The sequence below is a fragment of the Leptospira terpstrae serovar Hualin str. LT 11-33 = ATCC 700639 genome (assembly GCF_000332495.1).
GTDB lineage: Bacteria > Spirochaetota > Leptospiria > Leptospirales > Leptospiraceae > Leptospira_A > Leptospira_A terpstrae.
In genome coordinates, this window is the sequence record NZ_AOGW02000006.1 from 1 (window position 1) to 57,671 (window position 57,671).

Annotated in this window: 56 protein-coding genes (1 of these 56 running past the window's edge); 26 read left to right on the forward strand and 30 right to left on the reverse strand. The window is 37.1% G+C overall.

What is annotated here, in order from left to right:
* On the reverse strand, positions 1–295 hold a 295-nt coding region (locus LEP1GSC203_RS01910), incomplete at its 3' end, for a helix-turn-helix domain-containing protein (RefSeq protein WP_002972177.1).
* Between the two features lie 113 nt (positions 296–408).
* On the opposite strand from LEP1GSC203_RS01910, the gene LEP1GSC203_RS01915 reads away from it, so the two are divergent.
* Positions 409–840 carry an APC family permease gene (locus LEP1GSC203_RS01915; protein WP_269570771.1) on the forward strand — a complete coding sequence of 144 codons (432 nt, stop codon included), beginning with the start codon at positions 409–411 and terminating at the stop codon, positions 838–840.
* A 116-nt stretch (positions 841–956) separates the two neighbouring features.
* Here the strand turns inward: LEP1GSC203_RS01915 and LEP1GSC203_RS01920 are convergent, their stop codons facing one another.
* Both LEP1GSC203_RS01920 and LEP1GSC203_RS01925 read right to left on the reverse strand, forming a co-directional pair.
* On the reverse strand, positions 957–2,429 hold the full coding sequence (locus tag LEP1GSC203_RS01920; RefSeq protein ID WP_002972384.1) for a potassium/proton antiporter: 1,473 nt from the start codon (positions 2,427–2,429) through the stop codon (positions 957–959).
* 27 nt (positions 2,430–2,456) lie between these two features.
* Positions 2,457–2,852 carry a hypothetical protein gene (locus LEP1GSC203_RS01925; RefSeq protein ID WP_002972692.1) on the reverse strand — a complete coding sequence of 132 codons (396 nt, stop codon included), beginning with the start codon at positions 2,850–2,852 and terminating at the stop codon, positions 2,457–2,459.
* 78 nt (positions 2,853–2,930) lie between these two features.
* Here LEP1GSC203_RS01925 and bcp point away from each other — a divergent pair, with 78 nt between their 5' ends.
* Together bcp and LEP1GSC203_RS01935 are read left to right on the forward strand one after the other, a co-directional pair.
* Positions 2,931–3,404 (forward strand): thioredoxin-dependent thiol peroxidase, encoded by a 474-nt coding sequence (gene bcp / locus LEP1GSC203_RS01930; protein WP_002972544.1) that lies wholly within the window; start codon positions 2,931–2,933, stop codon positions 3,402–3,404.
* On the forward strand, positions 3,401–4,879 hold the full coding sequence (locus LEP1GSC203_RS01935; protein ID WP_002972283.1) for a leucyl aminopeptidase: 1,479 nt from the start codon (positions 3,401–3,403) through the stop codon (positions 4,877–4,879). The genes bcp and LEP1GSC203_RS01935 overlap by 4 nt, the downstream gene beginning before the upstream one ends.
* Positions 4,880–4,964: 85 nt before the next feature.
* On the opposite strand, the gene LEP1GSC203_RS01940 is transcribed toward LEP1GSC203_RS01935, so the two are convergent.
* From LEP1GSC203_RS01940 to LEP1GSC203_RS01950, 3 genes are read right to left on the reverse strand one after another with little or no spacing between them, the layout of a single operon-like run.
* Positions 4,965–6,182, reverse strand: coding sequence for an MFS transporter (locus LEP1GSC203_RS01940; protein ID WP_002972605.1), 1,218 nt, complete (start codon positions 6,180–6,182; stop codon positions 4,965–4,967).
* Positions 6,183–6,232: 50 nt separating this feature from the next.
* Positions 6,233–8,800: a SpoIIE family protein phosphatase gene (locus LEP1GSC203_RS01945; RefSeq protein WP_002972441.1), complete on the reverse strand. Its 2,568-nt coding sequence runs from the start codon at positions 8,798–8,800 to the stop codon at positions 6,233–6,235.
* A complete protein-coding gene (locus LEP1GSC203_RS01950) occupies positions 8,797–10,398 on the reverse strand; it encodes a Ppx/GppA phosphatase family protein (protein ID WP_002972931.1) in 1,602 nt (533 codons plus the stop codon). Before LEP1GSC203_RS01950 ends, LEP1GSC203_RS01945 begins: the two co-directional genes overlap by 4 nt.
* Before the next feature lie 144 nt (positions 10,399–10,542).
* Here LEP1GSC203_RS01950 and LEP1GSC203_RS01955 point away from each other — a divergent pair, with 144 nt between their 5' ends.
* The gene (locus LEP1GSC203_RS01955) at positions 10,543–11,565 is read left to right on the forward strand and encodes a rod shape-determining protein (protein ID WP_002972591.1); all 1,023 of its coding nucleotides are present in this window, start codon (positions 10,543–10,545) and stop codon (positions 11,563–11,565) included.
* 53 nt (positions 11,566–11,618) lie between these two features.
* On the opposite strand, the gene LEP1GSC203_RS01960 is transcribed toward LEP1GSC203_RS01955, so the two are convergent.
* From LEP1GSC203_RS01960 to LEP1GSC203_RS01985, 6 genes are all read right to left on the reverse strand, one after another.
* Positions 11,619–12,611: a pentapeptide repeat-containing protein gene (locus LEP1GSC203_RS01960; protein WP_002972363.1), complete on the reverse strand. Its 993-nt coding sequence runs from the start codon at positions 12,609–12,611 to the stop codon at positions 11,619–11,621.
* Between the two features lie 10 nt (positions 12,612–12,621).
* Entirely contained in the window at positions 12,622–13,053 is a 432-nt protein-coding gene (locus LEP1GSC203_RS01965) for a DUF2089 family protein (protein WP_002972766.1), read from the reverse strand.
* A 315-nt stretch (positions 13,054–13,368) separates the two neighbouring features.
* Positions 13,369–14,400, reverse strand: a complete 1,032-nt coding sequence (locus tag LEP1GSC203_RS01970; protein WP_002972812.1) for a hypothetical protein — start codon at positions 14,398–14,400, stop codon at positions 13,369–13,371.
* A 30-nt stretch (positions 14,401–14,430) separates the two neighbouring features.
* Positions 14,431–14,667, reverse strand: coding sequence for a hypothetical protein (locus LEP1GSC203_RS01975; protein ID WP_232225730.1), 237 nt, complete (start codon positions 14,665–14,667; stop codon positions 14,431–14,433).
* 61 nt (positions 14,668–14,728) lie between these two features.
* Positions 14,729–16,294, reverse strand: coding sequence for a methyl-accepting chemotaxis protein (locus LEP1GSC203_RS01980; RefSeq protein WP_002972603.1), 1,566 nt, complete (start codon positions 16,292–16,294; stop codon positions 14,729–14,731).
* A gap of 196 nt (positions 16,295–16,490) precedes the next feature.
* Entirely contained in the window at positions 16,491–17,000 is a 510-nt protein-coding gene (locus LEP1GSC203_RS01985; RefSeq protein ID WP_232225733.1) for a DUF1554 domain-containing protein, read from the reverse strand.
* 466 nt (positions 17,001–17,466) lie between these two features.
* Between LEP1GSC203_RS01985 and LEP1GSC203_RS01990 the strand changes: the two genes are divergently transcribed.
* The 3 genes from LEP1GSC203_RS01990 to LEP1GSC203_RS02000 all read left to right on the forward strand — a co-directional run bounded on the left by LEP1GSC203_RS01990 (position 17,467) and on the right by LEP1GSC203_RS02000 (position 19,504).
* Entirely contained in the window at positions 17,467–17,937 is a 471-nt protein-coding gene (locus tag LEP1GSC203_RS01990; RefSeq protein WP_002972936.1) for a PaaI family thioesterase, read from the forward strand.
* Positions 17,915–18,727, forward strand: a complete 813-nt coding sequence (locus LEP1GSC203_RS01995) for a helix-turn-helix domain-containing protein (protein WP_051064132.1) — start codon at positions 17,915–17,917, stop codon at positions 18,725–18,727. The genes LEP1GSC203_RS01990 and LEP1GSC203_RS01995 overlap by 23 nt, the downstream gene beginning before the upstream one ends.
* Positions 18,728–18,973: 246 nt before the next feature.
* Positions 18,974–19,504, forward strand: a complete 531-nt coding sequence (locus LEP1GSC203_RS02000; protein ID WP_232225734.1) for a hypothetical protein — start codon at positions 18,974–18,976, stop codon at positions 19,502–19,504.
* Here the strand turns inward: LEP1GSC203_RS02000 and LEP1GSC203_RS19920 are convergent.
* Both LEP1GSC203_RS19920 and LEP1GSC203_RS19925 read right to left on the reverse strand, forming a co-directional pair.
* A complete protein-coding gene (locus LEP1GSC203_RS19920; RefSeq protein ID WP_002972332.1) occupies positions 19,497–19,937 on the reverse strand; it encodes a hypothetical protein in 441 nt (146 codons plus the stop codon). The two genes, LEP1GSC203_RS02000 and LEP1GSC203_RS19920, sit on opposite strands and share 8 nt — an antisense overlap.
* Positions 19,934–20,296, reverse strand: a complete 363-nt coding sequence (locus tag LEP1GSC203_RS19925) for a hypothetical protein (protein WP_232225736.1) — start codon at positions 20,294–20,296, stop codon at positions 19,934–19,936. Before LEP1GSC203_RS19925 ends, LEP1GSC203_RS19920 begins: the two co-directional genes overlap by 4 nt.
* 251 nt (positions 20,297–20,547) lie before the next feature.
* Between LEP1GSC203_RS19925 and LEP1GSC203_RS02010 the strand changes: the two genes are divergently transcribed.
* A complete protein-coding gene (locus LEP1GSC203_RS02010; protein WP_002972405.1) occupies positions 20,548–21,111 on the forward strand; it encodes a dihydrofolate reductase family protein in 564 nt (187 codons plus the stop codon).
* A 109-nt stretch (positions 21,112–21,220) separates the two neighbouring features.
* Here LEP1GSC203_RS02010 and LEP1GSC203_RS02015 read toward each other — a convergent pair whose 3' ends face one another.
* A complete protein-coding gene (locus tag LEP1GSC203_RS02015) occupies positions 21,221–22,687 on the reverse strand; it encodes a protein adenylyltransferase SelO (RefSeq protein ID WP_002972835.1) in 1,467 nt (488 codons plus the stop codon).
* Positions 22,688–23,174: 487 nt separating this feature from the next.
* Here LEP1GSC203_RS02015 and LEP1GSC203_RS02020 point away from each other — a divergent pair, with 487 nt between their 5' ends.
* The 5 genes from LEP1GSC203_RS02020 (at position 23,175) to LEP1GSC203_RS02040 (ending at position 26,818) form a co-directional block, all read left to right on the forward strand.
* Positions 23,175–24,290: a beta propeller repeat protein gene (locus LEP1GSC203_RS02020; protein WP_002972369.1), complete on the forward strand. Its 1,116-nt coding sequence runs from the start codon at positions 23,175–23,177 to the stop codon at positions 24,288–24,290.
* A 113-nt stretch (positions 24,291–24,403) separates the two neighbouring features.
* Positions 24,404–24,859, forward strand: coding sequence for a VOC family protein (locus LEP1GSC203_RS02025; protein ID WP_002972176.1), 456 nt, complete (start codon positions 24,404–24,406; stop codon positions 24,857–24,859).
* A gap of 10 nt (positions 24,860–24,869) precedes the next feature.
* The gene (locus LEP1GSC203_RS02030) at positions 24,870–25,235 is read left to right on the forward strand and encodes a DUF2200 domain-containing protein (RefSeq protein WP_002972564.1); all 366 of its coding nucleotides are present in this window, start codon (positions 24,870–24,872) and stop codon (positions 25,233–25,235) included.
* A 218-nt stretch (positions 25,236–25,453) separates the two neighbouring features.
* Entirely contained in the window at positions 25,454–26,059 is a 606-nt protein-coding gene (locus tag LEP1GSC203_RS02035) for a hypothetical protein (RefSeq protein WP_002972546.1), read from the forward strand.
* Between the two features lie 3 nt (positions 26,060–26,062).
* Entirely contained in the window at positions 26,063–26,818 is a 756-nt protein-coding gene (locus LEP1GSC203_RS02040; protein ID WP_002972422.1) for an oxygen-binding di-iron domain-containing protein, read from the forward strand.
* Positions 26,819–26,863: 45 nt separating this feature from the next.
* On the opposite strand, the gene LEP1GSC203_RS02045 is transcribed toward LEP1GSC203_RS02040, so the two are convergent.
* The gene (locus LEP1GSC203_RS02045) at positions 26,864–28,273 is read right to left on the reverse strand and encodes a beta-propeller fold lactonase family protein (protein WP_039937193.1); all 1,410 of its coding nucleotides are present in this window, start codon (positions 28,271–28,273) and stop codon (positions 26,864–26,866) included.
* Positions 28,274–28,571: 298 nt separating this feature from the next.
* On the opposite strand from LEP1GSC203_RS02045, the gene LEP1GSC203_RS02050 reads away from it, so the two are divergent.
* Positions 28,572–29,660 (forward strand): calcium:proton antiporter, encoded by a 1,089-nt coding sequence (locus LEP1GSC203_RS02050; protein ID WP_002972892.1) that lies wholly within the window; start codon positions 28,572–28,574, stop codon positions 29,658–29,660.
* A gap of 42 nt (positions 29,661–29,702) precedes the next feature.
* Here the strand turns inward: LEP1GSC203_RS02050 and LEP1GSC203_RS02055 are convergent, their stop codons facing one another.
* The gene (locus tag LEP1GSC203_RS02055; protein ID WP_002972858.1) at positions 29,703–32,087 is read right to left on the reverse strand and encodes a ribonucleoside-diphosphate reductase subunit alpha; all 2,385 of its coding nucleotides are present in this window, start codon (positions 32,085–32,087) and stop codon (positions 29,703–29,705) included.
* Between the two features lie 19 nt (positions 32,088–32,106).
* Positions 32,107–33,078 (reverse strand): ribonucleotide-diphosphate reductase subunit beta, encoded by a 972-nt coding sequence (locus LEP1GSC203_RS02060; protein WP_002972404.1) that lies wholly within the window; start codon positions 33,076–33,078, stop codon positions 32,107–32,109.
* Positions 33,079–33,469: 391 nt separating this feature from the next.
* On the opposite strand from LEP1GSC203_RS02060, the gene LEP1GSC203_RS02065 reads away from it, so the two are divergent.
* Positions 33,470–34,060, forward strand: a complete 591-nt coding sequence (locus tag LEP1GSC203_RS02065; RefSeq protein ID WP_002972611.1) for a hypothetical protein — start codon at positions 33,470–33,472, stop codon at positions 34,058–34,060.
* Between the two features lie 44 nt (positions 34,061–34,104).
* Positions 34,105–34,533, forward strand: coding sequence for a DUF3995 domain-containing protein (locus LEP1GSC203_RS02070; RefSeq protein ID WP_002972836.1), 429 nt, complete (start codon positions 34,105–34,107; stop codon positions 34,531–34,533).
* Positions 34,534–34,610: 77 nt separating this feature from the next.
* On the opposite strand, the gene LEP1GSC203_RS02075 is transcribed toward LEP1GSC203_RS02070, so the two are convergent.
* The 3 genes from LEP1GSC203_RS02075 to LEP1GSC203_RS02085 all read right to left on the reverse strand — a co-directional run bounded on the left by LEP1GSC203_RS02075 (position 34,611) and on the right by LEP1GSC203_RS02085 (position 38,440).
* Positions 34,611–37,349, reverse strand: a complete 2,739-nt coding sequence (locus LEP1GSC203_RS02075) for an ATP-binding protein (protein WP_002972761.1) — start codon at positions 37,347–37,349, stop codon at positions 34,611–34,613.
* 142 nt (positions 37,350–37,491) lie between these two features.
* Complete coding sequence (locus tag LEP1GSC203_RS02080) at positions 37,492–37,908, reverse strand: SRPBCC family protein (protein WP_002972298.1); 417 nt, start codon at positions 37,906–37,908, stop codon at positions 37,492–37,494.
* Between the two features lie 76 nt (positions 37,909–37,984).
* Positions 37,985–38,440, reverse strand: a complete 456-nt coding sequence (locus LEP1GSC203_RS02085; protein WP_039936969.1) for an SRPBCC family protein — start codon at positions 38,438–38,440, stop codon at positions 37,985–37,987.
* Between the two features lie 77 nt (positions 38,441–38,517).
* Between LEP1GSC203_RS02085 and LEP1GSC203_RS02090 the strand changes: the two genes are divergently transcribed.
* From LEP1GSC203_RS02090 to LEP1GSC203_RS02105, 4 genes are all read left to right on the forward strand, one after another.
* On the forward strand, positions 38,518–39,321 hold the full coding sequence (locus tag LEP1GSC203_RS02090) for a helix-turn-helix domain-containing protein (RefSeq protein ID WP_002972524.1): 804 nt from the start codon (positions 38,518–38,520) through the stop codon (positions 39,319–39,321).
* Between the two features lie 13 nt (positions 39,322–39,334).
* Positions 39,335–40,105 carry a putative signal transducing protein gene (locus LEP1GSC203_RS02095; RefSeq protein ID WP_002972672.1) on the forward strand — a complete coding sequence of 257 codons (771 nt, stop codon included), beginning with the start codon at positions 39,335–39,337 and terminating at the stop codon, positions 40,103–40,105.
* Between the two features lie 27 nt (positions 40,106–40,132).
* Positions 40,133–40,489, forward strand: a complete 357-nt coding sequence (locus LEP1GSC203_RS02100; RefSeq protein ID WP_002972816.1) for a DUF3703 domain-containing protein — start codon at positions 40,133–40,135, stop codon at positions 40,487–40,489.
* Positions 40,490–40,677: 188 nt separating this feature from the next.
* Entirely contained in the window at positions 40,678–41,115 is a 438-nt protein-coding gene (locus LEP1GSC203_RS02105) for an OsmC family protein (RefSeq protein ID WP_002972682.1), read from the forward strand.
* Between the two features lie 59 nt (positions 41,116–41,174).
* Here the strand turns inward: LEP1GSC203_RS02105 and omp85 are convergent, their stop codons facing one another.
* On the reverse strand, positions 41,175–42,698 hold the full coding sequence (gene omp85 / locus LEP1GSC203_RS02110; protein WP_002972933.1) for an Omp85 family outer membrane protein: 1,524 nt from the start codon (positions 42,696–42,698) through the stop codon (positions 41,175–41,177).
* Positions 42,699–42,841: 143 nt separating this feature from the next.
* The gene (locus LEP1GSC203_RS02115; protein WP_002972484.1) at positions 42,842–44,395 is read right to left on the reverse strand and encodes a methyl-accepting chemotaxis protein; all 1,554 of its coding nucleotides are present in this window, start codon (positions 44,393–44,395) and stop codon (positions 42,842–42,844) included.
* Positions 44,396–44,942: 547 nt separating this feature from the next.
* Here LEP1GSC203_RS02115 and lsa14 point away from each other — a divergent pair.
* From lsa14 to LEP1GSC203_RS02130, 3 genes are read left to right on the forward strand one after another with little or no spacing between them, the layout of a single operon-like run.
* Positions 44,943–45,332 (forward strand): adhesin Lsa14, encoded by a 390-nt coding sequence (gene lsa14 / locus LEP1GSC203_RS02120; RefSeq protein ID WP_002972863.1) that lies wholly within the window; start codon positions 44,943–44,945, stop codon positions 45,330–45,332.
* A gap of 13 nt (positions 45,333–45,345) precedes the next feature.
* Positions 45,346–45,663, forward strand: a complete 318-nt coding sequence (locus LEP1GSC203_RS02125) for a TRL-like family protein (RefSeq protein ID WP_002972204.1) — start codon at positions 45,346–45,348, stop codon at positions 45,661–45,663.
* 2 nt (positions 45,664–45,665) lie between these two features.
* A complete protein-coding gene (locus LEP1GSC203_RS02130) occupies positions 45,666–45,998 on the forward strand; it encodes a TRL domain-containing protein (RefSeq protein WP_002972259.1) in 333 nt (110 codons plus the stop codon).
* 135 nt (positions 45,999–46,133) lie between these two features.
* On the opposite strand, the gene creD is transcribed toward LEP1GSC203_RS02130, so the two are convergent.
* From creD to LEP1GSC203_RS02155, 5 genes are all read right to left on the reverse strand, one after another.
* On the reverse strand, positions 46,134–47,462 hold the full coding sequence (creD, locus tag LEP1GSC203_RS02135) for a cell envelope integrity protein CreD (RefSeq protein ID WP_002972775.1): 1,329 nt from the start codon (positions 47,460–47,462) through the stop codon (positions 46,134–46,136).
* A 74-nt stretch (positions 47,463–47,536) separates the two neighbouring features.
* Positions 47,537–48,946, reverse strand: a complete 1,410-nt coding sequence (gene creC / locus LEP1GSC203_RS02140; protein ID WP_332248516.1) for a two-component system sensor histidine kinase CreC — start codon at positions 48,944–48,946, stop codon at positions 47,537–47,539.
* A 34-nt stretch (positions 48,947–48,980) separates the two neighbouring features.
* The gene (locus LEP1GSC203_RS02145) at positions 48,981–49,649 is read right to left on the reverse strand and encodes a response regulator (protein ID WP_002972398.1); all 669 of its coding nucleotides are present in this window, start codon (positions 49,647–49,649) and stop codon (positions 48,981–48,983) included.
* A gap of 8 nt (positions 49,650–49,657) precedes the next feature.
* A complete protein-coding gene (locus LEP1GSC203_RS02150) occupies positions 49,658–51,520 on the reverse strand; it encodes a gamma-glutamyltransferase family protein (protein WP_002972482.1) in 1,863 nt (620 codons plus the stop codon).
* Between the two features lie 64 nt (positions 51,521–51,584).
* Positions 51,585–53,579 (reverse strand): methyl-accepting chemotaxis protein, encoded by a 1,995-nt coding sequence (locus LEP1GSC203_RS02155; protein WP_002972888.1) that lies wholly within the window; start codon positions 53,577–53,579, stop codon positions 51,585–51,587.
* 184 nt (positions 53,580–53,763) lie between these two features.
* On the opposite strand from LEP1GSC203_RS02155, the gene LEP1GSC203_RS02160 reads away from it, so the two are divergent.
* Positions 53,764–54,213 carry a hypothetical protein gene (locus LEP1GSC203_RS02160; RefSeq protein ID WP_002972366.1) on the forward strand — a complete coding sequence of 150 codons (450 nt, stop codon included), beginning with the start codon at positions 53,764–53,766 and terminating at the stop codon, positions 54,211–54,213.
* Positions 54,214–54,381: 168 nt separating this feature from the next.
* Here LEP1GSC203_RS02160 and LEP1GSC203_RS02165 read toward each other — a convergent pair whose 3' ends face one another.
* Both LEP1GSC203_RS02165 and LEP1GSC203_RS02170 read right to left on the reverse strand, forming a co-directional pair.
* Complete coding sequence (locus LEP1GSC203_RS02165; RefSeq protein ID WP_002972503.1) at positions 54,382–55,248, reverse strand: DUF4349 domain-containing protein; 867 nt, start codon at positions 55,246–55,248, stop codon at positions 54,382–54,384.
* Positions 55,249–55,360: 112 nt separating this feature from the next.
* Positions 55,361–56,620, reverse strand: a complete 1,260-nt coding sequence (locus LEP1GSC203_RS02170) for a U32 family peptidase C-terminal domain-containing protein (RefSeq protein ID WP_002972233.1) — start codon at positions 56,618–56,620, stop codon at positions 55,361–55,363.
* 125 nt (positions 56,621–56,745) lie between these two features.
* Here LEP1GSC203_RS02170 and LEP1GSC203_RS02175 point away from each other — a divergent pair, with 125 nt between their 5' ends.
* Together LEP1GSC203_RS02175 and LEP1GSC203_RS02180 are read left to right on the forward strand one after the other, a co-directional pair.
* Complete coding sequence (locus LEP1GSC203_RS02175; protein WP_002972323.1) at positions 56,746–57,240, forward strand: hypothetical protein; 495 nt, start codon at positions 56,746–56,748, stop codon at positions 57,238–57,240.
* Positions 57,241–57,288: 48 nt separating this feature from the next.
* A protein-coding gene (locus tag LEP1GSC203_RS02180) for an OmpP1/FadL family transporter (protein ID WP_002972777.1) crosses the window boundary here: on the forward strand, positions 57,289–57,671 show its start. Its footprint extends 1,012 nt past the window's final position; the window shows 383 of its 1,395 coding nt (coding positions 1–383); its start codon is at positions 57,289–57,291; its stop codon lies off the right edge, out of view.

Below are 57,671 nucleotides of genomic sequence, written 5' to 3' on the forward strand. Positions count from 1 at the left end.
ACGCACAGAGTGATGCTAGGAGTTTTCTTGCTCCCCACCTGGGATGGTCTTTTCTCTCTTGTAAAATTAGTTCAATGATTTTCTTTCGAGTTTGGTGTGGATGGTATTTCGGTCTTCGGCTTTTGTCTTTTAACCCATCGATCCCATATAGTTTGTATTGCTTTAAATATTTATACCCCGTCACTCTACTGATATTGAATTCATGACAAAGGTCAGTGAGAGACCACCCACCACGTTTCCAAGCGACAACAAATTTCATTCTTTCTTCAAACACGTTTGTCTCCTTCCAAGCCATGACACACTCCTGGTGTGTACATCGTGTTCTGAATCGAAGAATTAAATTCTTGTTTGTAAAGGATGTTGTGAGATCAATTTGTAAGGGATGAAACTAGTACAGACCCCATCCTGATTGGGGGAAGTCGGGTATACTTTGCTATGGCAAGAGATGGAGTGTTTCTACCCTCTTTTTCCAAAATCCATCCCAAATGGCATAGTCCCTATGTTTCTATATTTTTTCAGGCCTTTGTAGCGATTCTTTTTTTGTTTGTGAAAGAAATCGAAGCACTACTTTATATGATCACTTGTTCCATTCTCATTTTGTCTTGTCTTACAGCGGCGACACCGTTTCGATTTGAAAAGATGGGAATGAAATCCGATTACAAAATCCCTTTGTATCCTTTGCCTATTTTTCTTTATATTTTTGCAAACATTGCCGTTATGACCATTCTCTTTATTGAAAAACCAATCACTGCAGGATGGGGACTGATGATCACTCTCATTGCCCTTCCTGTGTATTACGGATTTCGATTAGATCAAAAGATGGTCAAAGTAAAAAAATAAAATTAGAAATTAAGAAATCTGAAGTTAAGATAATAAGAATCTGAAGATTAAAAACTAAAAAACATTCGTTTTATTCTACTAATAGATTCTAAGATTATATTTTATAATCACAACCTTTATGCGATTGCCATAAAGGTTCTACCAATGATAGGCATTACATCGTCTTTAGCCAAAACCCAAACCACATCCCCGCCTTTTACTTGGGTGTTTCCTGAAGGAATCAAAAACTGTTCCCCCCGAGCAATGAGTAGGATATGAGATTGTTCAGGAAGTTTAATTTCAAACAATGCTTTGTCCACCACACTGGAGTTATAGGGAACAATTAACTCTTGCAAGGTCATACCTGGGAACTCGATGTTATCAAAGTCCGTGGGATGATAAATTTTACGATCAGGATCTTTTTTTAATATTCCTAACCATTGTGCCACTTTGGGAATGAGAGATCCTTGGATGAGTAAGGATACAAGAACTACAAAGAATACAATATGGAAAAGTAAATCTCCCCAAACAAGACCTTGGGCAATCGGGAATGTGGCAAGGATGATGGGGGAGGCACCGCGAAGTCCCACCCAAGAAATGAACAACTTTTCTCTGACAGGTAAGTTCACACGGAATAAGGAAATAAAAACTGCCAATGGTCTTGCAAAGAGGATTAGTAATACCCCAATCAAAAGTCCCGGGACCCAAATATTGGCCATTCGTGTGGGATAAACCAACAACCCGAAACAAAGGAACATTCCAATTTGCAAAATCCAAACATATCCATTGAGAAAACGAAAGATGGATTTTTTATGAATGAATTTGTTTCTTCCAACAATGATGCCTGCAATGTAAACGGCTAAAAATCCATTGCCTTGAAAGACAGTAGTCACTGCATAAATGAAAGGAACGGATGCGGTGATAAAAACTAAATATAGACCGTCATACCCCAGTTTGACGGAGTTCATCAAATAGAGAATGAGAATCCCCAAACTGTACCCCATCATCATCCCTACAAGGACTTGCATTACAAAAAATCGAAAGAACTGGAATCCACTAAAGCTAGCATCGGCACTGAGTAGATTCATAAAGATGGTGGTGAGTAAAACTCCCACTGCATCATTAGATCCAGATTCAAATTCAATGATCTTTTTTAAATGAACTGGTAAGTCCGTAGAGTCTGTCTTAAAAATATTAAAAACAGAAGCTGCATCTGTGGCACTGACAATGGATCCGAGTAAAAAGGATTCCATAAATCCAAGCACAGGAAATAAATAATGAATGACCACACCTAAAATGAGTGCGGTAAGGACCGTTCCAATGATAGAGAGGCGAATCCCTACAGCTAGAAAGTTTTTTAAACTATCCCACTCACTTTCAAGTCCACCTAAAAATAAAATATAAATCAGTGCAAAAATACCTATGGACTGAGCCAAACTATAATCGCTAAAATCAATCCCTCCAGGACCATCAGCACCAGCTAACATACCAAAGGTTAAGAAAATAAGAAGAATAGGAAATCCAAAACGGAAGAATAGTTTACTCGATAAAATGGAAAATAGAATGAGTGTAGAGATGACTAGAGCTTGTAAGGTAAAACTATCGATCATGTTTATTCCTTAGACGATCTCGAACGACTATCGTTTAGAAGAAAGTATCTCTAAAGCCTTTGCTTTTAGGATGGGATGGACAACGAAGTCTTCTGGATTGAGCGGAGTGGATGATTTGTTATGAGATGCATCCATTTGATTTGCAGATTCAGGTTGTTTCCACTTGTCACGACCAAGCCATACAGAAAGTGCATAGACCATTCGTTGGAAAATTTCGTCCACCTTGTCCTGTCTACCTGCTTTTTTATAGTATCCAAAGGCCAACATAGGAAGTTTCCTATCGTACATAAAATGGTCACCCAAACGAATGAGACCATCTTTGTAATCGGTTTTTAGAAAGAGTTCACGAGCTTTCCGAATATCGCCTGCGTTGAAGGCGGTATTTGCTTCGCGAATGAGTTGTGCTCTTTCCTTGGAGTCCATACAAAGAGTATCGAACCAAATTCCGAAATTGACAACTGAAAATTGTCTAAAAGAATGCAATAACCAGGAGAGAAATATATGTTGGAAGTAGGCAAAAAAGCCCCCAATTTTACAAGTAGCAACCAAAATGGCGAAAAAGTAAAACTCGCAGACCTAACAGGAAAAAATGGGATCGTTGTTTATTTTTATCCCAGAGACATGACACCAGGATGCACAACAGAAGCTTGTGACTTCCGAGATAATTTTGCTAGGCTCAAAAAATTTGGATTCAATGTGATTGGTATCTCCAAAGACAATCCCAAATCTCATACTAAGTTCATCGAAAAACAAGAAATCAACTTTGACTTAATCTCGGATGAAACGGGTGAAATTTGTGAAGCCTATGGCGTTTGGAGAGAAAAAGTATTTATGGGAAGGAAGGGAATGGGAATCGTCAGATCCACCTTCCTTTTAGACAGTTCTCTCAAAATCAAAAAAATCTATGACAGCGTGAAGGTAAAAGGACACGTTGAAGAAATCATCAAAGACATTCAGGAAATCCAAGGGAAATGAAAATAGAAATCTCTCCACTACAAATCCAAATCGGTGCCCCAAAATCCGGCTCTTATTACAAACTCATTCCTATCTTCCAAGAGGATGTGAAAGAAGAATTGGGGAAAAAATTCCCGGTCCAAATAGAAACAAAAGTTTTTTCTGGAGAATTAGGAAAAGAATTTCGAGACGAATCCGAACAGAGCATCTATCTTGGATTAGGTGAAAAGGAAAAACTAAATTTCAGAAAGTTCATCTCTCAGTTTTTTAAATACGGCGAAAAAATATTAAGTTATGATGGAATGGGCCTTGAAATCATCATTTCAAAATCTCTTTCTAAAAAATTCTCTGCGGACCGAATCGCATACCAAATTGCCAATACACTTTTTATCGGTAGTTATCCGGTCTCTGTTTTACAAACAAAGAAAAAAGAAAAGAAGAAAGTGGGAGCAGTATATTTAAAATTTGAAGATAAAACGGTAGTTAGTTTAGCAGAATCTGGTTTATCAAAAAGTAAAATTGTCGCAAAACACGTCAATGGTGCTCGCCATATAGCGCACCTTCCTGCAAACTACTTCACTCCTGATGACTTTGTTTCTCGTTCTAAAGAAATTGCAAAAGAGTACAAACTGTCCATTAAGGTTTGGAACGAACCGCAATTGAAAAAAGAAGGTCTTGGTGGGATCCTAGCTGTAGCACGCGGATCGGAACTCCAAGGAAAAATGGTTATTTTGGAATACAAACCAGCCAAAGCCAAAAAGAAATTTGCCATTGTAGGAAAAGGTTTAACTTTTGATACCGGCGGAATTTCACTCAAACCCCCTGGGGAAATGCATGAAATGAAGTATGATATGTGCGGGGCTGCAGCCACCATACACGCGATTGGTGCCATTGCTGCACTTCAACTTCCGATCCATATTGTTGCGGCCATTGGTGTGGCAGAAAATATGCCAGATGGGAAAGCAATCAAACCTGGTGATGTGTATACTGCTTATAATGGAACTACAGTAGAAGTACAAAACACAGATGCCGAAGGAAGGCTTGTACTTGGGGACGTTTTATCCTATGTTTCCAAAAACTACAAACCAGACTACATGGTGGATCTCGCAACTCTCACAGGGGCTGTCATCATTGCCCTTGGTCATGAAGCAGCGGCCGTCCTTACTAATTCAGATCCGTTACGCGAAGCACTCTTTAAGGCTTCTGAAACATCGGATGACAGGGTTTGGGAACTTCCTCTTTGGGAAGAATACGGCGAAGATTTGAAATCAGACATTGCTGATTTGAAAAACATCACTGGTGGGGGGAAAGGGGCAGGAACCATTTCTGCAGGAATTTTTCTTTCCAAGTTTGTGGATGAATCCATCAATTGGGCTCATATTGACATTGCCGGTGCTGCTTGGAGAAAGAAAAAATCGGGAACACAATTCCACGGTCCTACTGGATATGGAGTGCGACTGTTAGTTGACTTAGCAAACGAGTTAGCGAAAAAGTAAAACAAGTTAAAAAAAAAACGGTGGAGGGTTTTCAATCTCCACCGTAATTATCGAATTTTAAGTTTTAATAAAACTATACTGTGCTTTATTTGGAATGTTTACTCAGAGCGATTTGATTCACATTATACATTAAGATCACGGTAATTAAAATCGCTCCTGCCACTACATACCCTAATGTCTCATACCTTTCCATATAACCGCTAGGAGTTTGTACAACAATGAGTCCTGCTACAGAGGCAGCAATACCTCCGGAAATCTGTTGGACAGAAGAACTAATCGCCATAAAGGCACCTCGATCATGTAAGTCGGGAACTGCCGAAGTCAATGCATTGGCAGAAATCATTCGTGCAGCAACAAATACAAAAAGAATGGAATTGATAAAAATAACCATTGGTAAAGGTGTGACTTGCATTTTTGTGTAATAAATGATGATCACTGCAGCAAGGAATGATGCAATGACAAACATCTTGTATTTGCCTATCCAATCACTCAATCTACCCATAAGTGGACCACCTAACATAGATACAACTCCTGTAACCATATAAACTAAAGGTAAATCTTCTAATTTTACCCCAAGATTGTGAACAGAAAACGCTGAACCAAATGGCATCAGCATAAAACCACCGGTTGCCAGTAAGGTCGTTGCAATATACGCCGGAAAATATTTAGGTTCTGTGAGTGTTTTCACAAGATGCATAAAAGCATGTCTTTCTGTTTTGTTATCAAGATGAGTTGTGAGAGGTTTTAAAAAGAAAAAAATCAGAAACCCTACAGTTCCACTGATCCCTGCTATCATTAAAAAAGGAGACTGCCATCCCCATAAATTAGAGATAAAGATACCAATGGGTAGTCCAAAAACTTGACTTGCAGCAAAGGCTGTCATAATAAAACCCATAACCCGGCCTCTTACTTGAAGAGGAAATAAGTCGGCAACAATGGCAAAGGATATAGAGGAAAGAACCCCTGCGAAAACTCCCGTTAAGATTCTTGCCCCAAATAAAAAGATGTAATTAGTTGCGATTCCGCAGAGAAAGGTAGCTACCACAAAACCTATGTAAAAAAATAGTAACATCTTTTTGCGATCAAAACGATCGGCAAAACCTGCGGCAATGATTCCGGAGATCCCAGCACTGAATGCATAAGCCGAAACGACAAACCCAAACTGTTGTGTTGAAATTTGTAATTCTTTCATGACCAAAACTCCTAGCGGAGAAAGTATCATAAAATCTAGGACAACGGTGAATTGTAAAAAAGCCAGTAAACCAACTACAAAAACATGATATGTAGAGAACTTAAAATCCATTCTATTTCCTTATTCTGATCTATTCGCCAATCTTAATGATATTCTGCAAACTAAAGTTCTTTGTCCAAAATTTCTTTGAGCTTTAAATATTGGGAATTTTCAGGGGAAGTGGTCCCGAGTCTTTCCAGAATTTTACGAGCCCGTTCTTTGTTTTTCAAAAGTCTGTAACATTCTACTAAATTGATTAAATTCCTGATATGTTTCGGATCCCTCGCACGTAACCTCTCTCCAATCTCTACAGCCTTACGTACATTTTTTGATTTTCTATATGCATAACTCAATTGTAAAAGAATTTCATTGTCTGTTACAAAATAGGGGAAAATGGATTCTAAAGATTCTACAGCGGAATCAAATCGTTTCAATAAAAGTGAAATGCGAGACTTTTCTCGAAGTAAATTGATTCGAACATCATCTTCCAGATTTTCATTGGTTAACATTCGTTCTATGGTTTTATAGGTTTCTTCAGCATTCCCTGATTCCAAGACCGATTGGAGTTCGGAATATAAAAAATGATCTGTTCCGACAGAATTAAGTGAAGAAGAACTCATTCTTTTGGCTGAACCCATCCATTCCAAACGTAACAAAGTTAGGTCATCAGAAAAACTTCCTATAGACTGCAGGTTCATTACAATTTGTTCCAATTCTCCTTTCGACTCGCCAACCACTTGTAAAAATTTGGTTTCATCTTCATTCATCACACGTGATCCATCAGATCCCGTTTCTAAAATCAAATCATCACGACCATCCGAACCAATAAAAAGAACATCCCCCTGTTCCAAAACAAAGACTCGAATGCGAACTTGTCCCGCCATCCCTTTGGTTCCAATCTTTCGAAGTTCCAACTCATCTTCAATAAAAGAAGCAACACCATCCCTATACAAAACAGTCCAAGGATGTTCAGCATTGAGATAATACAAAACTCCCGTTTCTTCTTCCACAAGTCCCAGGACAACGGAAACGAGCATGGATCCATCAAAGGATTCAAATATAGTTTGGAGTTCGTAAAAACATTCTTTCATCCATCGTTCTGGAGACTTAGATTGACTTTCCAATAAAAGCTGTGTGCGTTTAATAAAGGATAAAAAAACAACACCTAACACAAGGGCACCACCGGCACCTTGGATGGATTTCCCCATCGCATCTCCGTTAATAAATACGAAGTACTTTTTACCATTCAAAACAATGTCATCACAGATGATTAGGTCTCCGCCAATTTCTTTAATTTTTCCTTTGAACTCGAATTCCTTCTTTTGTTTAGTATAAGATTGGATCCCAATCATTTTGGAATGGGATTTTTTTGAATCGTTTAGTGGATCAAGGAGTAACGAAGTTAAAAAATAATCTCCATCTTGTTGGATTTTTAATTCCTGAACCCTAGTGAGAGTTTCTTGCAATTCATTTGTTCTTTGAACTACCTTTCTTTCTAAGTTGGCATTCAATTCTTCTACTTGTTTATGCACCCGCAAAAACCGATTTGCCAACACAACGGCAATCCCGAGCACAAAAAACAAAAAGCCAAACCTAGATAAATTTAAATTTTGGATGGGGATCATGCCCGAAGCACCCAAAATATCCCAAATGGCCGTAAACATCAAAAAGAATATTCCAATTAACAAACGCTTGGCGTCTTTATTGTTTTTCATCACTGCACGTACAGTGATATAAAACAAAACTACACTAAATGCCAAAACAGATCCTTGCCAAACCCGCAAAAGAATCACGGAACTTGCCCGATTCACAAAAAATTGTAAAACCGCCAAAAATAGGCTAAATCCAAAATACCCTTTTGTAATGGGACTGATTCGTTTACGAAAAAAAGAATCAACGAATAACAAAAGCCAGGTGGGTGTCAAAAACACGATAAAGTATTCTATTTTTGTTGTGGTAAAAGGGTCCACCTCCCACCTGTAAATGGCTTGGGATCTAAAATACATATAAGCGGATAAAAATACAGCGAAGAGTGCAAAGTAAAGATTGTATGTTTCATTTCGTCGTTTCCAATAAAACAAACCATGGTAAATTCCAACAAAAAAGTATAAAAATAACAACATAAAGGTTGCATATTCATCCTCAACTTTTTCTAGTACCGTATAACGATCTATAGATGTAACGTAATCATTAAATACTTTATAAAAATTTAATTCTTCTCCTGGTTCTGACGCAAGAAGAACTCGAATTTCATTTTTTCCAACTCGTAATAAATTCCGAGACAGTTTGATGAGGATATTTCTTTTGTACCCACTTTCAGTGATATGATCTTTTTCTAAAATCCCACTTTTCGAAACCAACTCTCCATTTATGTACACTTTGTACACATTGGAAAGATAGGGAATGTGTAAGGCAAAAGAATCCGATTCCGTTTCCTTAAAATCGATTTCTGATAAAAGAAATGGTTTTACCATTGTGATTTGTTGCAATTTCCCATCGGGAAATTCCAACTGTGATTTGATAGATACAAGAGGAAGAGATTCTAAAGGAATCCAACCAGTGCCTGTAGGAACTTCCGATTCCCACCAACCTTTTTTGACATTCCAGTTTTTTGTAAGATCCACTGGCAATGCCCAAAGAGAGATGGGAAAATAAAGAAAGAGAAGAAAGGCAATTCTGAAAAATTTCATAATGTAAAAGTTTGAAAATCTAAGAATACGCCATAGGTTTCTTCAAAAAGATCTTTTTTTTCTGCCACAGACCAAATTTCTAAATTAGGATCTTCTCCTTTTTTATGATACAATCTACAGACAACTTTTCCTTTTTCAACTACTGCATCCAATCTTTCGATGATAGATTTTTCCGATCGGTCAAGTCCATCGCCAATGCGCAGAAAGGAAGCTAATTTCTTTACTAGGAGTTGGTCTTCTACTCGTAAGGCTTTGAACTCTTCATGTTTTCCTTTAGGGCCACCCTTCCTATGATAACGGGCAAGGAGAGCAATGATTTCTATTTCTGCATTGGAAAAGCCGACCATGGCTTCTGAGTTTTTGATGATATAATAACTATGTTTATGGTAGTTGTGGTGAGAGATACATAAGCCTACTTGGTGCAAATAACAAGCTGTCTCCAAATAATCGCGTTCCAAATTTCCTAATTTGTGTAAATCTTTCAAATCATCAAACATCTGCAAGGTGATCTTTGCCACAGCTTCTGCATGTTTTTTTCCGGCTGGATATAGATTAGCAACAGTTTTGATGGCTTTTTCTCGAATATTATCCAAGGGAGGAAGGGAGGAATCCGTATGTCTGTACCAAGATTCAATCGTATCATAGACAATACCCTCTCGAAGCGCAAAATCACTTACTGTAATGGAAGGGGCTTTGATCCTTTGTAAAACCTCATCCAATACTAAAACTCCACCCACAATGATATCTCCCCTTTTGGCATCAAGGCCAGGGATTTTTAATCTTTTCTTAAGACTATCAGCATCTAACACTTGTTTGCGGGCTTCTTTAAACTGATCGATCGTAATTTCTGTTCCGTTCAATCTGTCCCGTTTTTCCATCTTTTTTTCTAGGACAATCGAGGCAACGGAGGATATAGTTCCAGAACTTCCCACAACCATAAACGGTTTCCAAGTTTCAATTTGTGGTAAAAAAGCAGATAACACTGATTCAATATGAATCCGACATTTTTGCATATCGGTGGCATTCAATGGATCCTTCTTTAGATACTTTTCTGTTAACCGAATGGCCCCGAGTTTTAAACTAGTGGAAAAAAGAATCTCTCCCTTTTCTCCAATAAGGAGTTCTGTACTCCCTCCCCCGATGTCGATGAGAAGGATTCGTTTGTCAAAGACAGGTAGGCCTTGCAAAATCCCTAAATAAATGAGGCGTGCTTCCTCATTTCCGGAGATGACTTGGATTTGGATTCCCGTCTCCTTCTCTGCTCGGTCGAGAAATACTTGGCGGTTCTCAGCTTCTCTGAGGGCACTTGTGGCAACGGCTCGGATTTCGGCCTTATAAGAGTCAGCAAGGGACTGAAACCGCTTGAGACAAGCGATCCCTCTCTCTATAGCATCTTCCTGAATGACCGCATAATCACTGCTACCACTACCTAGTCTTACCGATTCCTTTTCTTTGGTCAGATATTCAAGTGTACCATCCGGTCTTAGTTTTACGACGACGATATGGAAAGAATTTGTGCCTAAATCAATGGCAGCGAGTATCTTTTCCGTGCGAAATGCAGGATTGGGTTTTCTTAAAATTTGTGAGAAAGGAAGCATTTTGTATCTAACTAGCGTACCGAAAATTTTTACGGTTGAAAGCAAAAACCAGCCGAAAATTATGGGGAACGGGTAGAATTATATTATTTTGGTGTTAACCCACCTGAAATTCCCCCTTTCGTACTTCTTTCACCAGGATCTGATATGATATTTGATAACCTCTATGGACTTTTCTCGAACGATATGGGAATCGATTTGGGAACCGCGAACACCCTCGTGCATGTGAAAGGACAAGGGATCGTCCTATCAGAACCGTCGGTCGTGGCAGTCCAGGCCTCTACTGGCCGAGTCCTTGCCGTTGGCCAAGAAGCCAAACGAATGCTAGGAAGAACTCCTGGGGACATCGTAGCCATCCGCCCCATGAAAGACGGAGTCATCGCCGACTTCGAAACTGTAGAAAAGATGATTCGTTACTTCATCGCTAAAGTTCACAACCGCACTACTTTTGTAAAACCACGCATCGTTATCGGAGTTCCTTCCGGAATTACCGAAGTAGAAAGACGTGCCGTCCGGGAGTCCGCTGAACAAGCGGGTGCTCGCGAAATCTTCCTCATCGAAGAAGCTCTTGCCGCAGCCATTGGCGCGAACATCCCCATCCATGAACCAGCAGGGAACATGATCGTTGATATCGGTGGGGGAACCACAGAAATCGCGGTGATCTCTCTTGGAGGTATGGTGATCGCCGAGTCCATCCGCACAGGTGGGGACGAATTTGATGAAGCCATCGTAAAATACCTTCGTAACCAATACAACCTAGTCGTCGGAGAAAGAACTGCCGAGGACATCAAACTTACCATCGGAAATGCCTTTGCTGACAAACGTGTCGACACCATGGAAGTGAAAGGCCGTGATGCCATCTCTGGTCTTCCGCGCACCCTGGAACTTGACTCGAACGAAATCCGTAAAGCTCTCAAAGAACCAACAGACGAAATCCTAGACGGAATCAAATCCGTACTCGAGCGCACTCCTCCAGAACTGGCAGCTGACATCGTGGAACGAGGAATCGTTCTCACAGGTGGTGGTTGCCTCCTTCGTGGTCTCGAACACTACCTCACCAAAGAAACCGGAGTTCCGGTATTCCGTGCCGAAAACCCACTGACTTGTGTGGTACTCGGAACGGGACGTTACTTGGATGAATTGAAATACATCAAACCAGGAATCCGATAAACATCGGTTACATGGTTAGGTGAAAAAAGGGGAACTTTGGTTCCCCTTTTTTTTTAAACTGCGGCAACTGAGTTGGATACGATTCCAAATACTTTACAAAATTCTGCGTTACCATCGATCGTAACATCAGTCAACTTCTGATTCATCACCCTGATTTCGGAAAGATCAACATTTTTGATCGTCACTCGTTTCCAATCACATTCTCCAAAAAGGGCTTTGTTTAGTTTTACATTTTCAAACTTTACTTGTTCGAATCCTACTTTTCTCCATCCTTCACTTGCGGTAAAAAGCACATCACTCAGTCTACAATTTTCAAAGGATGTATGATCCAACCGCATAAACCGAGCAACAAGTTGATCTGTTGTAGTGTTCATAAATCGAATGTGTTGGAGCCTTGATGCTTGAAGTTCCATCCCTTTAAGTGTAGAAGTAGATACTTCTAAATGACTCAACTGCGCACCCTCAAAAGAACATGCTGATAGATCTGACCGATCACGTATCATTAGGTCTTTTACCGAAGCAGCGGTAAAATGAGAGTTAGTAACGTTTGATGAAGTGATTTCGACTTTTTTTAGGTGGGAGCTATGAACTTCCACTGTATCAAAGTGTCCATCATCGATTTGCCAATGTTCTAGGTTACTCGCAGAGAGTTCACAATTTTGAATTGACCCACGTGTGACTTTGAATGCCTGAAGATTACTTTTACTGATTGTATTTCTCATAAAATCAGAGTCGTCTAGAATCATCTGATCCATAGACGACATACGGATCGTATTATTTTTGAACTGAAAACGATCTCCTTTTGGAATCTGCACACGAGACATGGACATATTATTATCTTTTAAATCGCTCGCGTAGAGCCCTTCTACATCGTTTGAAAACTTAATAAATTGTTCGCCAATAGAACGAAAACTCCATGGTTTCGCTCTATGTTCGTCGGTCTCTTGATTCACTTGGGATAGTTCCGAGATAAGGTCTGCACCTTGTGCTTCAGAGATTTTATTTTCTTTCACCATCTGTAATACTTTTTGAATTTCTTCTTTCATCCGATTCACCTTAATGTTTATTTTTTGGAAGTTTGCGTATTGTCCGCATCGCCTCATCGAAATCAATTTTGCCTTTCGCAAGTTGATCGAGAACCTCATCAGCTCCACCGGTCTTTTTGCTTTTTTGGATTTCTCGATCCGTGGATTTGGTTGTAAGGTCGTCCCCAACAAGTTTGTTTTTTAACAAAGTCAACCGAGCTCGAATCGTCGGATAACTGAGTCCTAGCGAAGATTGCATATCACGGACTCTTCCTTCACTGAGCACAAAAATACGCAGAAAGTGAAGATCATCCGCAGAGAGGGTCGCAAACTCGTTGAGTTGGAATGGTCCTTCGACTCGAATCCCACATCCATCGCAGCCGAGAACCATGGGCCGGAGAGGTTCTTGGCAGGATGGGCAACTCAGACTAGAATCGATTTTTTTTGGATCACCTAAAGGCATAATGAACTCCTACCAACCTTTATGAATGATATATTTAATATTTCAAATCATTTTTTAATATTTTAAACTAAATTTTAACCAGTGCAAATCCATAAATCACCCCGGAATCGTTTCCCTACCAGAGCTTGCGCTGATGAAGTTGGTTTAAAAAGCGATCCGGAAATTCGCGCTGACTTTGTAGGTTCTATTGAATGGGGTTGGGGTAAAACAAGTGGACCTTATAACCCAAATCAAAACTAAAAAGTTTAACTTGGTGAGGAAATAAAACTAATAACTGTTATACGAAAAATATATTATTTAGTGCGCTTCCATTTCTCAAGGTGTAAAGTGAGGAATGTTTGGAAGATGACGATGTTTCCAGATCACTCCATCCACAATGTAATGATGAAAGGTGAATGACATGGCCAAAACAACGGCCATTGGAACCAGTTGGTTTTGGAAGAATCCATCTAAGGTAAATCCTATTTCGGGAAGTAGGTAATACATTGGTAAGGCAAGTGCGATTGTGAAAATAAAATACAGAATGGTATTTCTGAGTCCCCTTTGCGAAAGCCAAGACAAAACTTTTGCCTTCGTATCAATTCCAAAAACAAATCGTTTCTGGTTATAAAACCAAACATAGGCAATGTATTGAACATTATGCCAAACGTTGACAAGTAACCAACCGGAACACAATTCCTCTATCCAAATATAACCCAGATAAAAAACAATAAAATGGGAAATCATAAACAAACTATGACCGAAGGCCAGTTCTTTTCGACGAAACGCAGTGAATCGAGTGTAGGCCCAATACAACCAGAGTGTGATCGTGGCAATACCTACTAAATGAACAAAAAACTTCGGCACCGGAGGAAGCCAAAATTCTTGGAACAAAAATTCATTCGGTCTCTCCGCACAGCGATGCAAAAATCCCCAGATAGGAATCGACCACAACGTCCATTCGGACAATCGTTCTGAATCCCAACTCATACCACCCGCCTGACGACGGTAAGCTTGTGTGATACCCCAACTCTGTCGAACGGTATGGAAAAACTGTCCGATAAAATAAGTAAGATAAATTCCTTTGAGCCCCCAAGTTTTACCGATAGAAAAAAGAACGAAAAATACAATTGGTGGTACAACCCAGATCAATGCTGCGTAACGTTTGCGATCATCAGTGTGAAACAAAAGCCTAGTGTAAGTTGACCATAAATGCTCATACCCAAAAAGCCAACTATGAACGGTTAACATGGGTATAAAAAGTAAAGGCCAGATTACGGTAAGACCCGACATCGTACAAGCAAGTAAGGTGATTCCGAAGATAAAACCAATATCGAAGCGGGAAACTTTAGACAAAACTAAATTCATAGATCAGTTGTTTCCCACTTTTTTCTAATGTTAAGTCACAGCTCCTGGTGGTAACTTCGGTGGAGGAGGAGCCGTGCAGACATTTTTTTCACCATTATTTGTACACTCATGGTGCTTTTGGCATTCGTCGGAAGATTTACACTCTTCACCTACTTTCTTTTTGTTTGGATCAAAAGGAACGTAAACTTCTTTTGCCATATCTGCCGGCACAGCAGTATATACATTAAAAGTAACTAGTGCGAAAGCTGTAGTTAAAATTAAAGCCATAAAGATTTTTTTCATGTTTTGATCTCCATATTGAAAAACATTCGTGTTTTGTGTATTTATCTTAAATGTGTTTTGCCAATCGTTCTGATTGTTTTGAAAGTCCATCCACATTTTCACGCAAGTGGGAAGTATTGGATGCAAGGGAAGAAGCGGATTGTTCGATGGATACCAGTGCTCTCGACATTTCTTGTGTTCCCATTTTTTGTTCTGATGCCACTACTTCCAATTGTTTAGAGAGTGAGAACAATTCCTGAAATGAATCCAAAAATGATTTATGAATGGATGTTTGTTTTTCGACTTTGGTCTTTAAATCCGATAGGTTTGAAACAAGAATTCCAAAACTTTTGTCCTGGACTCCCATTTTTTCTTTTGTTTCCGTCGCCGCAGTATTTCCACTTACAATCTGTTTGGATGCTTGTGTAATGATTTTTGAAATTAAGGAGGCATTTTCTTGGGCGCTATCGGCAAGCTTTGCAACTTCTTGTGCTACCACAGCAAACCCTCTTCCATGTTCACCTGCTCTTGCAGCTTCAATTGAAGCATTTAACGCAAGCAAGTTGGTGCGATCAGCAATATCTCTTAAAATTTGGTTCACCTCTTCCACTTTTTGAAAACTTTCTTTGATTTCTTCAAAATTGGAACTTACTGAATCCATAGCGGTGGTGACTTGAAAACTATACTGTTTGGATTCATCCGTGGTTTGCGCCAAATTGCTTGTTGCTGAATAAACTTCGGACAAAATTTTATCCATCACCGAACTTTCTTGGTTTAAGCCATCTATTCTTGTAAACTGTGATTTTACAAAATCGCTAGCACTGTCCATAGATGCTGCAAGTTCTTCCATCGAGGCACTGATTTCTTCTACACTCGATACTTGTGTTTGGATTTCAGAATTTAAAGAATCCATAAATGTTAACATTTCTTGTACACTTTTGTTTAAGGTCTCTGCTTCTGACTGTATGTTTTGTTTTGTAAGATTTGCTGCTTCTGATTTTTGTCTCGCCTCTTCAGCGGATTTTGTTGCTTCATTACTAGAATTCGACATAAATTTCACAACAGCACTCATCATATGAACACCACAAATCAAAGCAATTGTATTGATTCCGATAAAAGGAATTCCAAATTCGCTTGCGGATGTTGCAATGAACTTGATTTCCGCACCTCCGATTACACCTAAGTAAACGTATAGAAGTAAACTAAAAATGGCAATGTATCCAACTGCCATAGTTAGTCGGTGTGATAATAAAAATCCTGAATAAATCACAACAAAAAGTAGTACCAACATTACAAATGGAAGAGTTGCGATTGAGACTTTTTCTGCTGGAGTTTTTGACATAATGACAACGATGGCAAATACACTCGAGTAGATGATGATATCGAGTAAAATGGAAATGTAAGCAAATTTTAAATAAAATTTTTTCTTTCGGTAAAGCCAGAAAGTATAAACACCATACGATAATACTACAAATTCTAAAGAAGATAGTATGAGGCTCATTGTTTTTTCCGTTGTAGGAATCGCTACCATAAAGAAAATATTGATCGATAACATCACAATCGCAAAAGAAATACGAATCGTGTTCGCTACCATACTTCCTTTTTCTAAGTAGTTTCCATTAACAGATGACATAGGTAAAATCTCCAATATAGAGGACGGTATTTTTCGCAAAATTCGTAAAGAAATATATCGGATTTGATAAATTTGGTAAAGAATCTTTAGTTTGAATTAGGCCAATGGAAGTCAATTTTTTGGGGGCGTTGTTTGGTTTCACAAGAAGCCCAGGAAAACCTTACGTTTCCTTTAAAGAACCCATTTCACACCAAAACTACTGCTCCACGCAGAGTAAATTATTTAGAGTTCCTCCGTTACCGTAGGCAGAGGTAATCGCAATCGAGCGGCTATCATTCCAAGAGGTAACTCCATAGGTTCCACAGTTTGCAGAGACACTATCCATCCAAGACGAACATGTATGTGTTGTATCGGTCTGCCAATCCCAAGAAGGATTGTTTTTGATCCCTGTCCAAATTCCCGTTGCGGCTGAAATTAAATTCGTTAAATTATTGTTTAATACTCCATTTACATCAGTTATGAAAATAACATTGGATGTATTTGATGCTTGCACATAGCTTGCATTAGGTGAAAATACCCAATCAATATTTTCCGTAACTCCACCAGTAGCGCAGTTAACACTTGTACAGGCTCTGCGATTTACATCATCCACGATCAATGCTTTATAAATACCTGTAGCAGGTTTGTTTGAATCAGATGTACATTTGTTATCTGCACCAACAATGCCTCCCAAATTCGCATTATAGCTAATGGCTGTGACGAACATTTTACACGTTGTGCAGCGAGGAGTGCGCAGCGAATTATCCTGATTTGGGTTTTGCTTAGTCAATTGTAAGATTCCGCATTTATTGGAAACATCAGCTGCATTACACAGCTCTGCTGGTTTACAGTTAAGAAAACACAAAAGGCAGAAACAAAAAAATCCTGTTTTTATTCTCATAACTTTTACTATTCGATTCCCATTTTAACATATTCTATATTTTCCTGTCCTCCGGGGACGGGAATCCGGAGGAAAAGAAATTATCATTCTTTAAGGATTTTTGTCTTGTCTACCAATTTCTGTAATAAAATTTGCCACTATTTAATTCTCTTCCTTTAGCAACACAGATACAACCAGAAAATCAGAAGCTCACAAGGTTCAAAAAGAAAATCCACCCTCTGCAGGTTTTTCCAAGACTTGTAAGTTGTCACATGTTACTCTTCTCCCTATAAAAAAACAAACGGTGGAAAAGATGACAGTTTTAGAATTATTATATCACAATGTACCGATGGATCTTTTTACTTTAAAAGAAAACTGTTCTCTCGTGGAGCAGGCTCAAAATCTGATCGACCAGTGCCATCCAGGTGCAACAAATATGAAAGTTTTGAATCTCACCGCGGAAATTTCCGAAGCCGACATTCCCTACTCTCAAAGCAACAGAGCTCTACACGGATTTATGCACGGAGGTTGTTTCTTTAGTGTCGGTGATACGCTCACTTCGATCATGGCTTTCTTCCATGTGGAAAACGAAAAGGAAAGGACCTTTACGATGGATGCATCCATACGATACTTACGACCCGTAAGAACTGAAACCGTTCGTGCAAAAGCAAGACTCGTTCAAAAGAAAGGAAAACTTTTGGAATATGTCTGCGATTTTTTTAACGAAGAAAATAAAAGAACGGCACAAGCAAAATACAAATATGCAATCGCAGAACCACGTTGATTTTAACGTAATCTGTGCTCTTCGAGGTGCTGTGTTATTCGTTGGACAATTGCAGTATCTTTCAATTCATTCTACGGTTACCTCTGCAACGATCGTTGGCCTTGATACGGAAATCAAAAAACGTGTCAAAGGAAACATAGAATGGATGAGTTCTCGTTGTTTTGTTTTTGATGGAACGTTGAGTCACGAGACAGCTCTCAATGGATCGGTCGGAATTTTATTTGCAGATCCCGGAAGTGAAATCGGCGAAGTTCTCACAATGGAGGCAGGCCCCAATGGACTTTCCTCAAATCCCATTTGGGCGCAAGAATTGATTGTTACTTGTTTTGAAATTCAAAAAGCAAACCCGGAACAATATCCCAATATTCTAAGCCACTCCTTTCCCTTTAACCGACTGACATCTGCCAAAAAAATACAAGACGACGATCGCTTAATTCATGTTTTACGAAGACTCATCAATAGTCCCGAAGAAACCGTAAATGTAGAAGAACTTGCCCATGAAATCGGAATGTCTGAGTCTTGGCTACAACACGAATTTAAGAATGTGGTTGGTCTGCCCATTCGTGCTTTCCGTAAGTGGTTTCGAATCAAAACTGCAGTGATCGCACTGAAAAGAGGTGCCACCCTTGCCGATGCGGCACTGAATGCAGGCTTTTACGACCAAGCACACTTTACCAATGTGTTTCGCGATATCTTTGGAATTTCTCCTTCCATCATATTTAAAAAAGGAGAATCAATCCGCTGGTACATTCAAAACGAACAGATCGACACTATACTCAAAGTTCTTTAAAAATCATAGACTAACATATAAACAATTCCTAATTTTATAGCAAAATAATTGTTAGTATAATTGTTTTGGGGCGCTCATTTCCGGCTATCCGCTCCAATCTTTGCTTACGCAAAGGATTTCCGCTACTATCCGGGGCGCAGAGGAAATGAACACTGTTTCACCATTAAACATTCGTTACAATCTTTTACAAATCTATCATCAATTTTAGTTGTATTTTAAAATATACTAATTCAACTGTAGAATTTAATGATGAAAAAACTAACCTTTATTTTATTGTTTTTGTTAGTTGGTTGCTCAACTTTAGAAGAAAGAGCTGCAAAAGCGAAATTGTCAGGAAAAAATGACTTCGTCTCTTTCAAAATATTAGATATCGACAGAACATCTGGATATAGAATTCAAACGCGAGGTTATTATCCAAACGATAATTCTATTGACGTAGTAAATGTCGAATTGGAAATAAAAAATACTTCCAATTTTCCATTAGAAGTTTCATTACAACCTGTAATACCTTTACAAGGACAAGAATTACATAAAATCATTCGTGTTTATTGGGGCGGAAATTTTATTGAAACTTTGAAAACTACAACAGATGATAGATATGAAACGGAAGCAGTGAATCTTAAAAATGAAACTTTAGAACCAGGATATTCAATGTTTAGAATTTTTGCTTTCATTTATCCAAAAGACAAACTTCCGAACCAACTTATTTTTCGAGTCCGGAAAAATGGGGATCCCAATTTTGAAGAAATTCCAGTAATGATTGAAAAAACTAATTAATTTTCAAACCGGCTATATTAAAGGAAGGACAGATTTGTTTTCCAGAATTCTGCAACATTGATGCAGAAAATTTGTGTAAATCTGGATTTACTTTCGATTGAAATAATTGCAAAACTGTTTTGCCTTTGATTTGGTCAAAATCTGTAAAAATTACAGTCAATGCATTTGGAAAGATTTCGAAATCTATCGTTTCGTTTTCCTTTCCTTCGTAAGTGGTATTGCAATTACCAACAGTTATAGTATAACTGAAATATGCGCTAATTCTATATTTCCCTGGAGTTAAAAATCCGATTCGATTTTCTAATTCGGTATATCCACTTTTTTCAAATCGAACAAAAGAGAAAATTTTGGTAGATCCATTGGTAACTAAATAGCCATTAGCCTGCTTCAAATTCTTTCTCTTTTCTTCAAAGGAAATATAGGATTTGTTCATGTCATTTTCGGTAAATTTGGAGTTTTTTGTAGAATGAAAAAATCTTTTTCTGCACTATAACTAAAGAATGAATCGTTAAAATAATCAACAAGAACACCAACCGGATAAAATACCAATAAGAACCAATTTATATTTACATTTGGATTATACTGATAACGTAACTCTACTTCTTCCGGTTTAAAATCTGTTTTTTCCACACGAATTTTTATAGTTTTATTAGGGACTTCAGGTATTTGTACTTCTAAAATTGTCTCACTTAATTTTTTATCATCTACATAAAAACTCGTATCAATTTCATTGGAAGAAAAGTAATAGCTATTAGGTGTATAATCCTTTACAATCGTATCACAATTCATCATAAGGAAAACAAACAACACTCTTATTCATAATATGCTAAAATTATCTAATAACAAATTAAAAAATAAGTGTCTTTCTGTTGCAACTGACAAAGGTTATCTCGTTCCAAACCAATCAAAAAACTGATCCTTTCGATTGATTTAAGTCGAAAACTATATAGGCATGGATATTAATCTTCAAAATTTCTCAAAGTGACAAAATATCCGCTCAAAATCTACTTTCCCGTCTATACTAACATCTTATAAAAAGGCTTATGAGAAAGGTTATTTTTGCAATCAATGCAACAACAGATGGATTTTATGGCCACGAGGGTATGGTAGCAGATGATGACTTACACCAATACTTTACCAACATTTTAAAGAATGCAGATCAAATTCTCTATGGTCGGACTACCTACCAACTGATGGTACCTTTTTGGCCGGATGTGGCAAGAGATCCGTCGATGTCAGTAGTCAGCAATGAGTTTTCACAAGTGTTTACTTCTCTCGAAAAAATTCTTTTCTCCCATACAGTAAAACAAGTTGAAGATCCAAATACAAGGTTAGCTAAAAAATCTTTAGCGGACGAAGTGAACGATTTAAAACAAAAACCAGGAAAGGACATTTGTATTGGAAGTTTGAGCCTTGCCTCTCAACTTTCTCAAGCACAGTTGATAGATGAGTATCGTTTCGTGAACCATCCGGTGATAGCCGGAAGTGGGCCTCGGTTGTTTGATACAATCAGTTTAAAAAAGACTCTTCCTTTAGTTTTTTTAGGCTCAGAATCTTTTCCTTCCGGTTCTATCGCCCTTCACTATAAAAAGGCAGAGATCAAATAAATTTTTCGAACCAAGTGAATAACACAACGAGAAGAAGGCAAAAAGGACTTTTGCCACCGTTTATCCTCTCGAGACACTTTCATTTCGCATTACAAAAACAAAATGTCCATTATGTTCCACAAAATGTTCGATAGTTGCCATCACCACCTTTTGGCACTTCTTCGGCATAATCATAACCGAATTCTCGTTTGTATGGAAACTTACCTCTTGCAATAAACTGTTCCACAATACTTGTGAGTCCCTGGGTCGCATTTGCCAATGTTAATTCCACCAGGTGATTTCTGGGAATCAGGCTTGGATTCGTTTTCTGCATTAGGGCGATAGCTTCTTCTTCTCTGATTCCCTTTTTCTTTTTTTCTTCCTGCCAAGTCCGCACCCAATCTTTCCAACGACTTTCATTATAAATAGAATCCTTAGGTGTATACACACCTTCTAATACCAAAAAAGTATTGGTATAATCGGCTTCTGTATCTTGCATCCACTGGTAAAGACTTTGCAGAAGTGGCATATCCTTTTCTGTTAGGTGAGGAAATCCAATTTTTTCTCCAAGCATTTGGATGTAACTTGAATGGAGCCAACTTTCCAATTCGGATAATTTTGATTTTGCCAATTCAATCGCAGTCTCTTGATTAGGGTCAATGAGCGGAAGAAGCGAATTGGCTAAACAGGAAAGATTCCAGTGTCCGATACCGAGTTGGTTGGTAAAAGCGTATCTTCCCATTCGATCTATGGAACTAAACACTCGTTTTGCGGAGTATCCATTCATAAATGCACATGGACCATAGTCGATGGTTTCTCCAGAAATACTCATATTGTCGGTATTCATCACACCATGGATAAAACCAACTCTCATCCAGTTTGTGATGAGGGAAACCTGGCGTTTCATCACAAATTCCAAAAACGCCAATGCTGGATTATCTGTTTTCAAAACATCGGGTGTATGCCGGTTGGCAGTGTATTGAAATAGAGAGTCTAATTCTTCCTTTGATAAAGTCTGATATGCGAATTCAAATGTTCCCACTCGGATATGACTGGAAGCCACCCTCGTCAATACGGCTCCTCCTTGCGGTTCTTCTCTGAAAACTACTTCCCCTGTTGCTACAACAGCCAAACTTCGAGTTGTCGGAATGTTTAAACCAAACATCGCTTCACTCATGATATACTCTCGAACCATTGCACTGAGTGTGGCTCTTCCATCTCCATTTCTCGAATACTGAGTCTTTCCAGAGCCCTTCCATTGGAAGTCAAACCGTTCCCCAGCTCGATTTTGAAACTCTCCGATCACAATCGTACGTCCATCACCTAATACTGTGAAGTGTCCAAACTGATGTCCGGCATAAGCTTGTGCAAACGGTTGAATGCCATCAGGTAATGATGTCCCAGAAAAAAAATGAGCTGTGGCTTCCTTCTCATTTGTCCAATCCTCAAATTGAAATTCCCTTGCAAGCTCTTCGTTCCAAAACAATACTTTCGGAGAAGAAACGGGAGTTGGTTTTGTAAACTGGAATAATGAGTTTGGCAACGATGTATAGGTCGCTTCTACTATGGGATGCGAAGGAAAAAAAGCAAAAGACATATACCTTAGACCTTTCTAGAATTCATTTGTGAATACGATTTTATCTTTCTTAAATGCATTGGAAAGAATACTAAAAAGCAATCACCGGTCAATCGAGATTTGATGCCAACGATCCACCATTAGCATTGATCTCAAAAAAAGCTTATCAATTTATTGCCTCTAAACAAATGCTCATCGTAAACTAGTGATAGGGTTTTCGATTCAAGACACTATATTTTTTACAATGTTACCAGTTATGCGATATTGCAGATTAAATCTTTTAAATTAAGGAGATAGTGAGTATATGATTAATTAGAATAATAAAATAGCAATTTACTTTAATGAATATTTTTCATCATACTTTTTCTTTAAATTACCTTATCATTTAAATTATGGATTTGAATTTATGATTCGTTTCTCTAACAATTGCCACAGATAAACAAAATTTATTGACTAGATTTACCATTGAGTTTATCACATTGTTAAGATCAAATTAAGACACCGAAAGATGAAAGTCATATCAAATACGATTTTTTCCCTCCTTATCATTTCTATACAATTGAAGCAACAATGGAAAATTCTAATCATTCAATTTTTAGCTATCGTGTGTTTATTTCCAGCTATTTCTTGCAAACAACCACCAAGGGAAAATATATGTGATCCATATAGTAAAGCTAATATATCTACTGTACTCTTAAAATTCATTGCAAGTGACTCATCTGCACATTGTGGAATCAATTACTCGACATTAGTCAATTTTCAGCGTGCTTCCGATGGAAGCATTTGGACGGCCCGAACGATTCCTACGGGAAATTGGGTTTCGGTTGCCCATGGGAATGGTGTCTTCGTAGCAGTCGCGGATGGAGTTGGAAGCACAAGTGCAGCTACCTCTCCCGATGGAATCAACTGGACACTGCGAACTATGCCCGTTGGAGCTTGGTGGATTTCGGTTACTTTTGGAAACGGCCTCTTTGTTGCTGTCGCTAGTAGCAATAGCACCATTGCGGCCACATCGGCTGATGGTATCAACTGGACTCTGCGAACCTTACCTTCCCCTACGACTGGTTGGCAATCAGTTACCTTTGGAAATGGTCTCTTTGTTGCCATAGATATTTCCAGCACAAGGGCGACCACTTCGCCAGACGGAATTAATTGGACTCTGCGAACTTTACCAAGTGCTGATACTTGGTGGTTTGTTGCCTTTGGTAACGGCCTCTTCGTTGCTGTCTCTTATGGAAATAATGTCGCGGTAACATCACCTGATGGCATCAACTGGACACTGCGTACTTTACCAAGTCCTTCTTCTTGGCAATCCGTGACTTATGGTAACGGAGTCTTTGTGGCTGTTGCTGATGGTAGCAATATCGCAGCTACTTCTCCTGATGGCATCACTTGGACGACTAGATCTTTGCCAAGTACTGCCAGTTGGTATTCGGTTACTTTTGGCAACAATGTCTTTGTAACGATTGCTTATAACTCTTCAAAGGTGGCTACATCCAATGATGGAATCAATTGGACAGCGCGAAATTTACCTAATACTGCCAATTGGTATGCTGTTACCTATGGCAACGGGGTCTTTGCTGCCCTCTCTTATGGCTCTTCTATCGCTGCATCATCTCCGTAATCTGAGTAGCATTGTTCCAATTTGGTTATTGGTTCATTAATTCGCTGGATATTGAATCTTTCTTATTGTATTATCAAAAGACTATTAATTTGAACACAAAAGGATAAGTTATCATGGCACAAAACAAATTACTCAGAATGGACAATGTCAGTATTGTAGTAAAATCCCTTGATGACACCATTCCTTTCTTTGAGGAGATTGGACTGAAGCTCGAGATGCGAGCCACCATAGAAGGAGAATGGGCAGGTCGCGTAACAGGAATTGTTTCTCAGTGTGTAGAGATTGCCATGATGGTTACCCCAGATGGCCACAGTAAAATTGAACTTTCACAATTTCTAAGCCCGCCGACAGTGGCCGATCACAGGACGGCTCCGGTAAACTCTCTTGGTTATCTACGCGTTATGTTCACTGTTGAAGACATTGACGAATTGGTTTCTAGACTTATCAAGCAACATGGAGCCAAACTTGTTGGCGAAGTGGTCAATTATGAAAACATGTATAAACTTTGTTATATTCGTGGAACTGAAGGACTACTCATCGGCTTGGCAGAAGAACTAGGCAAAAAGTAAGTTACAATTTATGGAACCAACTAAAGAACACAATGAGAAGATGGCAAAAATGATCTTTGCCACTGTTTATCCAATGTATGTTTCAAAAATAGAAAAAAAGGGTCGAACCAAAACAGAATTAAACCAAGTGATCGAATGGTTAACTTCTTATGATGAAAAGACCATCAATGAACTAATCGATAAGAAAGTAAATTTCCAATCCTTCTTTGAGAATGCTCAATTAAATCAAAATGCAATTCTAATCAAAGGAATGATTTGTGGTTATCGTGTAGAAGAGATAGAAAATCCAATCACTAGGCAAGTCAGGTATTTAGACAAACTTGTAGATGAATTGGCAAAAGGCAAATCTATGGAAAAGATTTTACGAATTAGATAAAAGTGGAAATGGTAATTTGTATCTACTGAGAAAATAAATTCATTACGTGGGTCCCAAACTCACTAAAAAAACTCTCTAGAAACCGCAAAACGAGACTTTTAGATCCATTCTATACTATTTTTCCTAATCGCGAAGTCTGTATCTCTTCTTGACAATTCGTCCTATAGATGATCTGCTGATTGAGTTCTAGATATTTGAATTTCCTGTTAGGTTCCCCAATGGCTGACGAAGATACAAAAGATTTTTTTCGAAAGATCATTTTTACCAACGAAGAGATTTTAAAACTAAAGGTTTTACTCTATAGTTTAAAAATTCGGGCTCTGAATGCACAGATTCTTTCTGCGAACTCGGGAGCATTTGCTGCAAGTTATGGTGTTGTATCGGCTGAGATCATTCATTTTAATCACAAGATTCAAGAAGTAAACGAAAAGTTGACTAGAGCAATCAATATTGTCATTAAAATGGCAAGCGAAATGCAAAAAATTGCCAAAGTCTATCATTTGTTACAAGTAGCAGTAGAAACTTGTAATCTACGAAAAGTCGACCCTAGTCATTATAAAAATATTGAGTCAAGTTTGCATTACCGTAACGAAGAAAAGGAAATGTTAGATTTACAATTAAGAAAAGAATTCAATGCCATACATAACATTGTAAAGAGTTCGACTAAGTTATGTTTGGAGGGACGCACTGTATCTCTACAAACTCGTATTGAATCGGCAACCATCGTAGAAAATCAAAAATTATTTTTAGCAGTTGCAGAGAGTTTTGATGGAGCCTTAAATATCATCGAATCTTCTTATCGTTATTTGGCAAAACTCTGGTAAACAATGAAAAAAATTCAAACTATATATTCCGACAACGACCACAAATGGTCAGTGATTGCAAGAGATCCAGCCAAACCCAATTGGCTTATTGATACCAATGAATATTTGATTGAGTCAGATGGAATGGGGTTACTCACAGACCCAGGCGGAAGCGAAATTTTCCCTGAAGTATTTTCGGCACTCGTAGAAGTATTCCCTGCTTCCCAAATTAAAAATATTTTTGCCTCCCACCAAGATCCTGATATAGTATCCTCCATCTCCTTGTGGCTTGAAGTTAATTCATCGATCCGTTGTTATGTGAGTTGGCTTTGGACTGGTTTTTTGCCACACTTTGGAGGTAATGCAGATACCTTCATTCCTATGCCTGATGAAGGAATGGAAATCATTCACCAAAACATCAAACTGAGGTCTATTCCCGCTCATTTTTTGCATAGTGCAGGAAACTTAAATCTTTGGGATCCGAAAGCAAAAATTTTGTTCAGTGGTGATATTGGTGCCGCCTTACTTCCTTTAGATGAAACCGATTTGATCGTAAAAGATTTTGATAAACACATTCGTTATATGGAAAAATTTCACAAACGATGGATGGCTTCAGAGCAGGCAAAAATTGCCTGGTGTGAAAGAATTTCGAATTTAAAACCAGATATGCTTTGCCCACAACACGGTTCTGTCTTTCAAGGTCCAGATGTGGAGAGGTTCATCCAATGGTTTTCGGAATTAAAGATTGGAATGGATGCATTGGAACTTCCTAAAACATAAAAGGAATAAGGCATTCAATCAATTGCCTTTCATCGGTTCAGAAAGTTAAAGAAATGTTAGATTCCATTGGACTCCGCCGGGATTAACAGTACCTATTGAAGTGAGTTCTCCAGTAATTTGATTGATACTAAACTGGCTCAATTGCCCACCATTATTTGCAACATAGGCAAAACGTCCAGACGGATCGATGGTCATGTACCGCAAACTTCCGCTAAATCCAGTCAAAATAGAGGAAAAGGTAATGTTTCCAGATTTTGGTTCAACCATATAACAAGAAATCGAACCTTCGTTGATATGTACTAAATATAAAAAAAGTCCACTGGGATGGATTGCAGTAGCATTGGTGCTTAGACCATGAAAAACAGAATTCACTATACCCATTTGACCAGTATTTTCATCAAAACTAAGAACTGTTACAGATGGATAGGAACCTACATATATATAGGCTCCATTAGGATGATTCGCAACATTACCAGAACCTGAACTGTCATTGGTAAACGTTGGACTCACTCCAGACACTGACAAACTTCCATCATTATAGTTGATTCGATAGGAAACGATTTCCGTTAAGTTCTGACTGATATAAAATATAAAATTCCCATTGCTTGAAATTTGAATCTGATTATGTGCAATTACAGTTGAATAGGAGTTTAAAAAAGTAAGAGTTCCATCGCTATTAATACCATAGGCACGAATTGCCATAGTACCTTCGGAAGCAAGATACAAAAATCTTCCATCGGGAGTAATGACTAAATTTCGCGGGGCTGCTCCCGCAGGTGCAGTTGGCGTACCATTTGCAGTAAGCAAACCTGTACTTTGATTGATTAAAAATTGTGAAAATGTTCCGTCGTATAAGTTCGCAACGAATAAAAATTTCCCCGAGGGCTCAGCACCAATGCCTGTGGGACCACTGCCAGTTAGATTAGTTACTACAGGTGTTAGAATTCCAGTTGAATGATTCATTGTGAGAAATCCTACAGATTGATTCAAATCCAAAGTAGTGTAGACATAACCTGTATATACGGTTATATCCGCACTAGCTTTGGTTATCCCATCGTAAGCAGTTGCAGTGATTTTCACTTTCCCATTTCCGATACTCTGTACGAGTCCATTGCCATCCACAGTGGCTACTAAATTATTGCTACTAGACCATTGAAATGAGGTATCTACTTTTGCACCGTACGAATAGTAATTTGCTTCGAGTTGTAAACTGTCACCTTTACGAATTCCTGCCCAACTTTGATTTAGTTCCACGATAGTATTGGAACTTGCAAGTAAGGCCCAAAGTTCAAAAAAAGATTTGGAAGAAGAATTTTTTTCTGGAAAAAGAAGATTATGAACGATGGGATTGAGAAGACATGCATTGAATGAAAAAAGACAAATGAACAAACAAAAGACTTTAAGGTATTTTTCGATCCTAGTATGATAAGATTGAATAAAAAAAATTATCTTCATAGCAAACAACAAACATAAGTAAAGCGGATTAGCTAGATTGTCATTCCTAAAACTAATAGAGACATATAAAAAATTTGACCTAACTTGATTTCTGCGCCAGGGATTGTAGTGAAAATCGAAGCGAAGCGGAGATTGCAACGGAAAGCCCGGTCGTTTTTGGAATTGATACTTTGTTTTGGTGGAATTCGAGGCGCCCAAGAGTTCGACAAAGGTGGCAAATCTGTGGATTTGGTTGAACTTTAATGCATTTTTGATCGTCTGAGAAGGGAAGGAATTTTTTTACAAAATTATTTTTCCCATGGCAAAAACAAAAACACTAACATCAAATGATTGGCTTTCGATCACTTCCTTTTTGGTTTTGGTCTTTGCATTAGTCGCTCCGATAGGCGAAGGACTACTGATTGCATTCGCTGTTGTATTTTTAGCAGTAGGAATTTCCAGTGCAGTGCATAGTGCCGAGGTAATTGCCGAACGAGTAGGACCTTCATTGGGAACTTTGATTCTAGCAATTTCAGTTACTGTGATTGAAGTGGCCCTTATTGTAAGTCTTATGAGTAATGATACAGCGGACTCACCCCAAATTGCTAGGGACACTGTGTTCGCAGCTTTAATGATCGTCACCAATGGAATCATTGGAATCTGTATTTTGTTAGGTGGATTAAAACACAAGGAATTGGGATTTCAATTGGTGGGAACAACGGCTTTACTTGGAGTACTTGCCGTACTCTCCACACTCACATTGATTTTGCCATTATATACAACGTCCACAAACAAAGGAACTTATAGTGCAGGTCAGTTGATTTTTGTTTCGTTTGCCTCTCTAGTTTTGTACGGATCTCTTGTTTGGTCGCAAACCAAATCACATAAAAACTTTTTTTCAGCCACAGACGGTGGGGTAATTCCAACTGATACGAATATAAGCAAACCTACTAAAAAAAGAGCTATCACTAGTTTTATCTCTCTTTTATTTTCGCTCGTTGCCGTTGTTGGACTGTCAAAAATCCTCAGTCCTACCATCGAAAGCACCATTGCAGCATTAGGTGCACCAAAAGCAGTTGTAGGAATTGTGATTGCGATTCTTGTTCTTGCACCAGAGACATTAGCTGCTATGAACGCGGCAAAAATCAATGAGCTACAAACTAGTTTAAACTTAGCTTTGGGATCGGGAGCAGCCAGTATTGCACTGACAATACCTGCCGTAAGCATTTATTCATTGTTATTTGACAAACCTTTAACCCTCGGTTTAGACACTAAGGGAATTGTGTTTTTAATGGTAACGTTTCTTGCGGGAAGTTTTACTTTTGGATCGGGGAGAACCACATCACTTCATGGACTCATCCACTTAGTGATTATGGCTTCCTTTTTGGCGATTTCTCTTATGCCATAGAACTTACATCATTTTTGATCCGAATGAATTTATGAGATTCCACTAACTTCCGCAAACGAGACATCCTTCTTCCATGGAACAAGATTCTCCCACAAATTCTGATTCCGCCTTTTGTGGATTAGCTGGTCCTAACGAGGTCGAATCATTACCAATGGAAATTTGGTCTTTGGTTTTTTCTACGGTGAATTGAATAGCTTGCGTCGCAGCTTTGGTTCTCAGATAATACATACCTGTTTTTAAACCCTGTTTCCATGCATAAAAATGCATAGACGATAATTTAGAAACGGTTGGATTTTCAACAAACAAGTTTAAGGACTGGGACTGACAAATAAAAGCACCTCGATCACGAGCCATATCAATGAGTGATCTTTGTTTCATTTCCCAAACAGTTTTGTATATTTCTTTGATAGAATCCGGAATGGAGGTTATAGATTGGATGCTGCCACCAGAGGCAATAATCTGATTTTTCATATCAGAATTCCAGAGACCAAGTTCAATCAAATCATGTAACAAATGTTTATTGACAATGATAAACTCTCCACTAAGGACTCGTCTTGAATAGATATTGGACGTATAAGGTTCAAAACATTCATTGTTTCCCAAAATTTGGGAGGTGGAGGCTGTGGGCATTGGTGCCACAAGGAGTGAATTTCTTACTCCATGTTGTATCACTTCTTTCCTAAGACTTTCAAAATCCCAACGTTCTGTTGGTTTTACGTTCCATAAATCAAATTGAAAAATTCCTTTCGACAAAGGAGATCCCGAATAACTTGGATAAGTTCCTTCTTCTTTAGCTATATCTTTACTTGCAGTCATTGCTGCAAAATAGATGGTTTCAAAAATCTCGATGTTGAGTTTTTTTGCGGCATCACTTTCATACGGCATTCGTAATAAAATAAAAACATCGGCAAGACCCTGCACACCAATCCCAATAGGTCGGTGTTTTAAATTGGAATTTTTGGCTTCGGGCACTGGATAATAATTTTCATCGATGATGCGGTTTAGATTTACGGTCATCTGATAAACAATTTCATACAAAGTATCAAATAAAAATTTTCCCTCAGATACAAACTTTGGCAAGGCGACAGATGCTAAATTGCAAACAGCAACTTCATCAGGGCTTGTAAATTCTAAAATTTCCGTACAAAGGTTACTACTTTTGATAGTACCTAAATTTTTTTGATTACTTTTGGAATTGGCCGCATCTTTGTATAACAAATAGGGAGTTCCGGTTTCGATTTGAGACTCTACAATCGCAAACCACAGCTCTTGGGCTTTGACTTTCGTTCGGGCACGACCTTCACTCTCATACCTTTCATAAAGTTTGACAAATTCATCGCCATACACATCAGAGAGACCAGGAGCTTCATGGGGACAAAACAAACTCCAATCGCCACCCTCTTCTACTCGTTTCATAAATAAGTCAGAAATCCAAAGCGCATAAAATAAATCACGAGCTCGCATCTCTTCTTTGCCATGGTTTTTCTTTAATTCTAAAAAGGGAAATATATCTGCATGCCATGGTTCCAAATAAATAGCAAAGGCCCCTTTCCGTTTTCCCCCACCTTGGTCCACATAACGAGCAGTATCATTAAACACACGTAACATGGGAATGATTCCATTACTGGTTCCGTTAGTTCCACCAATATAAGAACCTGTGGCGCGGATATTATGAATGGAAAGTCCGATCCCACCGGCACTTTGGGATATTTTTGCAGTTTGTTTCAATGTGTCATAAATTCCATCAATGCTATCGTCTTTCATGGTTAAAAGAAAACAACTGCTCATTTGAGGTTTGGGAGTGCCAGCATTGAAAAGCGTGGGAGTTGCATGAGTAAACCAACGTTCGCTCATTAAATTGTATGTTTGAATCACATCTTCAATTCTGTCTTTGTGAATTCCGATAGCCACACGCATGTACATATGTTGTGGGCGTTCCACAATTTTACCATCGAGTTTCAGTAGATAAGATTTTTCTAAAGTTCTAAATCCAAAATAATCAAAGCCAAAATCCCTATCATAAATAATGGAACTATCCAATAGTTCAGAATGTTTTTGAACGACTTTCCAAACATCTTCTGCAATTAGCGGCATCCATTTTCCTGTTTTCGGATCGTTATAGGAATACAATCGTTCGATTGTTTCTGAAAAAGATTTTGTAGTATTTTTATGGAGATTACTCACCGCAATTCGACTTGCGAGAAGTGCGTAGTCAGGATGTTTGGTGGTAAGCGATGCCGCAATTTCTGAAGCCAAATTGTCTAAATCAGAAGTGCTCACTCCATCGTAAATGCCTTCAATTACTTTTTTGGCAACATCGATAGGACTTACCAATCGACTTAGGCCGTAGGATAATTTTTCAATCCTAGCTGTAACTTTATCAAACTTAACCGACTCTTGTTTTCCATTTCTTTTGAGTACAAACATATAATTACCTTTTTAGAATTTAAAAATCTTCATTTAGAGAAAATGTAAAACTTTGATCAGAATTAAGAACACCAGCCTTTTGGTAATCACCCACTCGTTTTTCAAAGAAATTTGTTTTCCCTTGTAAGGATATCATTTCCATAAAATCAAATGGATTAGAGGAATAATAGAGTTTCTCAAAACCTAGTTCAATGAGCCAACGATCCGCCACAAATTCTATATATTGTTGCATAAGTTTTGCATTCATACCGATCAGATCAACTGACAACGATTCGGTGATAAATTCTTTTTCAATGTTCACTGCATCTGTAAAAATTTCATACACTCGTTCGGCACTTGGTTTGTTTTGGATCATTTTAAAAAGAATACATGCAAATTCACAATGTAAGGCTTCATCGCGACTAATAAGTTCATTGGAAAAACTTAAACCAGGAAGGAGTCCCCGTTTTTTCATCCAAAATATAGCACAAAAACTTCCACTAAAAAAGATACCTTCTACTGCAGCAAAGGCTAGAAGTCTCTCAGCAAAATTTCCTTCACCAATCCAACGTAAGGCCCATTCTGATTTTTTTTGAACTGCCGGAATAGTTTCTATAGAACGGAATAATCGATTTTTTTCTTTTGGGTCTTTGATGTAAGTATCAATCAAAAGGGAATAGGTTTCAGAATGTATGTTTTCCATCATGATTTGGAATCCATAAAAACACCTAACCTCAGGTAGTTGCACTTCTCTCATGAAGTTAACTGCCAAGTTTTCATTCACAATCCCATCACTTGCAGCAAAGAATGCTAAAATATTGCTTAAAAAGAAACGTTCTTTTTCGGTGAGTGAATTCCAATCATCCAAATCACTACTTAAGTCAATTTCTTCAGCGGTCCAAAAGGATGCTTGTTGTTTCTTATACATTTCCCAGATTTTTGGGTATTTGATGGGAAGGATCACAAAACGATCCTTATTTTCTTTTAATAATACTTCTGATTGATAATCCATGACTAAATCTCCGTTAGTCGGGACACAACATCTTAATTTTTAGAAGGTGTGGGTATCCCGGTAGCAATAGTCCGGGGCCCTGAAAAAATTTTCGGTACGGATGATCGTTTACGGGCGATTCATCTGTGGGAAGATCCGACTTTCCATATCTGGTTTGGATAAGGATTTACGGTTGCGCCGTCAGTTGAGGAGTTCCACCTCATTCCTCCCGGAATAGAATCTAAACAAATCCAAAGAGACATATTTTGTCAATGGAATAAAACTGAGGAAAAATCAAAAAAAGGCAGGAGTTTAGAATACCTAAACTAACAATAAAAAACGCCAGTTTTAATTATTAAAAAATTTCCAGTATCAATCCAGTAGGAACTAGCAAAAACTATACTATCATACTATGAAAAAATTTATATTGTTTCTGCTAATTATTACTTTTACAGTATCTGCAGAGGAAAGTCCTTCTAAAAACGAATCACCTTTAGACTCAGAAAATTCCAAAATAGAAAACCGATCTAGATGGGATTTGGTTTGGCGTAGTGCTGTTTTGCCTGGATGGGGATTAATACATGCAAAGGCATATCGCAAAGGGTATGTTGTCGCTGGGATTACAACCTTACTTGCAAGATCTGAATATAAAGGTCATAATGAAGAAGAAAGAGAAAGGGAAACATTTTCAGAATCGCAAAAACTTTTACAGTTTTCTTATCTTAACCAACCCACTCTATCTGATCAAAATTTATTTTTTTTGCTAAATAGTTTAGATTCAAAAAAAGACTTAGAAAAAATTCGCGATAACAACGAAATGAAACTCACGTTACTCGGTTTAAAATACATTATGCAACTTGGATATACTTACTGGTTTGGAGTTTCTTGGGAAAAAGGAACTACTCAAACAGGCCTACATTTTGATATCCAAAAAGATTCCATCACTATGGGGCAAAGTTCTAACTCACAAAAGTTTCTTATTTCTTATGAATTATCATTTTAAATAATGAGTATTCAATCTTATTCAAATTTCTAAAGATCTCCATTATGAATCTTTTTTACACACTTACATTGGTAATTATATTTTTAATTCTTGCAATCTTACATTTTCTGTGGTCCCTCAATATTCTTTGGGGATTTGAATCTGCTCTACCAAGGAAAAAAGATGGAAGTTTTTTATTTTATCCAAAAAGAATCGAAAGTTTTTTAGTTGGATTGGCACTCACTCTACTATCCATTTTTTACTTTTCACTCTCAGGATTTCTGTCATTAAATTTTGATTCCAATGTTTATATCCTTGGATCTTGGTTTACTATGATAATCTTTGGGATTCGTGCCATTGGAGATTTTAACTATATCGGATTCACAAAACGAATTAAAAATAAGGAATTTGCTTATTGGGACACAATCCTTTTTTCTCCGCTTTGTCTTCTCATCTCTCTATTGGCTTATTTGATTCAGAGTGGAATACGATAAGCTCGTTATATTCCAAAGATTTTTAGCATTCGAATTTTAGTTCTGTGACATTGATTTTCAAAAACAAATTCTCAATCTTATGTTAGATTTTGATAGATCATCGAAAGAAGTTCCGAAAGGATAATGGGTTTTTTAACATAACCATTCATTCCATTTTCTAAATATTCATTCAGCTGTGATTCCATACTATTTGCAGTGATTGCGATGATTGGTATATCACGATACGAATCATTTCTCTTTCGAATCATTTTTGTTGCTTCCATACCATCTAACACTGGCATTTGTATGTCCATGAGTATCATATCAAATCGATCTTCCAAATGACCTAAAGAATCATCCAGAAACTGAATGACTTCAAGTCCATTGGATGCAACACTTACCTTGATATTCTCTTTTTGAAATATTTTGGTAATAAACTTTTGATTTAATAAATTATCTTCAGCGATTAAAATATGGTAATTTTTATTTGTTCCAATTTTTGTTGTATTGAGATTTCCTAAGGGTAATTCTCTTTGTTCTGTTTCTTGAAATGGAATGGTAAATTGAAAAGTGGAGCCAACGTTTACTTTACTTTGAACTTCTATATCGCCACCCATCAAATGGACAAGTTGTTTTGAAATATAGAGTCCGAGCCCAGAGCCTTCAAATTTTTTTGTACGAGAATCTTCCAATTGTACAAAACGATCAAATAACCTGGCGATATTTTCTTCCGATATACCAATGCCTGTGTCTTTTACTGTAAAAACTATATACCTTTTATCATTACTTAAATTCACATCTAAAGATATTGAGCCAACGAATGTAAACTTAAGAGCATTTGCAATTAGGTTAATCAATATTTGGCGAAGTCGATTTTCATCAACCAGAACATAAAGATTTGGATCCAAACCAATGATATTGATTTGAAGATCTAAATTCTTTTTCTTTGCATCTGCAAAAAACAACTGGGTTACATCTTTACATAATTTATTAATATTTGTTGGCTTTGAAATGAATTCTAATTTTTTGTTTTCTAATTTAGATACATCCAATATGTCATTGATGATTGTTAAAAGTGATAATACGGATTTTTCAGCATTGTCTAAATAATCTTTTTGTTCTGCATCTATATTTGTCTGTTCTAACAAGGTCAACATACCCAACACTCCATTCATAGGTGTGCGGATTTCATGACTCATATTGGCCAAAAACTCAGATTTCACTCGGTTGGCTTTTTCAAGCTCAAATGTTCTTTTTTCAACGATATCCTGAATGCTCTTCTCTTTACCCATAATGATAAGAAGCAGAATTCCTAAAAGCCCAGTTAAAAGCGAAGATATGATTAACAAAAAACGCGAAGCATTGGTAAGATTCATTTGGAAATAATCTTTAGTCGCAATGGTTTTAATGTTCAACACATGCGAACCAATTAAAATTGGGTGTTCATAAAAATAATCTGAGAAAATTTTCTCGTCTATATTTGAACAATTTTTTGAAAATATTTCTATATTATAAGGATCGTTAACTTCTTCAATTTTTATACACAAAGGATTTTGATCATTCCCAATGATTGAATTTTCAATGATTGTCGTTAATCGAATCACAGCTGTAGCAAATCCAAACTCACCATCCCACCGATTAATAGGAGAAAAAACCAAAAAACCTAAATTATTTTTCAAACTTTGTACAAGGTTGATTTTGCTTGTAATCTCAATATCTTGTCTTTCTGTTGCACTAAACAAAGCATCTTTTCTCGTTGGATCAGATAGAATATTGAATCCAATAGCTTGTTTGTTATCGCTATAAGGATAGATAAAACGGATATATACATAATCTTCGTTTTCTGGTGATCTTATTAATTTTTGATCTTTTCTGATTGATATACCAATTGAATCTGAATAATCTTTTTTTAAATTTTTTTCCGCGTGGGGACGTGAAGAGTTTCTGATCAGAGGATTCCAAGATAATGCAGTTACGCTACCCGAGTCTTCCATAATCCCTTTTGAAAACTGATCGAATTTTTTTCGATTTAGATTTTCTGTTAGAGAGATAAATGAGCCTAAGGCTTTTACAACTCTTAAGTTTTCTAAAAAGCCATGTTCAATTCCCGAAGAAATGATTTGTCCATCGGACTTGATTCTATATTTGATAAACTCTTTTTCCCAATTCCGAGTTAAGAAAAATATAGATAATGTAAAAACAAAAGTACTCATAGTTGCAGAAGCAAAAATAATTAATCTTAAAAATTTTTCCTCACCTTTATACCATTTCCATATTAAAATTAGAAGTGGAGTGAAAATAATAATTCCAATGGAATCTCCCATCCACCAAGTAATCCAAGTTTGGAAAAGGAATTCAAAATAGATGATCTTAAAATAAAACAAAGACAAACTTCCGATGACAGAAGACATAAATGCAGAAACAGGGCCTGCTAAAATAAAAAAGATTAAGATTTCGTTTGCTTGGAAAATATTTAACGTAGGACTAGAAAACCTTTTTAAAAGATAGGAACCTAAAATTGCTGAGGTTGAGTTTCCTAATGAGATAGTTATATTTTGTGGGTTAGAGATTAAAAATTGAATCCAAGTTTCCGAAGTGGGAAGGTGCGTCGTGTTGGTAAAGTATGCGCCTAAAAATAATGCAGGCCAAACGCGATTCCCAAAGATTAAAACAAATCCTAAGGCGAGGCCAGCAGGAGGCCAAACTGGTGTACTGTATCCATCTATCGAAGACAGATTGAGACTGAGTTTTCCAGCTAAGAAATAGAGTAAAAATACAAAAATAAGGAGTGCTAATTCTCGAATGAAATTCCTAACAAACACATTCCCGGCAGACATACATATATAAGGACGATGGAAAATTGAAGAATCAGTAAATTTAAAATTTCGGTAACGAGCGAAATGAAATTATTTTCTCACCCGAGACAGGGGCTTCCTAGGGCGCTCACTCCGCCCCAAATAGGGAAGCATCTAAAAGTTTCTAATGACCTTCCACATATTTCTTAAAGTTATCTAGTATGGCTTGCCATCCTCCCCGTTGCATTTCTTCCGGGTTTTCTTTTTCAGGATCAAAACTTACTGTCACTTTTGTTTTGTTACCTTCTGCTTCTAAATCAACAGAAGCTTTCCTACCATCTTCCATCGTATAGGTAAATGACTTTTGATCTGTGATTTTGTCATAGACCGCTTCAAACTCAAAACCAAAACTTCCATCTTTGGCTTCCATTCTCGCACTGTACTTTCCACCGACACGTAAGTCATTTTTTGCCCAAGGGCATTGCCAATCATCGGAAGCAAAGTTCCAATGGATAATGTGTTTCGGGTTGGTGTAGTAGTCCCAAACCTTTTGGCTATCAGCTTGAATCGTAGATTGAATTATGATTTGATTGGAGTCCATGGCAGAATATATAATGGATACCTATTTCAGTTGCAATTCATTTTCTATTGCAATGAAATACAATTTTCCATCAACCTTAGATATTTAAGTTCTCTGCAATCCCTCTTACGATATCCAAACATTGGTTCCAACTTTCTATCGAATGGTCCCGTCGTTCTTCTGCTGTAAATCCAGTTTGATTTAAATGAATGGTTACGATTCCATCTGCAAATGTTAGTTTGTTTTCAATGATCGAATAATTTTCTGGTCTGTCTGGTAAACCAAAGAAAGCACTAAAATAAGTATATTTGAATGTATGAGGCGGTTGGAAAGATAGAATGGTACCTTTTTCTTCATAAGGTGTTCCTTCCCAAATTCCTTTAAAAACTAAGGAAGTTCCTTCTTTCCATTCAGATATAGCTTCCGATCCATATAAATATTCTTTGATGTACTTGGGTGTAGTAAGAATTTCCCAAACGCGTTCTGGATTTGATTGAATGGTTTTTGTAATACTCAGGTTTAAATTATGGTTTAGTTGATTTGCAGTGTTCATTGGTTCCTTCAAAAATAAGATACCAGAGATTCAAAGATTTGGATTGTAAAAACACGACAAAACTATAAATAAGTGCTATGGCGAATGAAAAAGGAAAACCAACTAGGGGAGTTTTACGCCAAACGAAAGCCAATTTAATGACAAAACACAATCGGTTTTTTGCTAATACAAAACTTGATTTTTTTATTGAACATTATTGGACTGTTAGTTGGGATTTTACAGACATGGAACCTTACCTTGCAGAAACTCTTCCTTATCCAAGCATCCACATTGTTTTTGAGAAAGGAAATTCAAAAATATTTGGCGTCACCAAAGGTAAGTTTTCTATTCTTTTGGAAGGCAAAGGTTCTGTATTTGGAATCAAATTCCGACCGGGAGGATTTTATCCATTCTTTCAAAAAAATATATCAATACTCACAGACAAAACAATACCCATTTCCGAACTAACTAGAGAAGATAGCCTGCCCCTTGAAAATAAAATCTTTCAAAAAGAAGATGAAGAAAGTAGAATCAAAATCATTGAAACATGGCTAGAAAGTATTTTACCAGAACGCGATCCTAAAATTCCCTTAATCAATGTCATGATCGATAAAGTTAAAGAAGATAGAACCATCCAAACAGTGGATCAAATTGCTAAACTATTTTCAACCAACGTTCGTAGTTTACAAAGACTCTTTCGTGAGTATGTAGGAGTTAGTCCCAAATGGGTCATCCAACGATTTAGAATTCAAGAAGTAGCAGAACGAATAGAAAAAGAAAAATTTATCCATTATGCAGAGATGGCTTTAGATTTGGGATATTATGACCAGGCACATTTTATAAAAGATTTTAAAAATACTATTGGACTAAGTCCAGAAGAATACCTTAAAACAGTCTTATAAAAAATAAAAGTATATGAAATTAATTTACACATCCACTGATTATACAAAGATAAAAATCATCGAATCGGTCCTTTCTGCAAATAACATCAAGTTTATGACCAAAGGAGAATATCTTGATGTATTAAATTCAATGATTCCTAGACAATCCAATTTAATTGAGATTTATGTTGCCGAAAAAGATTATGAAATAGCTTTAGAGGTTATTGAAAATGGATCTGCAACAGAAGAACCTCATGAAGAAGATGTTTTTCCTGAAAGTAGATACAACCGTTATCGAGAGTTAACCAAATTAAAACGAAAAAAAGATAAAGTGGCTCTACTTACATTGATCTCCGGTATTTTATTTGTGTCCAATCTCTATTTTCTTTTCCTTTTTATCGTGGAAAAAGATAAGTTTTTAAAATTTAAACATTCAATGGAAAATGAGTTATTTACTTATGAATTCGATGACGATTCTTATTGTACTTCCACTAGATACAGAAAAACTGGAAAGATACTCCAAATTTCCTGTTATGATAAAGAAACAGATAAAATCAAAAATGAAAAAAATTATGATTCGAGTGGATTATTAACTTACGAGTCTTTCAATCCCTATCTCGGTGATTTTTTTACAATACAAAGATCTTATGATACCAAAGGAATTAAAACAGTTGAATTTGCAGACAACGACCAAGATGGCGAATTTGACGAATACATCATCTACAACAACCAAGGTTCTAAACAAAAACGATATTTGGATCAAAATAAAGACCATCGTTTTGATGAATCTGAAATCGTTGATTAAAGAATCAATAGGAAAAGTAATAACATAATGCATCCCATTTTAAAACAAGCTTTCGATTTAGAGATGACTACGGCAAAAAACTTATACAATGAATCAAAGTATAAAGAATCTTTTTTCCATCTTGAACGTGCGCATATCCTTGGACAAAGATTTGTGATTCCTCATACCTACAACCATTGGTGGATGCTAAAAGTAGGAATTCGTAACAAAGACAAACGAGAAATTTTCGGACAGTTAGTACGGCTTGCGGTGGCGGGAATTGGATCTCTCATTGGCCGGGTTCCGATCGGAAACACGGGAGGAGCAGATATTGGAATCATGCAAGTACTACCAATTCAGGAAGATCTGAAAGTTCTATTGGAGAGGGCCGGCGAAACCACATAATCGTTCTTAAAGAAAATTGCCCCTTCTTGGGTTGGAAAGACAACGTCACTTGCCTCACTGTTCAATGTATCAGAACTTAGAGCCATATACTATGCAATATTGGAATTTTTGTCTGCTATAGCGAATAAGGGACTCGCCAACTCCTTTTCCCACTGGAACTTCAGTACGTACCAATTTGGAGGAATCAAATGGCGAATAGTTTATTTGAAGCAAAGGCATCGTGGGCCGGGGGCCTGAAGTTAAACGTAGAATCAAGGAATCACAAATGGGTGATTGATGAACCAGAATTTTTAGGTGGAACCGATTTGGGAGCCAATCCCGTTGAGCATGTATTAGGTGGACTTGCCGCTTGTGTTGGAGTTTTGGTTTCTGTTTTTGCACCTGCACACAAAGTGGAGTTAAAAGATTACCAGGTTTTTGCAGAAGGTGATTTAGATTTGGATGGATTTCAAGGACTATCCGATGTTAGACCTGGTTTTTCGGAAATCCGTTACCGAGTGAACATTCAAAGTGATTCACCAAAGGCAAACATTGATGCACTTCTGGCTCATATTGATAAAGTTTGTCCTGTGAAGGATAGTCTTTCAGGAGTTGCTGTCTTGAATGAAGTGGCCGTTGCAGGTTAGTATATTTTAGGATACCAATAGTTGTTACAATACTTTTGGTATCCTATTCGATTCTTTAATTAGAATACATGGCTAAAGTTAACAAAGAGTTGTTCGTCTTCTCTAGATTTTGCATAATCAATCATGATGATGGTTGCTTGGTTCCAAGCAATCCGTAAACCAATACCTCTAGAATACGCATAACCTTTCCAACCTAATTTATGTTCATCGTCCCATACACGACCATAATCGAAGAAAGGAACTAAGTTAAAGGCAAAAAATTCTGATCCAAACCTAGCTTCTGCAAACTTCCAACGAACTTCTGTGTTCCCCCAACCCATGGCCCGGCCCACAAATCGATCTTGTTTAAACCCTCGAAGTGTTCGAAGACCTCCAAGTCCCCCAACAAGACCTTCTGTTCCCCACATATTTCTATATTCATAAAATGGTGCTTCTCCATCAGTCACACCTAATCCAAATCGATTGGCAACAACTAACTTATCAAATACCTTAGGGAAAGGACTCCAAAATAATTTTGTTTGAGCAAAGTATTTTTGATAATCATATTCGGAGCCAATGGACTTTGTATGTTTTTCGTAAGTGGCTTCGGCAAAAATACCTGAGTTAGGATCAGGTTCAAAATCTCTTGTATCATATACGAGTCCTACTCGAAGTGCATTTACATATCCGCCATTATATCCGATTATTTTTTTTCCTTCGTAGTCTTCTGTAAGGCGAGTTTTTCCATTGGGAACATCTGCTGTGTGTTCACCACCAAGGAGAGGATCTACACCACGTGCCAACCTTCCATCATAGGTTCTGACGATGTTATTAGAAAACTTAAAACCTGCGACAAGCCTTACAGTTCCACCGACAAAGGAACGTTCCGTACTTGCTGTTGCCATTGGAGTTTCAATCGTATAACGGTTGTACATTTTGTCTGTCACTACATAACCTGGAGCCTGCGGAAATCCAGAATAGGTTTTTCCACCTAAACTGATCGGATCAGAACTAGTTCCAGGTCGAAAGTAGGTTAGGTTATTTTCCTGATCCATGTAACTTGCGTTTACAATATGCCTTCCATCAGGTTGGTTTCTGTCCAAATACGATAAAGGCTTCATGGTATCTTCACCAATTCCAAAATAGAGAGTCGTTGGTGTGATGGTCAAAAATAAGTCGGCCCGGAGTCGCCATTGTGTGTCTGCAATGAAGGGCATGTCCAAACTCACTTGGTGGTATTGTGCATTTTTGTTTGTATTAAAGTATTGAGCAAACACGCGCATGCGATACGGAGTGTAATAGAAAAGGGGATCAGTTTTTTTTCCGTTTTCGTAAATATAAGCACGTGCGCCATATCCAATTCCTTCGTTTGGATCGGAGTTGATAAGAGGTAAACCCGTAGGGTACCAACTTTCTTTTTTATCCTCTATGTCCTTTTTGCAAAGTTGTTTGCTCGCATCCATAGGAAAGGGTAGATTTTTCGGAGGAGGATCTTTTTCACAACCAGCACTGGGAACATAGTCCTGGGCAGAGAGTGAAGTTGGTATGACTAAGAAAAACCAACTAACAAAGGAAAAAAGAACAAGGCTAAGGATTCGATTCATAGGTGTGAGCGTATACAACCCATGGACAATACGTACAGGGAAGAATCGGTCAACCAGGAAATGAGTTTCCACTCACTTTTTATAAGTCTAGAATCCTGGCCGTTGGTTTCCTTTCTTCTCTTCGGAATTTGGCAATTTGATCGTTAATTCGTCATTTCTTTGGCCATAGAATCTAGCTGAACAATGATCCCGCCCGTGGATTTACTACTTTCTGAAATTTGTTTGGAAATTTCGACTATGTTGGCTGCAGATTCAGAAACGTTGGCTGTGATTTTTGTGGACTCTTCGGTTGCAATTTTTTGGAAATTCGTAGAGTTTTCGATGGTTTTACTAGTCTCGTAAATCCTTGTATTTAGGTTATCGATAGTTTCAATGGCTTTGTCAATTTCTACAATTTTGGTTCCAACTCCTGTGATATCATTTTTGATGGTTCCGATAGCAGTATCCAATTTCCCCATCATTACCGAAGATTTGTTAATGAGGTCACTACTCTCTCCAATCAGGGATAGATTTTCTTGAATGATCTTTGAAATTTCTTTTGAGTTCCGAGTGGTTGCATCCGCTAACTTTGATATCTCTTCTGCAACAACAGCAAATCCTCGCCCATGTTCACCTGCCCTTGCTGCTTCGATCGCAGCATTCAAAGACAACAAGTTTACTTTATCTGCAATGTCATTGATCACTGAAACAAAATCTGAAATTTCCGTACTTTTGTCTTTAAGGATATTGAATTTATTAATCGAAAGATGGATATGTTCCGAAGTATCGTTGGAATAACCCATGACTACGTCTAAATTTTTGTATATCCTGCTCGTTCCAGTTTGAACAGTTTCATTAATTGCTTTTAAATCACTTACCGATTGAATAGAAACTTCTGATTCGTTATACAAGGATTTGGCGATTTTGTTATTTGAATCTGCTTTTGAAGATAATTCTTTTAATGAGGTAGATATTTCTTCAAGAGAGGAAGCTTGATGTTGTGAAATTTGTTTTAGTTCTTCCGAAATCGTATCTTGATTTTTAATCTGTTGTTTCATCATATCGATAGTATTCAAAATTGTTTTTGCCATGTTCATCAAATTGTCTAAGGCTTTCTTTGCTTCTTTTTGTTTTTCTACAGCTAAGTTAAGAAGTGTTCTTGTGGCAGTGGCCCCTACTGTGGCACCGATCCCTACCCAAACAAAAATTAGAAATCTAACAATGATATTACTTTTAGGACCACCAGGAATTAATTCAGGCCGCACCAAAAACAAAACGATTTCAGAAACAATAATCAAAATAAAATTATAAATGGAAGCATTACGATTGAAATACAATACACTCAAAACAAAGGAGATATAGAATGTAGCAGAAAGTTCAGTGGCCCCATAAATGACAAATTGAAACACAAGCAAACACAAAGTAACACCAGTAATAGAAATATAACTCGATGACCAGTGAGTTTTCAATCTTGTAGAAAGTAAAAATCCAACGATTAATATGGAAGTTGCGAGGACAAATTCGATAAGAATACTTTGGTAGGTGAGATAGTCCGAACCTTTTCCTGCAATTTTGATGGAAAGTGTTGCCACATTCGCTAGGGCAAGAATCGAAAGAAACGACATGAACATTCGTTTGTTGTTTCTTAACATCACTTCCGTGAACAAGTCATCGGAAATCGTCATCACATTTTTTGAAGCAAAAAGTTTAGCAAACAAACAGAACCTTCTTTAGAAAGTATAGAGAATTTAGCCATAGTTTCAAAACGGAGTTACTTGGCAAAAAACGTTCTCGACCCATAAGAAAAAACCTAAAACAGAATCCAGAGCCCCTACATTCGCTTTTCGAAGTTCTCATCTGAAACTACATGCACTCGATCTAAAGCCGAAATGGAGAAAAACTGAATCTTGTTCACCCTAATAGAAATGGGACGAAAAGAAGATTAAAGAAAATCACTTTTTTTAAAAGACAAAGCTAATATTTTTAAAGTTAGCTACTTTATATTTTGGAAAAAGAAAAAACAGTTTTGATTCCAAATTTTTTTTATTATTTTTCTAAAAAATAAAACTTCATTGCAATAAACTTTTATCCAGTAGGCATTGATTAGATTGAATGCAATTACTAATTTTGCTAGTGTCAGCAATTAACAGGCTTTCCACTACAATACCGCAAATTATCTGTTAGTTTTTCTAAGAAAATTTCCAAGATCGTTGACACAAAATATAAATAAAAATACAACTGACAAAAATTAATCAGGAGGATCATGTGAAAAAGAGCATTTTTTTTGCGATCTCACTCACGATCATACTATTCACTCAAAACTGTACAGGTGGTTCCTATCTGGCATACATTGCACCAAATGCAAACACAAACCCTACTAGGGAATATGCGACACAAGGTGTTTTCTTAAAAGGTGGATTATTATTCCACAAGACAAACGTACCTGGACCTATTGGATCCAATGCAGAAGCAACTACTGAAGGTAGAGGATGTAACCATGCAGTATTGCATTTGTTTTCTTTTGGAGATTCTTCTATCGAATCAGCTAAAAAATCTGCAAATATTACAAAAGTTGCCTTCGTAGAATATGACCAAATGGGCATTATTGCCGGTTTCGTTTATCATCGAGTATGCACAATTGTTAAAGGATCGTAATCGGAGTTTCCCTATGAAAATGAAATTAGTATTTATTTCTCTATTATCTGTATTTCTTTTCGCTAATTGTGCGATTGGACCAACTCACGGGTTTATTTTTAATTCCACAAAATTTGCTGGAACTATCAACCCTGAAAACAATGTAAAGTCAACAAAAGAAGCAAAAGGATGCCAATTTACTCTCCTTTATATCTTTAGTGCTGGAGATGCAGGAGCTGGATCTGTTGCAAACAAAAACGGAATCAGTAAAATTGCAACAATCGACCATTCTTCTCTTTCTATTTTGACCGGTTTATACCGTAACTATTGTACAATTGTATCAGGAGAATAATCATGAAATACATTTTACTTTCAATTATTAGTTTGGCGTTATTTACAAACTGTACTACGGCACCAATGCCAGGTATCCTTTTTACATCCACTACGCAGCATTCTACTGTAGATTCAAATGGAAATGCATTGTCTTCTGCTAAAGTAGAAAAATCAGGGAAATCTTGCAGTTTTACATCTGTTTTAGTATACAATTGGTTTTACGGTGCAGGTCAGTCAGTTAGCGACGCAGCAACCAAAGGAAACATCAAAAAAATTGCTGTGATTGATAGAGACACTACTGTCATTCTACCTGGTCTCTTCACTCTTGACTGTGTTGTTGTTTGGGGAGAGTAATTCTCTTCTTTTCACAAAAACATACTTAAGTTTCGACTAGTAAGTTAAAAACCTAACAGAGAACCTCATTTCTGTTAGGTTTTTTTATACTTACTTAACGTTTTCTCTTAGAATTTCTTATTTACAAAACTCTTTCTAACCTTCCTTTTTCATTCCGAATTGATACCAATCCACTTTGCGAGTGAAATGCATCACGGCCGCAAGAACCGAAAAGAGTGCCAAAGACCCAAGGAGTAAGGCTTGTTCTTCCGATGCCAAAATCACATAAAGAAAGGAATACAAAACTAAATAGTAAGAAGCAGTGATGAGTCCTTTTCTTTTATGATTCAATACACTAATGGAATAGTATCCGATAAGTCCAGTCACTGCCAAACTTGATAAAATATAGGCAGGCAAAAATCCAAAGTGTTCTGAAAACGATAGGTTCAATACATAAAACAATACCATAGCCGAACCAATTAAGATATATTGGATAGGATGTAACAAAACTCCACCAAATACTTCCATAAGAAAAAACAAAGCAAAGCTTGTCACGATAAAGAGGAGTCCATACTTCACAGACCTCTCCATCTTCAAATAATGATCTACTGGAATCACCAAACTGACTCCATACCCTGAATTCAAAATCGAACCGAAAATTGATTCATCCATAGAATGAATGACTTGTGGATAGGATCTTGCAAAATACGAAGTCTCCCAAACTGCAGAAAATCCATTCTCATGAATAGAACGGTCCTTTGGTAAAAGATTTCCATTAAAGGATGGATCCTTCCAATCAGAACTCATCATTAGTTTGGATTTTTTCCCAATAGGAATCACAGACAATGATTCTGAGCCTTTGACTTCCATTTGGATTTCAAATGGAATTGAGCTACCCGCTTCTGAAATAAGGACTGGGGCGTTTAGACCTGATTGTAAATAAGATGACCTGGTGCCTGGTAAAAACTTTTTATCTTTCCCGGACCAATTCAGTTTCATCTCTCCTCCGAGTCCCTTCAAATCGGAAACAGAAACAATCAACCTTGCATCATCCCAGTAGATATAGGTTGTATCCATTGGAAAATCAGAAGTTTGTATTGATGAAAATTTTCCAGTTACCTTCACCTTACTTGTGTATAATGGAATTTCATAAATGCTTCTTTTACGAAGTTCCGTTTTCATATCCACTACAGAATCCAACTCTTCAGGTAAAAAATAGGCATAATCGGTAATATAATCCCATTTGTCTTTTTCCTTAGTGGAACCTGATTTGGGAATTCTTAGGTTATAAGGAATCACCAAAATGGGTCCAACTAATGTTTGGTTTGTCCCCCATTTTTCTCCCACTTCAATTACGGCTTCGTTTCTTGCGAAACTTCTTTCTTCGATTAAGGAACCAATCATAAGCAGCGGTATGATAAATAATAGAACCATTCCCCCTAGAATGGCTAAACGAAGGTTGACAGATGTTTGTAGTTTACTCATAAAAATCTCCTACCCATAGGATAGATCTTTCACGTGAGTATTTTATGTTCTGAATGTGAGGATTCTGTGAGGGTCTAATTTTTTGGAAACCATAACGAAACAATTACCCCATGCGGATTTCGGTTTTGGATTTCTAATTTACCACCATGTAAGTCAACAATTTGGTTTACTATACTAAGACCTAATCCTGAACTTTTTCGGTTGTTAGTTGGTCTTGGTAAGGAATAAAATTTTTCTGTAACTCGAGTGAGTGCATAATCGGGTATGGAATGGCCTTCGTCAATCACTGAAAATTTTATGGAATTGTCCGGTTCTTTATGAATTTCAATGTTTATGGTATTGTTTTCGCTTGCAAAATCGATCGAATTTTTAATTAGATTTTTTATTGATAAATATAAATAATTGCGGTTTCCCTTTATTTCCCAATTTGTATCTTCACAATGTATAACAATAGATATTTTTTTCCATTGTAATTCTGATTGAAAATTAGAGATTGTTTCCTCTACTAACTCATAGATTAATACTCGATCTTCCAAAGAGATAGATTTTTTTCCCTCCAATGAAGTAAGTTCTAACAATTGTTCAATGAGATTTTGAATTCGTTTAGCTTCTTCCTGAATATTTTTAGTCAATCGTCCCGACTCATTTGGATGGGATTGTAATAGTTCTACTGATGCGAGAATTGATGAAAGTGGACTTTTGATTTCATGAGTCAGAGTTTGAACGTAAGATTCTATATATTTTTTTCCTTCAATTTCTTCTACAAGTAAATCCACTTCCTTACCTAGTTCGTTCAACTCACGAATTCCAATTTTTGGGAATACTGCCTTCTCTTTTTTTCGAAGAGAACTCACATACTTTGAAAGACGTAAAATAGGACGGAAAATCAAATAAGCGAGTATACTAAAAAGAACGGCAATCGCAGTAGCCACAAGAAGAGAAATGCGCCAAAACTTTCTTTTAGCCTCTTCAATGAAAGGAATCACACCTGTTTTTGGTTTGATAACAGTGAGAACTCCAATGATTTTATTTTTGAATCGGATGGGAGATGCGACAAACAATGCACCTTCACCCTCCTTATCTAAAAGTTTACTCGATCTTGCTCCATACTTTCCTTGTAGAGTCAAATACACATCGTTAAACTTAGAATAGTCGAGTCCTTCTCTGTAAATTTCTGAATCAAATATCACAAACCCTTTTTCATCGGTGATATAAACTTGAATGTCGGTATTGGTTTTTAATAGAGAATATATCTTTGCATTAAACGAACGTTTATTTGTATTATTGAAAACAGGTGAAAATAATGTGTGTAAAATATCTTTGAATTTGAGATAGGAATGAGGGTTTTGTTCTAATCGTTCTTCTACAATCGCAGACAAAATATGAGCCGTATCATTTAGTGACTCCTCGACAGTTTCCATATAACGAGGACGAATAGACTCTTCTGTTTTATCGATTAAATAGTAAAAACCAATACTTAGGATAAAAAAAAACTAATGATGATTCGTATCCAAAGGCTCATATCTTTTCCTTTAATCCATAACCTTGTCCCCTTCTTGTTTCAATCGGGTCGAAGTCATTTTCAATTTCTTTGAACCTGGCACGGATGTTTTTGATGACTGTATCCACTGCGCGGTCGAAACTATCTTCTGGTTCTGTCCACACACTGTCCATAATTTCTTCTCTAGTAAAAATTCTACCTGGCCATTTAAAAAACAATTCCATGGTTTTATATTCGTAAGGAGAAAGATTCAAAGTTTTTCCATTCAAATAGACCAACTTTTTATCCAAAGAAATTCTGAATTTATGATCATTCATTGGATGCGGTTGTGCTGTTCTTCTTAGTATTGCTTTGATCCTTGCTAATAATTCTCTCGGACTAAATGGTTTTACAATATAATCATCTGCACCAATCTCCAATCCCAATACTTTATCGATCTCTGTATTTCGTGCCGTTAAGAAGATAACAGGCGTTTGGAATGATTTTCGAATTTCCTTCAAAACTTCAAAACCATTTTGGTCAGGCAATCCAATATCAAGCACTATGAGTGATATATCGTTAGAAACCAATTGAATCCCCTGTTTTCCGGTGGAAGCCAGAGAAACAAAAAATCCTTCCGACTCCAATGTAATTTGGATGGTTTCCTGAATTCCTGGTTCATCTTCTATCAGAAGTATTTTGGTCATGTGAAAATTTATTTTCCTTCGGCCCAGGACTCTTCTCTAGGATCGGCAACTCCAATCAATTTTTTGGATTTTGTATCCTTTATTACTGCACAAATAGAACCGAAATCATTATCTAAATGTCCTTTTTTATATACTTTGTAACCTTTTTCTTTTAATGAATCAGAAACTGCAGCATAGAGAGTTTCTTCCAATTCAATTCCACCTGGTCTATAAGTATGTGGAGAAAAACTATCTGGCCAGTTCACCGAACGAAACCTAGGCGCTTCTACTGCTTTTTGTGGATCCATTCCAAAGACTATGACATTTAAAAAAAATTGAATCATTGCTTGGCTTTGGACATCACCACCAGGAGTTCCAAAACTCATCCATAACTTTCCTTGTTTCAAAACCATTCCTGGATTGGGTGTGATCCGTGGTCGTTTTCCTGGGGCAAGGGAAGAAGGATGGGTAGGATCCAAACGAAACTGTGTCATACGAATTCCCAATGTTAGTCCTGTACCTGGAACCATAGGAGATTGAGGAAAATCACTCGGCGTGAGAGAAACTGCATTACCTACAGAATCCACTATACTCAAATAAGTAGTGTCCTTTCCATATTTAATTTCACTTATAGATTGTTCCTTTGGTTCGTTAGGTTGTATTAGAGTGGGGTTTGATTTTTTTGAATCATACAACCAAGGATTTCCATAGGGAGGAGTAACTCCGAAGGCATCTCTTTGAATCAGTTTCCGTCTGAGAATTGCATACTTTTTGGAAAGCAAACCTTCTAAAGGAACATCTACAAATTTTGGATCGCCAAAATACCTTTCTCTATCGGCAACAACAAGTTCAATCGCCTGGGAAACAGTATGGATATATTCCGGAGAGTTATGACCCATAGATTTAAGATCAATTCCATCTAACAATTGCAATACCATTGGAACTACGGGACCTTGCGTCCAAGTTTGGTTTGATAAAATTTGATAATCTCTAAACTCACCGGAAACTGGTTTTTCCCAACCACCAGCATAATTTGCCAAATCTTCCTTTGTAATAAGACCAGATTTATCTGTATGAAGTTTTACGATTGCATCTGAAATAGGACCTTTATAAAAATAGTCCCAAACAGATTCTAATGCTTGTTTTCTGGTCTTTCCAGTTTTTGCAGCCTTAATTTCTTCATTGGCCATAGCCTTCCAAGTTTTTGCAAGATCCAATCTTTTTGTTAATTCACCTTCTCGAATTCCATACCACCATTTTTTTTCAAGATATACTTCAGCGTTGTATGGCATAATCAATGTAAATCCAAAACGTTTATACAATGGTAAGTCTAAGTTTTTTACAAGGATTCGATTTGCAGGAAATCCTTCTTCTGCTACGCTAACAGCTGGTTGTACCAATTCTGCAAAAGATTTGGTCCCATGATCCTGTAACAATCGTACAATGACATCGGGAGAGGCAGGTAACAACTGAGTCAAAATAGAATTTTTCGGCATCACATCATAACCTTTTTCTTTAAACCACTCGATGTTTGCTTTTTTTGGAGCCGTTCCAGCACCTATGTAACTTTTGACTTGTCCGGTTTTTTTATCGTAAACTAATGTTGGGGCTACGGAAGGAAAACTTGCCGCTTCTCCATTGGTTACATTTAACACAAGAAGTGCTGCGACTGCTGCATCAACAGCATTCCCACCACTATCCAAAACTTTTATGGCGGCCTTTGTGGCCAAAGGATTCCCTGTGGACACCATATACTTTTCTCCCACTGCTGCTTCGCGTAAATTCCCTTGTGGATCTACGTAGGAAGGAACAATTGGCCGACGGCTTCCCAAACATTGAAATAGAATAATAGAAAAGAACAGAGAGAAAAAAATCTTTGGTAAATTTGCCATGGAGTCCTCAAATTTCAATTTGATAAAAACAATGGCAAATTTTGGTTATATGTCGAATCAATTTTTACAACTTAAATCGTTCAGTGATCCCCTTTAAAATCTCCGCAGTCGATGCTAAATTTTGAGCAGATGAAGACATCTCCTCTGAACCAGAAGCAGTACTTAACGTATGTTCATTGATTTGAATGATGACATCTGAAATTTCTCTTACAGCTCTTTTCTGCTCATTGGTAGAAAGTTTAATAGTTTCAGCATCTCGGCCCATTTGTTCTGCACCTTCGTCTACTTCTCGTTTGATGGACTCTTGAGCAGAAGTAACCGAATATAATTTATTCATCGCTGCATTTACGGTTTCTACATTTTGAATGATATTATGCAACATTTCTGCAGAAGAACGAATGGCATTGGCACCAGAATCTAATTCCCGATTGTTTTTTGTAATCATGGTTCCAATTGATTTTATAGAGGATGCTGTTTTTTCCGAAAGTTTTGAAATCTCATCAGCAACGACAGCAAATCCTCTTCCTGCTTCGCCAGCTCTTGCCGCTTCAATGGCAGCATTCAAAGCCAATAGTTGCGTTTGATCTGAAATTTCATTGATGATTTGAATGATGGCAGTCATTTCTCCCGAGGAATGAAGGATGTTCTCAATCATTTTGCTCATTCCTTGGATGGACTCCTCTCCCTTTTTCGCTTGGTTCGAAATAGACTCTGCCAACTTCAAAGTACTTTCAATTTCTGATCCAATCTTACGGATACTTTCCGATAGTTCTCTAATCTTTGAATGGAAGTTTGTAAAGTTACCGAATTGCCTATCTGTAGAAGCAGCAATATGATCCATTCCTGCAGACATTTCTTCAATGGTTGCAGACATCTCTTCCGAAGAAGCTGCCGTGGATTGGGCTCCTGTAGCAAAATTATTGGAAGAGGAAGTTAATTCTTCTGATGATGCAGCAAGTTCAATGGTAATTCGTTGGATCTCTTCAAATGATTTTCTTAAACTCGCAATAAATACATTGAGTCCTTGTCCCATACGTCCAATCTCATCATCATAAATAACTTTGATAGACGAAGTTAAATTACCTTCTGACATTTCTTTAAAAATATGGCTCACGTCTTCCAATGGATTCAATCGTTTGCTTAATAAAACATATAACAGCCAAATGGACACAAGTGCAATTACGATAGAAGAAATTGTTATGATTAAAAGTAATTCAAACAATGCTTCCTTAATTTCTTCTTTGGGTTGGATAGCAAGAATTACCATTCCCCAATCTTTTAAATGATGACTCACCGCAAGATGTTCTCTTTCTAAATATTCAAACTCAAGTACATCACCTGTTTTCAATGACAACATACGTGCACCAGATTCATCTTTAGATAAATCGTACTTTAAAATTTGTGCTTTTTCTTTTAAAGCAATGAGTAGTCCCGCTTTTGTAGAAACAACTACATAACCATCTCGACCAATTTTGATTTTATTAATCACTTTATCGGTTAAGTTCATAAGTGAAAGAGCAATACCTGCATTACCAATTAATTTTCCGTTGTCATACACAGGATAGGTAATAGTAACCACAGGATTATTAGTGAGAGGATTTAGAATGGGTTTTCCAACGAAGTATCTTTTTTCTTTCCCTGCCTTTAGTTCTTCTGGATCCATATCTTCTGGTTTCATTTTCCAACCGATGGCTTGGCCAGTAGCATCGGCTACAACTCGGGGATCATTATCATAAGTATGTGTATAGATATTTTCATAAACACCATATCGATCATTTAGTTCTTTAAAGTAACCTTGTGCAATTGGTTTTCCTGTCTTTAAAGAGGTGATCGTTCTTTGATCATTAGCTACAGTTTTAATGACATTTACATGATTGACAAAAAAATCATCGATCTCTTGTCCAACTACTTCTACAATTCCTTGCATTTGTCCAATATAAGCTTCTTTAATTTTTTTCTGTCCGAAATAGTAAGCAACTGCACCTACAGAACAACTGATGATAAAGAGAATGGAAGCACCACTCAGTAACAAAATGAATTTAATAGAATTACGCTGCATAAATTTTTCCCAATTTTATTTATATTGAACGTGGTTTGGAATATCAGAATATTCTTAAAGAACCCACCACAAGGCTCATTGGTTAAGAGTTTGAAATCATGATTTTTTTGCAACATACCTAGAATCATTCTAACAAAAAATACTTTTTTTATGATCTAGGGATTACTACTCATGTCCAAAGATTATGAACAATGATATCTATACCAAATGGGAAAAAGAATCCACTTTAATCATCACTCGAATTTCAGGCTCTGTGACAGAAACAGAAGTATCCGAATGGAAACAAAGTTTAGAAAAGGCATTTGCTGAAATTCCTAGTGGAACTCAATTTAAAATCTTTGTAAATCTCTATGGTTTAAACCCAGCTTCCGTATCCGCACACAAAGCTTACCGGGACATAATCCCTCTTCTTTTAAGCCAATACAATTGGAGGATTGGGTATTTAGATTTGTTCGAAGAAGCAAAGGATTTAAAACTTACTTCCAAAAATGAAATTGAATGTTTGGCAGCTGTTCATTGTCATCATGATAGTTATAAAATAAATGAATACGAAAGTCGCTTTGGAAAAGATTCAGAACATTTTTTTGACGATCCCGAAAAATCGGAATCTTGGATTCGGAATTATTCGATTTAACCAGGTTAAAAAAAGAGGAAGATACAATTTGAAAGCAGAAACCATTTCGGATCCAGAAGAGAAAAAGAAGTTTAATCTTGTATCTGGAAGTTGTAATTAACCAAGGATGAAAAAAAGGAACTGAAATCAAAATAGAATGAATCAGTTCCTTTCCTTACCGTCCAGGTTTTATTTTTTAAAGTACAAATAAATCTTTTTTAAAGGAAGATATAAAAGACCAGCAAGTATCAAAAAAGGAATCATCCAAATCAGATAGTATGTTAACTCTAAAAATACATTTAGAATTCCAATGAATGCATTTTTATAAGTAGGGATTTGGATTTTATCTGCTGGAATCGGACTTGAGAAATTAATACTCAATGTGGCCCATTTTACTTTATCTTTGATTTTCCAAATTTCATGTTCCGAACTATCTAAATTGTTTTCACTCTCAGTGACAGCTTCTTCTATTTCTTGCCAGTTTTTAGAATTGGCGGAAGTTTGGTTGTTCGCATTGTTGCGCCGTCCTAAACGAATCTTTTCGCGGTTTGATTTGATCTTTTGCCAAACCATTCCTTCTGTATGATCTATAGTCGAAATGTCTTCACTGAGTAAAACTCCATAGGTATCCAATTCGATCAGTGCCTCATATAACTTTTCCGACCTTATATGAACACGTAAACTCATATAGGGAGAATCAGTATTCACAGCGGAACTACTTTCGATAAACCCGTATTTGGTGATAAAACTAAGAAGATCCTTTCTTGTTTTAATTAAATCTTGGGTTTGATAACTCATTTGAACTTGGTATTCTAACAATCGTTCGGAACTATTTTGGATGGGAACAAAAACTTGGCCGAGTTGATTTTCGACTGACGGCGGTTCGATGTTTTCTTCTGCTCTCGGGGCACTGGGAGCCACTTTTTTCTCACTCTCCATATCCGAGGAACGGATTTCCGCTTCGACCGGTGCCGTACTTTCGCTATTGGATTCTTTTCCACAATGCAGTAGGAAAACAAACAATGCGAAGATGATCAATTTCAAAGTATTTTTCACAAAAAGCCCTAACCTATCTATTTCTATAGTAACTTAACAGTTCTCTTTAGACAGATTCTCAATACAAAAGGAATTCAAATCATTTAATTTGAATGATTAGAAGGTAGGGAATTCATCCCTTTAGTTTTTTACTTAAAAAAGATTTGGAAGGGATAACAAAAGGAACATCCAATTCTACAGTTCCCATTCCCCCACTAATCACTTCGACTGGTTTTTGTTTATAAAAAATTTGATCCACAGTAAACGATAATGGATTGGGATCTGTTGCTATGATCACTTCCATCTCATCCCCTTTTTGGATTTTATTTTTTACTTCTATGATGATACGTTTTGTATCGGGTTTATATTCTTTTACAAACCCCGCATACTTTTGGCTCATTTGTAAACTCGTTCCAAATTCATTGTTTTGGAAATCTCTTTCCTCTTCAGGAATACGATCTTCCATACCACGAGTTAAAAACCCGGAAAAGTATTTTCTCGAAGAAACTTTATCTAGTTCTTCTAACCATTTACGATCAAAACTTTCACCTCGTGCAATACTATCTAAGGTATGTCTATAACTACGAGCCACCATTCCCACATAATAATCGTTTTTAGTGCGACCTTCTACTTTTAACGAATCCACTCCCGCATCACATAACTCTTGCAAGAATTCAATTGCTCGAAGGTCTTTAGAATTCATTAAAAATGTTCCATCTTCGTCTGTAATGAGTTCCATAGGTTCCTCATTCTGTTTGGGATTTGTAACATACACCTTATACAAATCACGACAGGCGTTATTACAAGAACCTTGGTTAGCATCTCGTTTTTTGAAATAGTTACTCATAAAACAACGACCACTATGAGCGATACAAATGGATCCATGTACAAACACTTCTATCTCCATATCGGGAACTTCATTTTTGATTTCTGCAATTTCAGAAATGGAAACTTCGCGAGATAGAATCACTCGAGTAACACCAAATTTTTTCCAAAATTTTACAGCCGCATAATTCATTGTGTTTGCTTGGACAGAGATATGAATGTTTAATTCAGGATGAGCTTCTTTTGTCATAAGGATCAAACCAGGATCTGCCATAATCAAGGCATCTGGTTTTAAAGCCGCCATCATATCTAAATACTTCGGATAGGATGGTAATTTAGAATTTCTAGGAATGTTATTCACAGTGAAATATATTTTTTTACCAAGTTTTCTGGCAAGGGATACACCTGCTTCCAAAGCCTCCATGGTAAAATCATTTTCTCTTGCCCGCAAAGAAAACCGCGGAACACCACAATAGGCTGCATCCGCACCATATAGATATGCAATTTCTAATTTTTCTAAACTTCCTGCAGGTAGTAACAGTTCTGGAATTTTTCTCAATTGGGACATACTCTTACCCATCCGAAAAGAATCCCTTTTTCTAAAAAGGAAAATATATAAGATATATTTTTAGATTGTTTCTAAATTGAAAAAAGGAAACGACAAACAAATACCATCTTCCATACTAATCTATCATGTTGTTTTACTATATATTTTTAATCTTTCATATCTTCTCTGCAATGATTTGGGTAGGGGGAATGATATTTTATGTAATTGTAGTCATGCCTGTGATTCGGAATCCAGAATTAAAAGACCAAAAATTAAGGTTATTACAATTAACGGCTCTACAGTTTAGAAATATATCTTATTATGTATTTTCAGTTTTTATAGTCTCAGGGATTGGATTACTATATAACAAAGGTTATTTTTACTCGAATGGGACTTTATTAACAACTAATATTGGTTATATGTTTATCGCAAAAATAGGACTTTTTATCATTTTATTTTTATCTTCTTTGTATCATGACTTTGTGACTGGCCCAAAAACCTTTATCTATTTAAACACAGATCCCGTTCAATATGAACGGTATAGAAAAACATCCGCATTCTATGGAAGATTCAATTTGATCATTTCCCTTTCGATCACAATCCTCGGAATCCTTGCCTCACGAGGGTTCTCCCTTTTCTGAATTTTTAACCCCTTGACTTCCGAATGGTGGACACCACCCCTGGAGTAAATGATTTCGAGTCGCATTTTCATAACTTTATTCATTCTAATTCTAATCTTGAATCCGAGGCTTTCGCCCGCTCTGGAGGCCTTTCATGGGATTTTACAGCCTGCTTTTGGCGCAAGACAAGCAGGAATGGGTGGAGCCTTCCAAGCAGTGGGAGGATCGGTGATGGATTTGGAATCAAATCCTTCTCATTTGGCTCGAGTCAGAAGAACCAAATGGGAGTTAGGTTCTGGGATTCATTTACCTTCGATAGAATATAATGATGAATCCATTGATCCAGATCCGAGTCGTTCGTATCGAAATTCCATAGTCGAACATCCGAAAGCAGTTTTACCCTATATCGGGATCATCAAACCAATATCTGAAAATATTAGTATTGGTTTTGC

What these genes read in the sequence shown, in the direction of transcription:
- LEP1GSC203_RS01925 (WP_002972692.1), bottom strand. Translation starts at nt 2,852, where the DNA reads ATGGACTCCAAGGAAAGAGCACAACTCATTCGCGAAGCAAATACCGCC.
- LEP1GSC203_RS02125 (WP_002972204.1), top strand. Translation starts at nt 45,346, where the DNA reads ATGAAAATGAAATTAGTATTTATTTCTCTATTATCTGTATTTCTTTTC.
- LEP1GSC203_RS02175 (WP_002972323.1), top strand. Translation starts at nt 56,746, where the DNA reads ATGTTGTTTTACTATATATTTTTAATCTTTCATATCTTCTCTGCAATG.
- LEP1GSC203_RS01995 (WP_051064132.1), top strand. Translation starts at nt 17,915, where the DNA reads ATGCAATCGCAGAACCACGTTGATTTTAACGTAATCTGTGCTCTTCGA.
- LEP1GSC203_RS01985 (WP_232225733.1), bottom strand. Translation starts at nt 17,000, where the DNA reads ATGTTCGTCACAGCCATTAGCTATAATGCGAATTTGGGAGGCATTGTT.
- LEP1GSC203_RS01935 (WP_002972283.1), top strand. Translation starts at nt 3,401, where the DNA reads ATGAAAATAGAAATCTCTCCACTACAAATCCAAATCGGTGCCCCAAAA.
- LEP1GSC203_RS02010 (WP_002972405.1), top strand. Translation starts at nt 20,548, where the DNA reads ATGAGAAAGGTTATTTTTGCAATCAATGCAACAACAGATGGATTTTAT.
- LEP1GSC203_RS01990 (WP_002972936.1), top strand. Translation starts at nt 17,467, where the DNA reads ATGACAGTTTTAGAATTATTATATCACAATGTACCGATGGATCTTTTT.
- LEP1GSC203_RS01920 (WP_002972384.1), bottom strand. Translation starts at nt 2,429, where the DNA reads ATGATCGATAGTTTTACCTTACAAGCTCTAGTCATCTCTACACTCATT.
- LEP1GSC203_RS02065 (WP_002972611.1), top strand. Translation starts at nt 33,470, where the DNA reads ATGAAAAAATTTATATTGTTTCTGCTAATTATTACTTTTACAGTATCT.
- LEP1GSC203_RS02020 (WP_002972369.1), top strand. Translation starts at nt 23,175, where the DNA reads ATGAAAGTCATATCAAATACGATTTTTTCCCTCCTTATCATTTCTATA.
- LEP1GSC203_RS01955 (WP_002972591.1), top strand. Translation starts at nt 10,543, where the DNA reads ATGATATTTGATAACCTCTATGGACTTTTCTCGAACGATATGGGAATC.
- LEP1GSC203_RS01960 (WP_002972363.1), bottom strand. Translation starts at nt 12,611, where the DNA reads ATGAAAGAAGAAATTCAAAAAGTATTACAGATGGTGAAAGAAAATAAA.
- LEP1GSC203_RS19925 (WP_232225736.1), bottom strand. Translation starts at nt 20,296, where the DNA reads ATGATGAATTGTGATACGATTGTAAAGGATTATACACCTAATAGCTAT.
- LEP1GSC203_RS01945 (WP_002972441.1), bottom strand. Translation starts at nt 8,800, where the DNA reads ATGAAATTTTTCAGAATTGCCTTTCTTCTCTTTCTTTATTTTCCCATC.
- LEP1GSC203_RS02160 (WP_002972366.1), top strand. Translation starts at nt 53,764, where the DNA reads ATGAACAATGATATCTATACCAAATGGGAAAAAGAATCCACTTTAATC.
- LEP1GSC203_RS02040 (WP_002972422.1), top strand. Translation starts at nt 26,063, where the DNA reads ATGAAAAAAATTCAAACTATATATTCCGACAACGACCACAAATGGTCA.
- LEP1GSC203_RS01965 (WP_002972766.1), bottom strand. Translation starts at nt 13,053, where the DNA reads ATGCCTTTAGGTGATCCAAAAAAAATCGATTCTAGTCTGAGTTGCCCA.
- bcp (WP_002972544.1), top strand. Translation starts at nt 2,931, where the DNA reads ATGTTGGAAGTAGGCAAAAAAGCCCCCAATTTTACAAGTAGCAACCAA.
- LEP1GSC203_RS02145 (WP_002972398.1), bottom strand. Translation starts at nt 49,649, where the DNA reads ATGACCAAAATACTTCTGATAGAAGATGAACCAGGAATTCAGGAAACC.
- LEP1GSC203_RS02035 (WP_002972546.1), top strand. Translation starts at nt 25,454, where the DNA reads ATGGCTGACGAAGATACAAAAGATTTTTTTCGAAAGATCATTTTTACC.
- creD (WP_002972775.1), bottom strand. Translation starts at nt 47,462, where the DNA reads ATGAGTAAACTACAAACATCTGTCAACCTTCGTTTAGCCATTCTAGGG.
- LEP1GSC203_RS02105 (WP_002972682.1), top strand. Translation starts at nt 40,678, where the DNA reads ATGGCGAATAGTTTATTTGAAGCAAAGGCATCGTGGGCCGGGGGCCTG.
- LEP1GSC203_RS02130 (WP_002972259.1), top strand. Translation starts at nt 45,666, where the DNA reads ATGAAATACATTTTACTTTCAATTATTAGTTTGGCGTTATTTACAAAC.
- LEP1GSC203_RS01970 (WP_002972812.1), bottom strand. Translation starts at nt 14,400, where the DNA reads ATGAATTTAGTTTTGTCTAAAGTTTCCCGCTTCGATATTGGTTTTATC.
- LEP1GSC203_RS02150 (WP_002972482.1), bottom strand. Translation starts at nt 51,520, where the DNA reads ATGGCAAATTTACCAAAGATTTTTTTCTCTCTGTTCTTTTCTATTATT.
- LEP1GSC203_RS02080 (WP_002972298.1), bottom strand. Translation starts at nt 37,908, where the DNA reads ATGGACTCCAATCAAATCATAATTCAATCTACGATTCAAGCTGATAGC.
- LEP1GSC203_RS02085 (WP_039936969.1), bottom strand. Translation starts at nt 38,440, where the DNA reads ATGAACACTGCAAATCAACTAAACCATAATTTAAACCTGAGTATTACA.
- LEP1GSC203_RS02050 (WP_002972892.1), top strand. Translation starts at nt 28,572, where the DNA reads ATGGCAAAAACAAAAACACTAACATCAAATGATTGGCTTTCGATCACT.
- LEP1GSC203_RS01950 (WP_002972931.1), bottom strand. Translation starts at nt 10,398, where the DNA reads ATGCTTCCTTTCTCACAAATTTTAAGAAAACCCAATCCTGCATTTCGC.
- LEP1GSC203_RS02070 (WP_002972836.1), top strand. Translation starts at nt 34,105, where the DNA reads ATGAATCTTTTTTACACACTTACATTGGTAATTATATTTTTAATTCTT.
- LEP1GSC203_RS02100 (WP_002972816.1), top strand. Translation starts at nt 40,133, where the DNA reads ATGCATCCCATTTTAAAACAAGCTTTCGATTTAGAGATGACTACGGCA.
- LEP1GSC203_RS02170 (WP_002972233.1), bottom strand. Translation starts at nt 56,620, where the DNA reads ATGTCCCAATTGAGAAAAATTCCAGAACTGTTACTACCTGCAGGAAGT.
- LEP1GSC203_RS01980 (WP_002972603.1), bottom strand. Translation starts at nt 16,294, where the DNA reads ATGTCATCTGTTAATGGAAACTACTTAGAAAAAGGAAGTATGGTAGCG.
- LEP1GSC203_RS19920 (WP_002972332.1), bottom strand. Translation starts at nt 19,937, where the DNA reads ATGAACAAATCCTATATTTCCTTTGAAGAAAAGAGAAAGAATTTGAAG.
- LEP1GSC203_RS02030 (WP_002972564.1), top strand. Translation starts at nt 24,870, where the DNA reads ATGGAACCAACTAAAGAACACAATGAGAAGATGGCAAAAATGATCTTT.
- LEP1GSC203_RS01975 (WP_232225730.1), bottom strand. Translation starts at nt 14,667, where the DNA reads ATGGCTTTAATTTTAACTACAGCTTTCGCACTAGTTACTTTTAATGTA.
- LEP1GSC203_RS02045 (WP_039937193.1), bottom strand. Translation starts at nt 28,273, where the DNA reads ATGAAGATAATTTTTTTTATTCAATCTTATCATACTAGGATCGAAAAA.
- LEP1GSC203_RS02025 (WP_002972176.1), top strand. Translation starts at nt 24,404, where the DNA reads ATGGCACAAAACAAATTACTCAGAATGGACAATGTCAGTATTGTAGTA.
- LEP1GSC203_RS02015 (WP_002972835.1), bottom strand. Translation starts at nt 22,687, where the DNA reads ATGTCTTTTGCTTTTTTTCCTTCGCATCCCATAGTAGAAGCGACCTAT.
- omp85 (WP_002972933.1), bottom strand. Translation starts at nt 42,698, where the DNA reads ATGAATCGAATCCTTAGCCTTGTTCTTTTTTCCTTTGTTAGTTGGTTT.
- LEP1GSC203_RS02060 (WP_002972404.1), bottom strand. Translation starts at nt 33,078, where the DNA reads ATGGATTATCAATCAGAAGTATTATTAAAAGAAAATAAGGATCGTTTT.
- LEP1GSC203_RS02000 (WP_232225734.1), top strand. Translation starts at nt 18,974, where the DNA reads ATGATGAAAAAACTAACCTTTATTTTATTGTTTTTGTTAGTTGGTTGC.
- LEP1GSC203_RS02055 (WP_002972858.1), bottom strand. Translation starts at nt 32,087, where the DNA reads ATGTTTGTACTCAAAAGAAATGGAAAACAAGAGTCGGTTAAGTTTGAT.
- LEP1GSC203_RS02090 (WP_002972524.1), top strand. Translation starts at nt 38,518, where the DNA reads ATGGCGAATGAAAAAGGAAAACCAACTAGGGGAGTTTTACGCCAAACG.
- LEP1GSC203_RS02155 (WP_002972888.1), bottom strand. Translation starts at nt 53,579, where the DNA reads ATGCAGCGTAATTCTATTAAATTCATTTTGTTACTGAGTGGTGCTTCC.
- LEP1GSC203_RS02075 (WP_002972761.1), bottom strand. Translation starts at nt 37,349, where the DNA reads ATGTCTGCCGGGAATGTGTTTGTTAGGAATTTCATTCGAGAATTAGCA.
- LEP1GSC203_RS02095 (WP_002972672.1), top strand. Translation starts at nt 39,335, where the DNA reads ATGAAATTAATTTACACATCCACTGATTATACAAAGATAAAAATCATC.
- LEP1GSC203_RS01940 (WP_002972605.1), bottom strand. Translation starts at nt 6,182, where the DNA reads ATGGATTTTAAGTTCTCTACATATCATGTTTTTGTAGTTGGTTTACTG.